Origin of the sequence: Micromonospora ferruginea, assembly GCF_013694245.2 — a bacterium.
In the GTDB taxonomy this organism is placed as follows: Bacteria; Actinomycetota; Actinomycetes; order Mycobacteriales; family Micromonosporaceae; genus Micromonospora; species Micromonospora robiginosa.
In genome coordinates this window covers 2,401,750-2,459,420 of sequence record NZ_CP059322.2, presented here as the reverse complement: position 1 = coordinate 2,459,420, position 57,671 = coordinate 2,401,750, and the positions used below count along the sequence as shown (strand labels likewise).

Genomic DNA, 57,671 nt, shown 5'->3' with positions numbered 1-57,671 from the left:
GGTGCGGGGACGGTGCTGGTGACCGGTGGCACCGGGGCGTTGGGTGCGTTGGTGGCGGAGCACCTGGTGACCGGGTACGGGGTGCGGTCGCTGGTGTTGGTGTCGCGGCGGGGTCCGGCCGCGCCGGGTGCGGACGCGCTGGTGGAGCGGTTGTCCGGGTTGGGTGCGTCGGTGTCGGTGGTGGCGTGTGACGTGACCGATCGGGATCAGGTCGTCGGCCTGGTGACAGGCGTGGAAGGCCGGTTGGCCGGGGTGGTGCACACCGCCGGTGTGCTGGACGACGGGGTGGTGTCGTCGATCAGTGCGGAGCGGTTGGCGAACGTGCTCGCGCCGAAGGTGACCGCCGCGTGGTGGTTGCACGAGGCCACCCGGGACCTCGATCTGGATCTGTTCGTGGTGTTCTCGTCGATCGCCGGGGTGCTCGGTTCACCCGGCCAGGCCGCGTACGCGGCGGGGAACGCGTTCCTGGACGGGCTGGCGGTGCACCGCCGGTCGACGGGCCTGCCGGTGACGTCGTTGGCGTGGGGCATGTGGGACACCGCCGGGATGGCGGCGTCGCTGTCGGCGGAGGAGCGGCAGCGGTCGGCGCGCGCCGGACTGACGCCGATGAGCGCGGAGACCGGCCTGGAGCTGTTCGACGCCGCGCTCGCCACCGGCCGGCCGCAGCTCGTGCCCACCGTGATCGACGTGCCGGCGCTGCGCGCGGCGGCCACCGGCGCACCCGTACCGGCGATGCTGGCCGCGCTCGTCGGCCGCCCCACCGGCCGGCGTCTCGCCGGGACCGGTGGCTGGGCCGGCCGGCTCGCCCGGCTCACCGACGACGAGGCCCGCGCCGAGGTGGACCTGCTGGTCCGCGGCCTGGTCGCGCAGGTGCTCGGCCACGCCGGTGCCGGCGCGGTGCCGGCCGACCGGGCGTTCCAGGAGCTGGGCTTCGACTCGCTGACCGCGGTGGACCTGCGCAACCGGGTCAACGCGGCCACCGGGCTGAAGCTGCCGTCCACGCTGGTGTTCGACTACCCGACGCCGGCCGCGCTCGCCGGGCAGGTGTGGTCCGAGCTGGCCGGGAGCCGGCCGGACCCGGCCGCCGCGCCGGCCGCCGTCACGACCGGCCTGGACGAGCCGGTGGCGATCGTCGGCATGGCCTGCCGCTACCCGGGCGGGGTGGAGAACCCGGAGCAGCTCTGGGAGCTGCTGGCCGCCGGCGGCGACGGCATCGCCGAGTTCCCGGCCGACCGGGGCTGGGACCTCGGGTCGCTGTTCGACCCGGACCCGAACCGCAGCGGCACGTCGTACGCGACGCAGGGCGGCTTCCTCTACGACGCCGCCGACTTCGACCCCGGCTTCTTCGGCATCAGCCCGCGCGAGGCGCTCGCCATGGATCCGCAGCAGCGGCTGCTGCTGGAGACGTCGTGGGAGGCGTTCGAGTCGGCGGGCGTGGACCCGGCCGGGCTGCGCGGCTCCCGGACCGGCGTGTTCGCCGGCGTCATGTACCACGACTACGCCACGCGGCTGGTGGAACTGCCGGCCGAGGTGGAGGGCTACGTGGGCGTGGGCACGTCGGGCAGCGTGCTGTCCGGCCGGGTCGCCTACTCGTTCGGGCTGGAGGGTCCGGCGGTCACGGTGGACACCGCGTGCTCGTCGTCGCTGGTGGCGCTGCACCTGGCGGTGCAGGCGTTGCGGTCCGGGGAGTGCGATCTGGCGTTGGCCGGTGGTGTGACGGTGATGGCGACGCCGGGGACGTTCATCGAGTTCTCCCGGCAGCGGGGTCTGTCCCCGGACGGCCGGTGCAAGTCGTTCGCGGCCGCCGCGGACGGCACCGGCTGGGGTGAGGGCACCGGCGTGCTGCTGGTGCAGCGACTCGCCGACGCGCGGCGTGAGGGCCGGCGGATCCTGGCGGTGGTGCGGGGCACGGCGGTGAACCAGGACGGGGCGTCGAACGGCCTGACCGCGCCGAACGGGCCGTCGCAGCAACGGGTCATCCGGCAGGCCCTGGCCAACGCGCGGCTGACCACCGCCGACGTGGACGCGGTGGAGGCGCACGGCACCGGCACCACGCTGGGTGACCCGATCGAGGCGACCGCGTTGCTGGCCACGTACGGGCAGGACCGGGACACGCCGCTGCTGCTCGGCTCGGTGAAGTCGAACATCGGTCACACCCAGGCCGCCGCCGGGGTCGCCGGGATCATCAAGATGGTCCTCGCCATGCGCCACGGCGTCGTGCCGCCGACGCTGCACGTGGACGAGCCGTCCCCGCACATCGACTGGTCGGCCGGTGCGGTGAGCCTGGCGACCGAGGCGACGCCGTGGCCCGTGGTGGACCGGCCCCGCCGGGCGGCGGTGTCGTCGTTCGGGATCTCCGGCACCAACGCCCACGTCATCCTCGAACAGCCCGCCGCCGCGCCTGCGGTCGCCGGGGACCCGGATGCGACCGGCCGACCGGTGCCGGTGCTGCTGTCGGCGCGTACCGACGCGGCGCTCGCCGCGCAGGCCGACCGGTGGGCGGCCTGGCTGGCCGCCGACGAGACGGTCCGCCCGGCCGACGTGGCCTGGTCCTCCACGGCCACCCGGGCGGCATTGGAGCAGCGGGCCGTGGTGACCGCCGCCGACCGCGACGGCCTGCTCGCCGCGCTGCGGGCGCTCGCCGCCGGTGAACCGTCCGGCTCGCTGGTCACCGGCGGCCGGGAGCGACGGGACCGGCTCGCGATCCTCTTCTCCGGGCAGGGTGCGCAGCGCGTCGGCATGGGTCGGGAGTTGTCCGAGGCGTTTCCGGTGTTCGCGTCCGCACTGGACGAGGTGTGTGCGCAGCTCGATCCGTTGCTGTCGCGGCCGTTGAAGCCGGTGCTGTTCGGTGACGGTGACCTGTTGGATCGGACGGAGTTCACGCAGGCGGGGTTGTTCGCGGTCGAGGTGGCGTTGTTCCGCCTGGTGGAGTCGTTCGGTGTCGCCCCGGACTTCGTGGGTGGGCATTCGGTCGGTGAGATCACCGCTGCCCATGTGGCGGGTGTGCTGTCGCTGGCTGATGCGTGCACCCTGGTGGCGGCGCGGGGCCGGTTGATGCAGGCGCTGCCGGACGGCGGCGGGATGCTGGCGGTCGCGGCGTCGGAGTCCGAGGTGGCCGCGTCGATCACGAACGCGAACCACGCGAACACCGGGGACCATGCGAGCGACGCGGACCACGCGAGCTACCCGGACCTCGGGATCGCGGCGGTCAACGGGCCGTCCTCGGTGGTGGTGTCCGGGCCGGTCGACGCGCTGGACGCGATCGACCGCGCGTGGCGGGACCGTGGCGTCCGGGTTCGGCGGTTGACGGTGTCGCACGCGTTCCACAGTCCGCTGATGGAGCCGATGCTCGCCGAGTTCCGCACGGTCCTCGACGGGTTGACGTTCGCCGCGCCGAGCCTGCCGATCGTGTCCAACGTGACCGGCGCGCTCGCCGGGGACGAGATCGTCACCGCCGACTACTGGGTGCGGCACGTCCGCGAGGCGGTGCGGTTCGCCGACGGGGTGGCCGCGCTGCGGAACGCCGGGGCGGACACGTTCCTGGAGATCGGCCCGCGCAGCGTGCTCACCGCGCTGATCGGCGACCAGGCCGACGGCGTACCGGCGGTCGCCGCCCAACGCCACGACCGGGACGAGACCGGCGCGCTGCTGCACGCGCTCGCCGAGCTGCACGTGCACGGCGTGCCCGTCGACTGGGCACCCTGGTTCGCCGGCGTCGGCGCGACCCGCGTCGACCTGCCCACGTACGCGTTCCAGCACCAACGGTTCTGGCCCGACGCGCCCGCCCGCGTCGACGGGCCGGACGCGGAGTTCTGGGCCGCCGTGGAGCACGGCGATCCGGCCGCGCTCGCCGCGCACCTCGGCGACGACACCGCCGCCGACGCGCTCAGCGCCGCGCTGCCGGTGCTGGCCGACTGGCGCCGGGCGCGGACCCGGGGCGCCGCACCGGCGTACCGGATCGGGTGGGAGCCGGTGCGACCCGCCGCCGCGGCCGGGCTGACCGGCCGGTGGCTCGTCGCCACCGTCGGCGGCGGCGCCGACGCGGGCGTCGCCAGGACGATCGTCGCGGCCGGCGCCGAGGTGGACACGCTCACCGTCCCGGCCGGCGTCGACCGGCGGGACCTGGCCGAGCGGCTGCGGCGACTCGGCGGGCAGGGCTGGACCGGCGTGCTCTGCGTGCTGCCCCGCCAGGACCGGCCGACCCCCGACCAGCCGGCCGTCCCGGCCGGCACGGCCGCGCTGCTCACGCTCGTCCAGGCGCTCACCGACACCGACCTGCCCGGCCGGGTGTGGGCGCTCAGTCGCGCCGCGCTGCCGGTGGCGCCCGGCGACCGTGGCGGCGACGTCCGCGCCGCGGCCGCCTGGGGCCTCGGCCGGGTCGTGGCGCTGGAGCGACCCGACCGGTGGGGCGGCCTGATCGACCTGCCCGGACGCGCCGACCGCAGCACCCGCGCCGCCCTCGTCGCGGTGCTCGCCGACGGCGGCCACGACCAGGTCGCCGTACGCCGCACCGGGATCCTCGCCCGGCGTCTGCTCCCGGCGGCGCCCCCGGCCGGCGGCGGCTGGCAGCCGCGCGGCACGGTGCTGGTCACCGGCGGCACCGGCGCGCTCGGCCGGCACGTGGCCCGGTGGCTGCTGGCCAACGGCGCCGACGAGGTGGTGCTGGCCTCCCGGCGCGGCCCGGACGCCCCCGGCGCCGCCGACCTGCCCGCCACGCTCGGCGCGGTCCGGGTGGTCGCCTGCGACGTCAGCGACCCGGTCGCCGTCACCGACCTGGTGGACGACCTGCCGGAGCTGACCGCCGTGGTGCACACCGCGGGCGTCGCCGGCGACCCCGCCGCCGTGACCGACCTGACCACCACCGACCTGGCCGGCACCCTGTCCGGCAAGGCGCTCGGCGCGCTCCACCTGGACGCCGCCTGCCAGGACCGCGAGCTGGACGCGTTCGTGGTGTTCTCCTCCGTGGCCGGCGTGTGGGGCGGCGGCGGGCAGGCCGGCTACGCTGCCGGCAACGCCCTGCTCGACGCGCTGGTCGCGGCCCGCCGCGCCGCCGGCCTGCCGGCCACCGCGCTCGCCTACGGGCCGTGGGCCGCCGACGGCATGGCCGCCGGGGAGACCGCGGACGGGCTGCGCCGGCGCGGCCTCGACCCGCTGCCGCCGGCCGCCGCCGTCGCCGCGCTGGGCCGCTGGGTCAACGCCGCCGAGCCGGCCCCGGTGATCGCCGGCGTGGACTGGTCGCGGTTCGTCGCCGCGTACACCGCGGCGCGGCCGAGCCACCTCTTCGACCGGGTCGCGCCGGCCGTCGCCGTCGACCGGGAGCGGCCGGAAGCCGGCGACGGCGGCCTCCGCGCCCGGCTGGCCGCGCTGCCGGCCGCCGGGCAGGAGACGCTCCTGCTCGACCTGGTACGCGCCGAGGCCGCGGCGGTGCTCGGGCACGCCTCCACCGACCAGGTGCCCGCCGGTCGGGCGTTCCGCGAACTCGGCTTCGACTCGCTTGCCGCCGTGCAACTGCGCGACCGGTTGGGCCGGGCCACCGGCGCCACGCTGCCCTCGACAGTGGTCTTCGACCACCCGTCGGCGGCCGAGCTGGCGCGCTTCCTGCGTACCGAGATGGTGGGCGGCGCGGACGTCCCCGCCGCGACCACGACGGCCCCCCGGCCGGCCGCCGACGAACCGATCGCCATCGTCTCGATGGCGTGCCGCTTCCCCGGCGGGGTGTCCTCCCCGCGGGAGCTGTGGCGGCTGCTCGCCGACGGCGGGGACGCGGTCACCCCGATGCCCACCGACCGGGGCTGGGACCTCGACGGCCTGTTCGACAGCGACCCGGAACGGGTCGGCACCAGCTACACCCGCAGCGGCGGCTTCCTCGCCGACGTGGCCGGCTTCGACGCCGCGTTCTTCGGCATCAACCCGCGCGAGGCGCTCGCCATGGACCCGCAGCAGCGGCTGCTGCTGCACACCACCTGGGAGGCGTTCGAGCACGCCGGCATGGACCCGCAGCGGGTACGCGGCTCCGCCACCGGCGTGTTCATGGGCACCAACGGGCAGGACTACGCCACGCTGCTGCTCGGCGCCCGCTCCGAGGTCGAGGGCTACCAGGCCACCGGCAACGGCGCGTCGGTGGTCTCCGGCCGGCTGGCGTACGCGTTCGGCCTGCACGGGCCCGCCGTCACCGTCGACACCGCCTGCTCGTCGTCGCTGGTGGCGCTGCACCTGGCCGCGCAGGCGCTGCGCTCCGGCGAGTGCGACCTGGCGCTGGCCGGTGGCGTGACCGTGATGTCCACCCCGGGCGCGTTCCTGGAGTTCTCCCGGCAACGCGGGCTCGCCGAGGACGGCCGGGTCAAGGCGTTCGCCGCCGCCGCGGACGGCACCGGCTGGGGTGAGGGCGTCGGCGTGCTGCTGCTGCAACGCCTCTCCGACGCCGAACGTGACGGCCGGCGGATCCTCGCCGTGGTGCGCGGCAGCGCGGTCAACCAGGACGGCGCGTCCAACGGGCTGACCGCGCCGAACGGGCCGGCGCAGCAACGCGTCATCCGGGCCGCCCTGGCCAACGCCGGCCTCACCCCGGCCGACGTCGACGCGATCGAGGCGCACGGCACCGGCACCACGCTCGGCGACCCGATCGAGGCGCAGGCGCTCGCCGCCGCGTACGGGCCGGACCGGCCGGCCGACCGGCCGCTCTGGCTCGGCTCGGTCAAGTCGAACCTGGGCCACACCCAGGCCGCCGCCGGCGCGGCCAGCCTGATCAAGATGGTGCTGGCGCTGCGCCACGCGACGCTGCCGGCCACCCTGCACGTCGACGCGCCCACCCCGCACGTGGACTGGGCGTCCGGCCCGCTGGCGCTGCTCACCGAGGCCCGCCCCTGGGCGACCGGCGACGCGCCGCGCCGGGCCGGCGTCTCGTCGTTCGGCATCAGCGGCACCAACGCCCACGTGATCCTGGAGGAGGCGCCGGCCGTCGGTCGTCCCGCCGTCGTGCAGGCGGGCGCGGGCGACACCGGGCCGGGGCGGACGACCGAGGACCCCGCCGCCGCGCCGCGCACCGACCCGGGCCGGACCGCCGACGCGCACCCGACCGCCGGGCCGCGCCCCGACGTGGCGCTGCCCTGGCCGGTCAGCGCCGCGACTGCGGCCGGCCTGCGGGACCAGGCCGACCGCCTGGCCCGGCGGCTCACCGACCCGCCGGCCGTCGATCCGGCCGCCGTCGATCCGGCCGCCGTCGACCCCGGCGCGGTCGCCTGGGCGCTGGTGGACGGCCGGGCGCACCTGGCCCACCGGGCCGTGGTGGTCGCCGCCGACCCGGCGACCCGGCTGGCCGCGCTGCGCGCGCTCGCCGCCGGCGACGCCCACCCGGCGCTCGTCCCGGCCGCGCCCGCGCGGACCGGCCGGACCGCGATCCTCTTCTCCGGGCAGGGCGCGCAGCGCGCCGGCACGGGCCGGGAGCTGTCCGACGCGTACCCGGTCTTCGCCGCCGCACTGGACGAGGTGTGCGCGCAGCTCGACCCGCTGCTGCCGCAGCCGCTGAAGCCGGTGCTGTTCGGCGACGGTGACCTGCTGGACGAGACGCAGTTCACCCAGGCCGGCCTGTTCGCCGTCGAGGTGGCGTTGTTCCGCCTCGTCGAGTCGTTCGGGATCGTGCCGGACGTCGTCGGCGGACACTCGATCGGCGAGATCGTCGCCGCCCACGTGGCGGGTGTGCTGTCACTGGCCGACGCGGCCACGCTGGTGGCCGCGCGCGGTCGGCTGATGCAGGCGCTGCCGACCGGCGGCGGGATGCTGGCGGTGGCCGCGCCGGAGACCGAGGTGGCCGCGTCGATCGCCGGGCACCCGGCGGTCGGGATCGCGGCGGTCAACGGCCCGTCGTCGGTGGTGGTGTCCGGCCCGCTCGACGCGCTGGACGAGATCGGGCGCACCTGGCGGGACCGGGGCGTCCGTACCCGCCGGCTGACCGTGTCGCACGCGTTCCACAGCCCGCTGATGGCGCCGATGCTCGCCGAGTTCCGGACCGTGCTCGACGGGTTGAGCTTCGCCGCGCCGCTGCTGCCGGTGGTGTCCAACCTGACCGGCGCGCTCGCCGACGGAGACGACCTGCGCAGCCCCGACTACTGGGTGCGGCACGTCCGCGAGGCGGTCCGGTACGCCGACGGGATCGCCGCGCTGCGCGACACCGGCGTGGACACGTACCTGGAACTCGGGCCGGCCGCGGTGCTGACCCCGATGCACGCCGACCTGCTGCCCGACGACACCGTCGCGGTGGCCGCGCTGCGCGCCGGCGTACCGGAGGTCACCAGCCTGCTCGCCGCCGTCGCCACCGGCTACGCGGCCGGGCGTGACCCGCACTGGCCGGCGCTGCTGACGCCGCTGGCCGGCCCCCGCCCCGCCGCGCGGGACCTCCCCGAACTGCCCACCTACGCGTTCCGGCCCCAGCGGTACTGGCCCACCCTGACCACCCCGGTCGGCAGCGCGGCGGCCGACGACGGCGAGTTCTGGCGAGCCGTCGGCGACGGCGACCTCGACCGGCTCGGCATCGACGGCGGGCAGCCGCTGCGCGACGTGCTGCCCCAGCTCGACGCGTGGCGACGGCGGCGGCGCCAGGACGGCGTGCTGGCCGGATGGCGCTACCGGGTCACCTGGCGCCGGCGCCCGCTGACCGGCGGCGAACCGGGCCGCTGGCTGCTGGTCGCGCCGCCCCGCGAGACCGCCGACACGGTCGCCGACGCGCTGCGGGCCGGCGGCGCCGACGTACGGCTGCTCACCGTCGACCCGGCCACCGCGGACCGGGACGGCCTCGCGGACGCCCTGACCCGGGCCGAGGCCGACCACCGGCCCACCGCGCTGCTGTCGCTGCTGGCGCTGGACGAGGCCCCGCACCCCGCGCAGGACGCCCTGCCGGCCGGCCTCGCGGCCAACCTGCTGCTGCTCCAGGCACACGCCGGCCGCGACGACGGCACGCCGTTGTGGCTCGCCACCGCCGGCGCCGCCGCGACCGACGACGAACCCGCCACCCGGCCGTGGCAGGCCACCACCTGGGGCCTCGGGCTGGCCGCCGCGCTGGAACACCCCCGGCACGTCGGCGGGCTCGTGGACCTGCCCGGCACGGTGACCCCCGAGGCCGCCGCCGGGCTGCTCGCCGCGCTGACCAACCGGGAGGGGGAGGACCAGATCGCGGTACGCGCGTCCGGCCCGCTCGTCCGCCGGCTGGTCCGGGCCGCCGGCCCGGGCGGGGGTACGGGCGGCGGCTGGACCCCGCAGGGCAGCGTGCTGCTCACCGGCGGCGCCGGACCCGTCGCCCGGCACACCACCGCCTGGCTCGACCGGGCGGGCGCGTCCGTGGTGCCGCTCGACGACACGGCCGGCGGCAAGCTGGCCGACCGGATGGCGCAGCTCGCCGCCGACGGGCGGCCGGTGACCGGGCTGGTGCACGTACCGGCCGACACCGGCACCGTGCCGCTGGCCGCGCTCACCCTGGCCGACCTCGCCGCCGACCTGACCGCCACCGTCGGTGAGCTGCCCCGCTACGCCGACGAGGTGGAGCAGCGCGCGCTCGGCGCGTTGGTGGTCTGCTCGTCCACCTCCGGCGTGTGGGGCTCCGGCGGGCGCTACGGGCAGGCGGCCGGCGACGCGCTGCTGCACGTCCTCGCCGCCGGTTGGCAGCGCGCCGGACTGCCGGTGACCTCGGTGGCGTTCGGCCCCTGGGCGGACGGCCTCACCGACACCGACCTGGCGCACCTGGGCCGCGGTGGCCTGCCCGGCATGGACCCGGAACTGGCCGTCGCCGCGCTCCGCCAGGCGGTCCTCGACGGCGACCGGCTCGTCGTCGCGGACGTGCGGTGGGACCGGTTCGTGCCGGCCGTCGCCGCGGTCCGGGACCGGCCGCTCCTCGGCGACCTGCCCGAGGCCGTCGAGGCGCTGCGCGGCCTGCACGCCGAGCAGCCCACCGACGACGCGGCCGCGGCGGCGCTGCGCGACCGGCTCCGCCCGCTCGGCGACGCGGAGCGGGACGCGATCCTGGTCGACCTGGTCGCCGGGGCGGCAGCGGCGGTGCTCGGCCTGCCGGACGCCGCCGACCTCGGCCCCGGCCGGGCGTTCCGCGACGTCGGGTTCGACTCGATGACCGCGGTCGAGCTGCGCAACCGGCTCCGCGTCGCCACCGGGGCCACGCTGCCGGGCAGCGTGGTCTTCGACTACCCGACGCCGCTGGCGCTCGCCCGGCACCTGCGGACGCTGCTGGCGCCCGACGGCGTCGCCGCCACCACCGGCCTGCTCGCCGAGTTGGAGAAGGTGGACGGTCTCTTCGCCGCCGGCACGCCCGACCCGCTGACGAAGCAGAAGCTGCTGGTGCAGATGCAGGCGTTCGTCGCCCGCTGGGGCGACGACCGCGCCGCGGCGCCGCAGGCGCCGGTGACCGACACGCTCGACGGGGCCAGCGACGCCGAACTGTTCGATTTCATCCATCGCGAGCTGGGTGGTCCGGTCGGCGAATTCTGAACGAATTCGCGCGCCATTGTGGGCCGCTCCGGCGCGACCGGTCGCGGGGGCGGTGCGGACACCGCCGCGACCGGTCCGGCCGGACCGGTCGCGGCGGCTCACCGGCCCAGCCTGCGCACCTCGCGACGGCGTCCCTGCTAGGGGCGGCCCTAGGGGCGGCCTAGGGGTTGTGACGCCTCTCCGGCGGCAATTACCTTCCTCACCGTAAGTGAGACCTGGTGGGCGCCGGTCAACGCAATTCGTGATCGCGCCGAACGGTATTGGGTCGCCTGTTGTTCCGGCCCGAAAAGGTGGCGCTGATGGCGACTGAGGACACCCTCCGGGAATATCTGAAATGGATGACCGCCGACCTGCACCAGACCCGGCGGAAGCTCGGCGAGTTGGAAACCGCGCAGCGCGAGCCCATCGCCGTCGTCGGCATCGGCTGCCGGTTCCCCGGCGGGGTGCGCTCGCCGGAGGACCTGTGGCGGCTGGTCGACAGCGGCACCGACGCGGTCTCCGCGTTCCCCACCGACCGTGGCTGGGACCTGGAGCGGCTCATCCACCCGGACCCCGACCACCCCGGCACCTCCTACGTCGGTGAGGGCGGCTTCCTCGACTCGGCCACCGAGTTCGACGCCGGCTTCTTCGGCATCTCGCCCCGCGAGGCGCTGGGCATGGACCCGCAGCAGCGGCTGCTGCTCGAGACGTCGTGGGAGGCGTTCGAGCACGCCGGCATCGACCCGGCGACGCTGCGCGGCCACCAGGTCGGCGTGTTCGCCAGCACCACCGGTCAGGACTACGCGGCGCTGCTCCAGTCGCCCCCGCCCGGCGTCGAGGGGTACGTGCTCACCGGCACCGCCGCCAGCGTGGTCTCCGGCCGCATCTCGTACGTGCTGGGCATCGAGGGACCGGCCGTCTCCGTCGACACCGCCTGCTCGTCCTCGCTGGTCGCGATGCACCTCGCCGGCCAGGCGCTGCGGCAGGGCGAGTGCACGCTCGCGCTCGCCGGCGGCGCCACCGTCATGTCCACGCCGGCCGCGTTCGTCGGGTTCAGCCGCCAGCGCGGGCTGGCCGCCGACGGCCGGGTCAAGGCGTTCGCCGCCGCCGCCGACGGCACCGCCTGGGGCGAGGGCGTCGGCGTGCTGCTGCTGGAACGGCTCTCCGACGCCCACCGCAACGGCCACCGGGTGCTCGCCGTGCTCCGGGGCAGCGCGGTCAACCAGGACGGCGCGTCCAACGGGCTCACCGCCCCCAACGGCCCCTCCCAGCAGCGGGTGGTGCTCCAGGCGCTGGCCAGCGCCCGGCTCGCCCCGGAGCAGGTCGACGCCGTGGAGGCGCACGGCACGGGCACCAACCTCGGCGACCCGATCGAGGCGACCGCGCTGCTCGCCACGTACGGGCAGGGCCGGCCGGCGGACCGGCCGCTGCGGCTCGGGTCGGTGAAGTCGAACATCGGCCACACCCAGGCCGCCGCCGGCGTCGCCGGCGTGATCAAGATGGTGATGGCGCTGCGCCACGGCCGGCTCCCGGCCACGCTGCACGTGGACGCGCCCACCCCGCACGTCGACTGGACCGCCGGCGCGGTGTCGCTGCTGAGCGAGCCGATGCCCTGGCCGGCGGGGGAGCAGCCCCGCCGGGCCGGGGTCTCCTCGTTCGGCATGAGCGGCACCAACGCCCACGTGATCGTCGAGGAGGCGCCGCCGATGCCGGATCCGGCCGCCGCCGAGCCGGCGACCCCGGACGCCGAGGCCGCCGCGTCGACCGCCGCCGTGCCGGTGGCCGGTCCGGTGCCGGTGGTGGCCGCCGGGCTGGTGCCGGTCCTGCTCTCCGCGCGCGACGCCGCCGGGCTGGCCGCCCAGGCCGCCCGCTGGGCCGACTGGCTCGACACCGCCGACCCCGCTGACACCGCCGACACCGCCAGCACCGCCGGCCCGGACGCGTCACTGGCCGACATCGGCTGGTCCTCGGTCACCACCCGGGGCGCGCTCGACCACCGGGCCGTCGTCCTCGCGCCGGATCGCGACACGCTGCGCGACGGCCTCCGTGCCCTGGCCGCCGGCGACGCCGCGTCCGGCCTGGTCACCGGTGCCGGACCGGGCGGCGGGCAGGTGGCGTTCCTGTTCAGCGGGCAGGGCGCGCAGCGCGCCGGGATGGGCCGGGATCTGGCCGTCGCGTTCCCCGCCTACGCGGACGCGCTCGCCGAGGTCTGCCGTGAACTCGACCGGCACCTGCCCCGCCCGCTCGGGCCGATCCTGGCCGCCGAACCCGGCACCGCTGACGCCGCGCTGCTCGACCGGACCGAGTACACCCAGGTCGCGCTCTTCGCCGTCGAGGTGGCGCTGTGCCGGCTGCTGGACTCGTGGGGCGTCCGGCCGGACCTGCTCGCCGGCCACTCCGTCGGCGAGATCGTCGCCGCGCACGTGGCCGGCGTGTTCAGCCTCGCCGACGCCGCCACACTGGTCGCCGCGCGCGGGCGACTCATGCAGGAGTTGCCGGCCGGCGGCGCGATGCTCTCCGTGGCCGCCGCGCCGGCCGACGTCCAGGCGCTCCTCGCCGGCGTCGACGGGCCGATCGGCGTCGCCGCCGTCAACGGGCCGGCCGCCGTCGTGGTCTCCGGCGCCGGCGACGCGATCGCCGAGGTCGAGCGCCGCGCCGCCACCCAGGGGGTACGCACCAAGCGCCTCACCGTCAGCCACGCGTTCCACAGCCCGCTGACGGAGCCGATGCTCGCCGCGTTCGCCGCCGTGGTGGAACGGCTGGAGCGGCACGCGCCGACGCTGCCGATCGTGTCCAACCTGACCGGCGAGCCGGTCGACCCGGACGAGATCCGCACCCCGGAGTACTGGGTGCGGCACGTCCGGGAGACGGTCCGCTTCGCCGACGGCGTGACCCGGCTGCGCGCGCTCGGCGCCGGCACGTTCCTGGAGGTCGGGCCGAGCGGCGTGCTGACCGCGCTGACCCGGGAGCTGACCGGCCCGGACGCCACCGCCGTGGCGCTGCTGCGTCGCGACCGGCCGGAACCGGAGGCGCTGCTCACCGCGCTCGCCGACCTGCACGTCGCCGGCGTCCCGGTCGGCTGGCGGGAGCTGTTCGCCGGCGTCGACCCGCACCGGGTCCGGCTGCCCGGGTACGCGTTCCACCGCCAGCGCTTCTGGCCCGAGCCGCCGGCCGCCGCGCCCGCCGCCGAGGGAAGCGGCGCGGACGCCGAGTTCTGGGCCGCCGTGGAACGCGCCGACGTGGACGCGCTGCGCGACCAACTCGGCGCCACCACCGACGACGACCCGGTGGCGGCGCTGCGTCAGGCGTTGCCGGTGCTCTCCGCCTGGCGTCGCGGCCGGCACGACCGCTCCGTGGTGGACGGCTGGTCGTACCAGGTGCGGTGGCAACCGGTGGCGGTCGCCGAGGGTGACCGGCCGGCGGGCCGCTGGTTGGTGCTGCTGCCCGCGGACACCCCTCCCGGCTGGGCCGACGACCTGCCGGCGCTCGTCGACGACGCGACCGTGCTGCGCCTCGGCGCCGACGACCTGGACCGGGCCGCGCTCGCCGACCGGCTGCGCGCCGCGGTCGGCGACGCGCCGGTGGCCGGTGTGCTGCACCTGGTCGCCGGCCAGGACCGGCTGCTGTCCGAGCACCCCGGCGTCAGCGTCGCCGCCGCCACCACGCTGGTGCTGCTCCAGGCGCTGACCGACCTCGACCTGACCGCGCCCGTCTGGTGCCTGACCAGCGGCGCGGTCAAGGCCGGACCGGCCGACCGGCTCACCGACCCGGTGCAGAACCTGGTCTGGGGCCTCGGCCGGGCCGCCGCCGTGGAGCAGCCGCACCGGTGGGGCGGCCTGATCGACCTGCCGGCCACGCCCGACGACGCGGTCCGCCGCCGCCTCGCCGCGGTGCTCGCCGGCGGCAGCGGCGAGGACCAGGTCGCGGTCCGCGCCGGCGGCGTCTGGGGTCGGCGGCTCGTCCCCGCCCCCGCGCCGGAACGGCCGGCCGGTGACCGGTGGGCCGACGCCACCGTGCTGGTCACCGGCGGCACCGGCGCGCTCGGCGGCCACGTCACCCGCTGGCTGCTGGACCGGGGCGCCCGGCGGGTCGTGCTGGCCGGCCGGCGCGGCCCCGACACCCCCGGCCTGGCCCCACTGCTCGCCGAACACGGCGCCGACGGGCGGGTCACCGCCGCCGCCTGCGACATGACCGACCGTACGGCGGTCGCCGCGCTGCTGGACTCGCTGCCGGACCTGACCGCGGTGGTGCACGCCGCCGGCACCGACCAGCTCACCCCGCTGACCGGCACCACGCTCGACGAGTTCGCGCACGTCGTCGCCGGCAAGGTGCTCGGCGCGCTGCACCTCGACGAGTGCCTCGCCGACCGGCCGCTCGCCGCGTTCCTGCTCTTCTCCTCCGTCTCCGGCACCTGGGGCAGCGCCGGGCAGTGCGCGTACGGCGCGGGCAACTCGCTGCTCGACGCGCTCGCCGTGCACCGCCGCGACCGGGGCCTCACCGCCACCGCCGTGGCCTGGACCGCGTGGGGCGGGGCCGACGGCATGGCCGCGAAGAACACCGCCACCGAGCAACTGCACCGGATGGGCCTGCCCACCATCGACCCGGCGCGGGCCCTGGTGGCGCTGGACCGGGCGCTGGACCGGCCCACCGCCGGTGTCACCGTCGCCGACGTCGACTGGAGCCGCTTCCACCCGGCGTTCACCCTCGCCCGACCCAGCCCGCTGCTGTCCGAACTGCCGCAGGTCCGCGCGCTGGCCGAGGCCGAGGCGGCCCGGGACGCCGCCGCGCCGGCCGGCGTCACCGAGGCGCTGCGCCCCCTGGCCGGCCGGCCCGAGGCCGACCAGGAACGGGAGCTGCTGCGCCTGGTCGACGAGCAGACCGCCCGGGTCCTCGGCCACGCCACCGCCGACGACCTGCGCGGGCGGCCGTTCAAGGACCTCGGCTTCGACTCGCTGACCGCGGTGGACCTGCGGACCCGGCTGAACGAGGCGACCGGCCTGCGACTGCCGTCCACGCTGGTCTTCGACCACCCCACCCCGGCCGAGCTGGCCCGGCACCTGCGGGTCACCGCGTTCGGCGCGGACACCGCCGCGCCGGCCCTACCGACGGTCACCGCCGGCGCGGACGAACCGATCGCGGTGGTCGGCATGGCCTGCCGCTACCCGGGCGGCGTGGACGGCCCGGAGGAGCTGTGGCGCCTCGTCGCCGACGGGGTCGACGCGATCGGCGGGTTCCCCACCGACCGGGGCTGGGCGGTGCCCGCGCCGGACAGCGGCTACACGCCGGCCGGCGGGTTCCTGCCCGAGGCGACCGGCTTCGACCCGGCGTTCTTCGGCATCTCGCCCCGCGAGGCACTGGCCATGGACCCGCAGCAGCGGCTCACCCTGGAGTCGGCCTGGGAGGTGCTGGAGCGCGCCGGGGTGGACCCGACCGGCCTGGCCGGCAGCCGTACCGGGGTGTTCGTCGGCGCGTCCACCTCCGGCTACGGCACCGGGCTGACCGAGGTGCCGGAGGGCACCGAGGGCTATCTGATGACCGGCGGCGCGCACAGCGTCATCTCCGGGCGGGTCGCCTACACGTTGGGGCTGGAGGGGCCGGCGGTCACCGTGGACACCGCCTGCTCGTCGTCGCTCGTTGCGCTGCACCTGGCCGGGGAGTCGCTGCGCCGGGGCGAGTGCGACCTGGCGCTCGCCGGCGGCGTCGCGGTGATGGCCACCCCGGACACGTTCGCCGAGTTCTCCCGCCAGGGCGGGCTGGCCGCCGACGGGCGGTGCAAGTCGTTCGCCGCCGCCGCCGACGGCACCGGCTGGTCCGAGGGCGTCGGCATGCTGCTGGTGGAACGGCTCTCCGACGCCCGCCGCAACGGCCACCGGGTGCTCGCGCTGGTCCGCGGCTCGGCCGTCAACTCCGACGGCGCGTCGAACGGGTTGACCGCGCCGAACGGTCCGTCGCAGCAGCGGGTGATCCGGGCCGCGCTGGCGGACGCCGGGCTGTCCACGTCGGACGTCGACGTGGTGGAGGCGCACGGCACCGGCACCACGCTGGGTGACCCGATCGAGGCGCAGGCGGTGCTGGCCACGTACGGGCAGGGGCGGGCGGAACCGCTGCTGCTCGGGTCGATCAAGTCGAACATGGGTCACGCGCAGGCCGCCGCCGGGGTCGCCGGCGTGATCAAGATGATTCTCGCGATGCGGCACGCGACCGTGCCGGCCACGCTGCACGTGGACGCGCCGTCGCCGCACATCGACTGGGACGCCGGGGCGGTGGAGCTGGTCACCGAGCCGCGTGCGTGGCCGGCGGTGGACCGTCCGCGCCGGGCGGCGGTGTCGTCGTTCGGCATCTCCGGCACCAACGCCCACGTGGTCATCGAGGCGCCCGACGAGCCTGCCCCCGCGACCATGGTCACCGACCGGCCCGACGCGTCGGGACTGGTGCGGACCGACGCGGTGCTCTGGCCGCTGTCCGCCCGCTCGACCGTCGCCCTCGCCGGCCAGGCGGGTCGACTCGCCCGGCACGTCCGCGCGCACCCGGACCAGCCGTCCGCCGCGCTGGCCTGGTCCCTCGCCACCACCCGCGCCGCGCTCGACCAGCGCGCCGCGATCGTGGGCGCCGACCGGGACGAGCTGCTGGCCGGCCTGGACGCGCTGGCGTCCGGTGTGCCCGCGGCGAACCTCGTGACCGGCGCCGGCGTCGAGCACGGCCCGGGGCCGGTGTTCGTGTTCCCGGGTCAGGGTGGTCAGTCGGTGCGGATGGCGGCCGGTCTGGTGGGTCGGTGTGCGCCGTTCGACGGGCGGTTGGCGGAGTGTCAGCGGGCGTTCGCGCCGTTCCTGGACGTGGATCTGGTGTCGGTGTTGACCGGTGAGGACGCCGGCTGGCTGGACCGGGTCGAGATCCTGCAGCCGGTCCTGTTCGCGGTCGGGGTGTCCCTGGCGGAGGTGTGGCGGGCCGCCGGCGTGGAGCCGTCGCTGGTGATCGGCCACTCACAGGGGGAGATGGCCGCCGCCTGTGTGGCCGGGGTGCTGTCGCTCGACGACGCGGCGAGGGCGGTGATCCTGCGGGCGCGGTCCCTGGCCGCCCTCGCCGGAACCGGCGGGATGTTGGCGGTGGACCTGCCCGAGCAGGAGGTGGCGGCGCGGATCGAGGGTGTGGCGGGCACGGTGGTGGCGGTGCTCAACGGTCCCGGTCACGTGGTCGTCTCCGGTCCGCCCGAGACGCTCGCCGAGCTGCGCGAGCGGTGGGAGGGCGAGGGGGTGCGGGCCAGGCCGGTGCCGTTCGACTATGCCTCGCACAACCCGGCGGTGGAGCGGATCCGGGAGCGGATGCTCGCCGACCTCGCCGGGTTGTCGCCGCAGCCGGGTCAGGTCCGGATGGTGTCCACGGTGACCGGGGACTGGGCCGACCCGGAGAGCATGGACGGGGAGTACTGGTACACGAACCTGCGGCAGCCGGTGCGCTTCGAGCAGGCGGTGCGCACCGCCCTCGCCGCCGGGCACACCACGTTCGTGGAGGTGTCCGCGCATCCGGTGTTGACCATGCCGGTGACGGCGATCCTCGACGACGCCGACACCACCGGGCACACGCTGTCCACGCTGCGCCGGGGTGACGACGACCCGACCCGGCTGTTGACCAGCCTCGCGGTCGCGCACACCATCGGCCTGCCCGTCGACCTGACCGCCGTGCTCACCCCCACCGACACGGTCGACCTGCCCACCTACCCGTTCGCGCGGGACCGGTACTGGCTGGCGCGCGGCGGCTCCGGCCCGGCCGGCCTGCCCGCCGCCGGCCTCGACCCGGTCGACCACCCGCTGCTGCACGCCGTCGCCGACCTGCCCGGCGACGAGGGCCTGCTGTTCACCGGCCGGCTCACCCTCGCCACCCACCCCTGGCTGGCCGACCACGCCGTGCTCGGCACCGTCCTGCTCCCCGGCACCGCGCTGGTCGAGCTGGCGTCCTGGAGCGGACGCGCCGTCGACACCGCCCACGTCACCGAGCTGGTCCTGGAAGCGCCGCTCGTCGTCCCGCCCACCGGCGGCGTCGACCTGCGGGTCCGCGTCGGCGCCGTGGACGACGACGGCTGCCGGCCGGTCACCGTCCACTCCCACCTCGACGACGGCGACACGCCGGGCGCCGGCCGCACCTGGCAGCGACACGCCACCGGCGTGCTCGCCCCCACCCGCCCGGTCACCGTGGCCGCCGGCGGGGCCTGGCCGCCCGCCGACGCCGAACCCATCCCGCTGGACGCGCTCTACCCGCACCTCACCGCGCAGGGCTACGGCTACGGCCCGACGTTCCAGGCGCTGCGCGCCGCCTGGCGCAGCGGCGACGACCTCCTCGCCGAGGTGGCGCTCGACACCGACGCGCCCGCCGACCCGTTCACGCTGCACCCGGCGCTGCTCGACGCCGCGCTGCACGCCATCGGCGCCGACGCGCTCCACCGCGCCGCCCCCACCACCGACACCGACGGGGAGACGGCGGCCGGACCGGGCCTGCCGTTCTCCTGGACCGGGCTCGCGATCCAGCCCACCCGGGCCCGGGAACTGCGGGTCCGGCTCACCCCCACCGAGGGCGCGGTCGCCGCCACCGTCACCGACACCGGCGGCGTGCCGGTCGCCTCCCTCGACGCGCTCGTGCTGCGCCCGATCAGCGCCGACCAGTTCGACACCGCCCGCCGCACGGCCGCCCGGTCGCTGCACCGGCTCGACTGGATCACCCCCGAACCGGGCGACCGCCGCCCGGCCCGCCTCGTCGTGCTCGGCGACGCCGACGGGTGGCCCGGCGTCGAGGCGTACCGCGACCTGGACGACCTGGTCGCGGCCGTGACCGGCGGCGCGGCCCGGCCCGACGCGGTCGTCGCCGCCGTCACCGGGCAGCGCGCCGACGAGCCCGACCCGGCCCGCGCCGCGCACCTGCTCACCCACGAGACGCTGGCGCTGGCGCAGGACTGGCTCACCCGCGAACCACTCGCCGGTACGCCGCTGGTCGTGGTCACCCGGGGCGCGGTCCCCGCCGACCCCGCCGACCGGCCGACCGACCTGCCGGCCGCCGCCGCGTGGGGGCTGATCCGGTCCGCCCAGTCCGAGAACCCGGGCCGCTTCGTGCTGCTCGACCTCGACGACGACCCCCGCTCCACGGTGGCGCTGCCGGCCGCGCTCGGCACCGGCGAACCGCAGCTCGCGCTGCGCGCCGGGCAGATCCGGGTGCCCCGGCTGGTCCGCCTCGGCCCGCCGCCGGAGCGGCCCGAACCGGACCTGTCCGCCGGCACCGTGCTGGTCACCGGCGCCACCGGTGCGCTCGGCCGCCTCGTCGCCCGCCACCTGGTCACCCGGCACGGCGTGCCGCGCCTGCTGCTGGCCAGCCGCAGCGGCCCGGACGCGCCCGGCGCGGCCGACCTGGCCGCCGAGCTGACCGCGCTCGGCGCCGCCGCGCAGGTCGTCGCCGTCGACGTCAGCGACCGGGACGCGCTCGCCGTGCTGCTCGACGAGATCCCCGCCGACCGGCCGCTGGTCGGCGTGGTGCACGCCGCCGGTGTCCTCGACGACGGTGTGCTGCCGGCGCTCACCCCGGCCCGGTTCGACACCGTCCTCGCGCCCAAGGCGGACGCCGCCTGGCACCTGCACGAGCTGACCGAGAAGCTGGACCTGGCCGCGTTCGTGCTGTTCTCCTCCTCCGCCGGCCTGTTCGGCGGGCCCGGCCAGGCCAACCACGCCGCCGCGAACGCGTTCCTCGACGGGCTCGCCCACCACCGCCGGGCGCGCGGCCTCGCCGTCACGTCCATGGCCTGGGGGCCGTGGGCCAACCCCGACGAGCCCGGCGGGCCGCGGGGCCACGTCGACGAGCGGCGGATGAGCCGGGCCGGCTTCCGCCCGCTCGGCCCCGACGAGGGCATGGCGCTGTTCAGCGAGGGACTGCGCCACGACGAACCGGCGATCGCCCCGGTCAGCCTCGACCACGCGGTGCTCGGCCGGCTCGGCCCGGCGCTGCCCCGGCTGCTGCACGGCCTGGTCCGCACCGCCGGCACCGGCCCGGCCGCGAGCCCGGCCGGCGACGTCGCGGCGGCGCTGCGCGACACGCTCGCCGCCACCGCCGAGGCGGACCGCGACCGGGTGCTCTCCGACCTGGTCCGCACGCACGCGGCGGCGGTGCTCGGCTACGCCTCGATCCGTGACGTGGACGCCGAGAAGGGCTTCGTCGAGCTGGGCTTCGACTCGCTCACCGCGGTCGAGTTCCGCAACCGGCTCAGCGCCGCCACCGGGCTGCGCCTGCCGTCCACGCTGATCTACGACCGGCCCACCACCGCCGCCATGGTCACGCACCTGCGCGGCGCGCTGCTCGCCGAGCGGAGCACCTCCGCGCTGTCCGTGCTCGGCGAGCTGAACAAGCTGGAGACCGCGATGCGCGCCATCGCCGACGACGACACCGACCGCGCCGCCGTCGCCGTCCGGCTGCGCGAGCTGCTGTCGCTCTGGACGTACGCCGACGGCGGCGCCGACGACCCCGCCGCCGGCGACGGCAACCTCAGCTCCGCCAGCGCCGAGGAACTGTTCCACCTTCTCGACGACGAACTCGGAACCGCCTGAGATGCCCCGGACCTCTGATCCCGATACGGAGCGCCCCGATGCCCACTGAGGCAGAGTTCCTCGACTACCTCCGCCGCGCCACCACCGACCTGCGGGAGGCGCGGCGGCGCGTCCGCGAGGTGGAGGCCAAGGACCGCGAGCCGATGGCGATCGTGGGCATGGCGTGCCGCTACCCGGGCGGCGTGCACGGCCCGGACGAGCTGTGGCAACTCGTCGCCGACGGCCGCGACGGGGTGGGGGACTTCCCGACCGACCGGGGCTGGGACCTGGACCGGCTGTTCTCCGTCGACCCGGACAACCCGGGCACGTCGTACACCGACAAGGGTGGCTTCCTCTACGAGGCCACCGAGTTCGACCCGGCGTTCTTCGGCATCTCGCCGCGCGAGGCGCTCGCCATGGACCCGCAGCAGCGGCTGCTGCTGGAGAGTACCTGGGAGACGTTCGAGTCCGCCGGACTGGACCCGCACCGGCTGCGCGGCAGCCGGACCGGCGTGTTCGCCGGCGTGATGTACCACGACTACGCCTCCCGGGTGCTGGACCTGCCGGAGGGCGTGGAGGGCTACCTCGGCACCGGCAACTCCGGCAGCGTGGTGTCCGGGCGGGTCGCGTACACGTTCGGGTTGGAAGGCCCGGCCGTCACCATCGACACCGCGTGCTCCTCGTCGCTGGTCGCCGTGCACCTCGCCGTGCAGGCGCTGCGCCAGCGCGACTGCGACCTGGCCCTCGCCGGCGGCGTCACCGTGCTCTCCACGCCCGGCGTCTTCGCCGAGTTCTCCCGCCAGCGCGGGCTGGCCGGCGACGGGCGGTGCAAGTCGTTCGCCGCCGCCGCCGACGGCACCGGCTGGGCCGAGGGCGTCGGCATGCTGCTGCTGCAACGCCTCTCCGACGCGCAACGCGACGGCCGCCGCATCCACGGCGTCATCCGGGGCAGCGCGGTCAACCAGGACGGCGCCAGCAGCGGCCTGACCACCCCGAACGGCCCCAGCCAGGAACGCGTCATCCGGCAGGCCCTCGCGAACGCGCGGCTGTCCCCGGCCGACGTGGACGTGGTCGAGGCGCACGGCACCGGCACCACGCTCGGCGACCCGATCGAGGCGCAGGCGCTGCTCGCCACGTACGGGCAGGACCGCGACGGGCGCGACCCGCTCTGGCTCGGCTCGGTGAAGTCGAACCTCGGGCACACCCAGGCGGCGGCCGGCGCGGCCGGCATCATCAAGATGGTCCAGGCGATGCGGCACGGCGTGCTGCCCCGCACGCTGCACGTCGACGAGCCGTCCCCGCACATCGACTGGTCGGCCGGCGCGGTCACCCTGCTCACCGAGGCGCGGCCCTGGCCGGAGTCGGACCGGCCCCGCCGGGCGGCGGTGTCGTCGTTCGGCATCAGCGGCACCAACGCGCACGTCATCGTCGAGCAACCGCCGGCCGTCGAGGAGCCCGAGGACGCACCCGGCACGCCGCCGCCGCTGGCGCCGGTGCTGCTGTCCGCCCGCGACCCCGAGGCGCTCGCCGCGCAGGCCCGCCGCTGGGCCGACCACGTGGCCGCCGACGCCCGGCCGGTCGACTGGGCCGCCGCCGCCCGCCGTCGCGCCAACCTGGACGCGCGGGCCGTGGTGCTCGCCGCCGACCGCGACGAGCTGCTCGCCGGGCTGCGCGCGCTCGCCGACGGTGAACCCACCCCGACCGTGGTCACCGGTGCCGCCGCGCCGCGCGGCCGGGTCGCGTTCCTCTTCTCCGGGCAGGGCGCGCAACGCGCCGGCATGGGCCGCGACCTGTACGACGCGTACCCGGTCTTCGCCGCCGCGCTGGACGAGGTGTGCGCGCACCTCGACCCGCTGCTGCCGCAGCCGCTGAAGCCGGTGCTGTTCGGTGACGGCGACCTGCTGGACCAGACCCAGTTCACCCAGGCCGGGCTGTTCGCCGTCGAGGTGGCCCTGCACCGCCTGGCCCGCTCGTTCGGGCTGACCCCGGACTACCTCGTCGGCCACTCCATCGGCGAGCTGGCCGCCGCGCACGTCGCCGGCGTGCTGTCGCTGGCGCACGCCGCCCGGCTGGTCGCCGCGCGCGGCCGGCTCATGCAGGCGCTGCCCGCCGGTGGCGCCATGCTCGCCGTGGCCGCCGCCGAGACGGACGTGACCGCGTCGCTGGCCGGCGTCCCCGGCCGGGCCGGCATCGCCGCCGTCAACGGGCCCGCCGCGGTGGTGGTCTCCGGCGACGCCGAGGCGATCGACGCGCTCGCCGCGCACTGGACCGACCGGGGTACGCCCACCCACCGGCTGCGGGTCAGCCACGCATTCCACAGCGCGCTGATGGAACCGATGCTCGCCGAGTTCGCCTCGGTCGCCGCCGGCCTCGACTACGCCCCGCCCACCGTGCCGATCGTGTCGAACCTGACCGGCCGGATCGCCGAGCCGGCCGAGATCACCACCGCCGACTACTGGGTCCGGCACGTCCGCGAGGCGGTGCGCTTCGCCGACGCGGTAGACCGGCTCGCCGAGGCCGGCGTCGGCACGTACGTCGAACTCGGGCCCAGCGGCGTGCTCACCGCGATGGCCGAGGGCGCCCTCGCCGACCCGGCGGCCGTGCTGGTGCCGCTGGTGCGCAAGGACCGCGTCGAACCCCGCGCCGTGCTGGAGGCGCTGGCCCGGCTGCACACCGCCGGCCTGACCGTCGACTGGGACGCCCTGCTCGCCGACGCCGGCGCCCACCCGGTCGCGCTGCCCACGTACGCGTTCCAGCACGAGCGGTACTGGCTGGAGCCGGTCGGCCGGCTCGCCGACGTCTCCGGCGCCGGCCTCGGCGCGGCCGGGCACCCGCTGCTGGGCGCCGCCGTCTCCGTGGCCGGCGAGGACATGGTGCTGCTCACCGGCCGGCTGTCCACCGGCACCCACCCCTGGCTGGCCGACCACACCGTCGGCGACGTGGTGGTGCTGCCCGGCGCCGCGCTCGTCGAGCTGGTGGTCCGGGCCGGCGACGAGGTCGGCGTGTCCCGGCTGCGCGAACTGGCCATCGCCGCGCCGCTGGTGCTGCCCGCGTCCGGCGGCGTGCGGGTGCAGGTGCGGGTCGGCCCGGCCGACGAGGCGGGCGCCCGCGCGGTGACCGTGCACGCCCAGGCCGAGGACGACCCGGAGGCCGGCTGGGTGCGGCACGCCGAGGGCGTGCTCGAACCGGCCGTCGCCGACGAGCCCGGCCTGCCGGCCTGGCCGCCGACCACCGCCGTCGAGGTCGACCTGGACGACTGGTACCCGACGCTGGCCGGGCACGGCCTGGCGTACGGGCCGGCGTTCCGGGGCCTGCGCCGCGCCTGGACCGGCGACGGCGAGGTGTACGCCGAGGTCGCGCTCCCCGAGGAGGTCGCCGGCGGCGGGACCGGCTTCGCGGTGCACCCGGCGCTGCTGGACGCCGCGCTGCACCCGATCGGGCTGCTGCTCGCCGCCGAGGGCGGCGGCCCCCGGGTGCCGTTCGCCTTCGAGGGCGTGCAGGTGCACGCCGTCGGCGCCACCGCGCTGCGGGTCCGGCTCTCCCGTGACGGCGGGGCGGTGCGCCTGGTCGCCGCCGACGACGCCGGTGCGCCGGTCGTGTCGGTGGACACCCTGGTGCTGCGCGAGATGACTGGCCTGACCGCGCCGGGCGCGGCGGCCCGGTCCCTGTTCGAGGTGTCCTGGCAGCCGGAGCCGGTGCCGCCGGTGGACGACCTGGCCGGCTGGGCGGTGCTCGGCGCGCCCGTGGGTGGGCTCCCGTCGTACCCGGACGTGCCGGCCGCCGCCGACGCGGGGGAGGACGTGCCGCACACGCTGGTGCTGCCGGTCGCCGCGCCGTCCGGGGTGGACGTGCCGGACGCGGTGCGGGTGACCGCGTCGGACGTGTTGGCGGTGGTGCAGGCGTGGTTGGCGGCGGAGTCGCTTGCCGAGTCGCGGTTGGTGGTGGTGACGCGGGGTGCGGTGGCGGCGGTGGACGGGGACCGGGTCGTCGATCTGGCGGGTGCGGCGGTGTGGGGTCTGCTGCGGTCGGCGCAGTCGGAGCATCCGGAGCGGATCGTGGTGGCCGATCTGGACCGGGATGTCGATGCCGGTGCGTTGTCGGTGCTGGCGGGTGTGCTGGGTGACCTGCCGGGCACCGGTGGGCAGGTGGCGGTGCGCGGCGACGTCGTGCTGACGCCGCGCCTGGTGCGCGCCGCGCCCGCCACGGCGGGTGCCGATGCTGGTGGCGTGGTCGGTGCCGGGACGGTGCTGGTCACCGGCGGCACCGGGGCGCTCGGCGCGCTGGTCGCGGAGCGTCTGGTCACCGGTCATGGGGTGCGGTCGCTGGTGTTGGTGTCGCGGCAGGGTCCCGCCGCGCCGGGTGCGGACGCGCTGGTGGAGCGGTTGTCCGGGTTGGGCGCGTCGGTGTCGGTGGCGGCCTGCGACGTGACCGATCGGGATCAGGTCGTTCGACTGGTGGCGGGTGTCGAGGGTCGGTTGGCCGGGGTGGTGCACACGGCCGGTGTGTTGGACGACGGGGTGGTGTCGTCGATCAGTGCGGAGCGGTTGGCGAACGTACTCGCGCCGAAGGTGACCGCGGCGTGGTGGTTGCACGAGGTGACCCGGGACCTCGATCTGGATCTGTTCGTGGTGTTCTCGTCCGTCGCCGGGGTGCTCGGCTCGCCGGGTCAGGCCGCGTACGCCGCCGCGAACGGCGTGCTCGACGCGCTCGCCACGCAGCGCCGGCAGGACGGACTGCCGGCGGTCAGCCTGGCCTGGGGCATGTGGGACACCGAGGGCATGGCCGCGTCCCAGTCCGACGTCGACCGGGCCCGCTCCACCCGCGCCGGCCTCGGCGCCCTGAGCCCCGCGGTCGGCCTGGAGCTGTTCGACACCGCGCTGACCGCCGGGCGGGCCGTGCTCGTGCCGGCCGTCATCGACGTACCGGCGATGCGGGCCCAGATCGTCGGCGGCCGGGTGCCGTCCCTGCTGCGCGCGCTGCTCGGCCCGGTCACCACCCGCCGCCAGGCCGGGCGCGGCAACTGGGCCGACCGTCTCGCCGGCCTCGACCCGCAGGAGGCCCGCGACCAGGTCGACGCGCTGGTCCGCGGCCTGGTGGCGCAGGTGCTCGGCCACGGCGGCGCGGATTCGGTGCCGACCGACCGGGCGTTCCGGGAACTCGGCTTCGACTCGCTGACCGCTGTCGACCTGCGCAATCGGGTCAACGCGGCCACCGGGCTGCGGCTGCCGTCCACGCTGGTCTTCGACTACCCGACCCCGCAGATCCTGGCCGGCCAGGTGTACGCCGAACTCGCCGGCGCCCGCGCCGACACCACCGGCGCCCCCGAGGCGGCGGCCACCACCGGCCTGGACGAGCCGGTCGCGATCGTCGGCATGGCCTGCCGCTACCCGGGCGGGGTGGAGAACCCGGAGCAGCTCTGGGAGCTGCTGGCCGCCGGCGGCGACGGCATCGCCGAGTTCCCCGCCGACCGGGGCTGGGACCTGGAGTCGCTGTTCGACCCGGACCCCGACCGCAGCGGCACCTCCTACACCCGGCACGGCGGCTTCCTCTACGGGGCGCCCGAGTTCGACCCCGGCTTCTTCGGCATCAGCCCGCGCGAGGCCCTGGCCATGGACCCGCAGCAGCGGCTGCTGCTGGAGACGTCGTGGGAGGCGTTCGAGTCCGCCGGCCTCGACCCGGCCGGGCTGCGCGGCTCCCGGACCGGCGTGTTCGCCGGCGTCATGTACCACGACTACGCGTCGCGCCTGATGGAGCTGCCCGCCGAGGTGGAGGGCTACATCGGCACCGGCACCTCCGCCAGCGTGCTCTCCGGCCGGGTCGCCTATTCGTTCGGGCTGGAAGGTCCCGCCGTCACCGTCGACACCGCCTGCTCGTCGTCGCTGGTGGCGCTGCACCTGGCGGTGCAGGCGTTGCGGTCCGGGGAGTGCGACCTGGCGCTCGCCGGTGGCGTGACGGTGATGGCGACGCCCGGCACGTTCATCGAGTTCTCCCGGCAGCGGGGCCTGTCCCCGGACGGCCGATGCAAGTCGTTCGCCGCGTCCGCCGACGGCACCGGCTGGGGTGAGGGCACCGGCGTGCTGCTGGTGCAGCGACTCGCCGACGCCCAACGCGAGGGCCGCCGCGTCCTGGCCGTCGTGCGGGGCAGCGCCGTCAACCAGGACGGCGCGTCGAACGGCCTGACCGCGCCGAACGGGCCGTCACAGCAGCGCGTCATCCGGCAGGCCCTGGCGAACGCGCGGTTGACCACGTCGGACGTGGACGCCGTCGAGGCGCACGGCACCGGCACCACGCTCGGCGACCCGATCGAGGCGCAGGCGCTGCTCGCCACGTACGGGCAGGACCGGGACACGCCGCTGCTGCTCGGCTCGGTCAAGTCGAACATCGGTCACACCCAGGCCGCCGCCGGGGTCGCCGGGATCATCAAGATGGTCCTCGCCATGCGCCACGGCATCGTCCCGCCGACGCTGCACGTGGACGAGCCGTCCCCGCACGTCGACTGGACCGCCGGCGCGATCACCCTGGCCACCGCCCCGACCCCCTGGCCCGACCGGGACCGCCCCCGGCGCGCGGGCGTGTCGTCGTTCGGCATCTCCGGCACCAACGCCCACGTCATCCTGGAACACGCGCCCGCGCCGGCCGCCCCGGCCGAGTTCCGACCCGGCGCCGCCGTCGACGCCGGCGTCATCCCGTTCGCGCTCTCCGCCGCCGACCGGGCCGCGCTGCCCGACCAGGCCGTCCGGCTGCGCGCCCACCTCGAGGCGTACCCCGAGTTCGCGCCCGTCGAGGTGGCCCACGCGCTCACCAGCAGCCGGGCGTCCTTCCCGCACCGCGCCGTCGTGCTCGGCCGGGACGCCGACGAGCTGACCCGCGGCCTCACCGCGCTGGCCGACGGCGAGACCGTGCCGACCGTGGTCACCGGGACCGCGCTGCGCAACCCGGCGCCCGTCTTCGTCTTCTCCGGCCACGGCGGCCACTGGCCCGGCATGGCCGTCGACCTGCTGGACACCTCGCCGGTCTTCGCCGCCTCCGTCGCCGAGTGCGAGGCCGTCCTCGCGCCCTGGGTCGACTGGTCGCTGACCGACGTGCTGCGCGGCGCCGACGGCGCGCCGCCGCTGGTCGCCTCCGGCGTCGTGCAGCCCACGCTCTGGGCCGTGATGGTCTCCCTGGCCCGGCTGTGGCGGTCCCTCGGCGTCCGCCCGGGCGCCGTGGTCGGGCACTCCCAGGGCGAGATCGCCGCCGCCTGCGTGGCCGGCGCGCTCTCCCTCGAGGACGCCGCCCGGATCGTCGCGCTGCGCAGCCAGGTGCTCGCCGACATCGCCGGCCGGGGCGCCATGGCCTCGATCGGGCTGCCCGCCGAACGGGTCGAGCGGATGCTCGACCGCTGGTCCGGCCGGCTCTGCCTGGCGGTGGTCAACGGACCCGGCTCGGTCGTCGTCGCCGGCGACCCGGACGCGCTCGCCGAACTGGTCGCCGCCTGCGCCGCCGACGACGTGCGGGTCCGCCCGCTCGACGTCGACTACGCCTCCCACTCGCCGCACGTCGAACCGGTCGCCGACCGGCTCCTGGCCAGCCTCGCCGGGATCACCGCCCGCCCGGCCGAGGTGCCGTTCTACTCCGCGCTCACCGGCCGGCCCACCGACACCACCACGCTCGACGCCGACTACTGGTACCGCAACCTCCGCCAGACGGTGAACTTCGAGCAGGCGGTACGGACCCTGCTCGCCGACGGCCACCAGGTGTTCCTGGAGATCGGCCCGCACCCGGTGCTCAGCTTCGGCATGCAGGAGACCATCGACGACGCCGAGCACGACGCCGCCGTGGTCAACACGCTGCGCCGCGACGCCGGCGGCTGGCCGCGCATGCTCACCGCGCTCGCCGAACTGCACACCCACGGCGTCGGCGTGGACTGGGCCGCGGTCTGCGGCGTCCGCGTCGCCGCGTCCGTGCCGCTGCCCACGTACGCGTTCCACCGGCAGCGCTACTGGCCCGAGTCGCCGGTGCGCACCGGCCCGGTCGCGGCCGTCGAGGACCAGGCCGACAGGCAGTTCTGGGACGCCGTCGAACGCGCCGATGCGGACGCGCTCGCCGCCACCCTCGCCGTCGACGGCAGCGACGCGCGGGCGCTCGGCGAGGCGCTGCCGCTGCTCACCGAGTGGCGGCAACGCCGCCGCGACGAGTCCACCGTGGACGCCTGGCGCTACCGAGTGCGCTGGACGCCGCTCACCGCCGCGACCGCCGCCCGGCTGACCGGCACCTGGCTGCTCGTCGCCCCCGCCGCGTACGCCGGTGACCCGCTCGTCGGTCAGGTCGTCGCCGCGCTCGGCGAGGCCGGCGCCGGCGTCGTACCGGTCACCGTCGACGACCCGGACCGGGCGATGCTCGCCGACCGGCTCGCCGGCCTGGACACCGGCGCGTTCACCGGCGTGCTGTCCCTGCTCGCGCTGGACGAGACCGGCCACCCGGACCGTCCGGTCGTGCCCGCCGGGCTCGCCGGCACGCTCGCGCTGACGCAGGCCCTCGGCGACGCCGGCTGTGCCGCGCCGCTGTGGTGCGCCACCCGGGGCGCGGTCACCACCGGCCGCGCCGACCCCCTCGACCACCCCGGGCAGGCCCTGGTCTGGGGCCTCGGCCGGGTCGCCGCGCTGGAACACCCGGACCGCTGGGGCGGTCTGGTCGACCTGCCCGCCGTGCTGGACCGGCGCGCCCGGGGCCGGCTCGCGGTCGTGCTGGCCGGCGTCGGGGACGAGGACCAGCTCGCGGTCCGCCCCTCCGGGCTGTTCGGCCGTCGGCTCGCCCGCGCCGGCGGCGACACCCCGACCGATGCCACCGGCTGGCGGCCCGCCGGCACGGTCCTGGTCACCGGCGGTCTCGGCTCGCTCGGCGCGCACATCGCGCGCTGGCTGGCCACCGAGGGCGCGGACCACCTGGTGCTCACCGGCCGGCAGGGCCCGGCCACGCCCGGCGCGGCCGAGTTGGAGGCGGAGCTGACCGCGCTCGGCGCCCGGGTCACGGTGGCCGCCTGCGACGTCGCCGACCTCGACTCGCTGCGCGGCCTCGTCGAGCGGCTCGCCGGGCAGGACGTCCGGATCGACGCGGTCTTCCACGCCGCCGGCGTCGCGCACGCCGGCCCGCTCGACGGCACCGACCTCGCCGCGCTCGCCGACGGCCTGCACGCCAAGGTGGCCGGCGCGGTCAACCTCGACCGGACGTTCGGCGCCGACGTCGACGCGTTCGTGCTGTTCTCCTCCGGCGCGGGCGTCTGGGGCGGCGGCCTGCAGGGCGGTTACGCCGCCGGCAACGCGTTCCTCGACGCGCTCGCCGAGGACCGCCGCCGGCGCGGTCTTCGCGCCACCGCCGTGGCCTGGGGCGCCTGGGACGGCGGCGGCATGATGGACACCGAGGGCGCCGCCGACCAGATGTTCCGCTCCGGCGTCCGGCCGATGCGCCCCGACCTGGCCGTCGCCGTGCTCGCCCGGGCGCTCGCCGAGGACGACACCACGCTCGCCGTCGCGGACATCGCCTGGGACCGGTTCCACCAGACGTACGCGCTGGCCCGCCCGCGCCCGCTGATCGAGGATCTGCCCGAGGTGGCCCGGCTGCTCGCCGCCACCCGCGCCGACGACGAGCCGGCCGAGGCGTCGCCGCTGCGCGGCCGGCTCGCCGGGCTGGCCGAGCCGGACCGCCGCCGCGCCCTGCTGGAACTGGTCCGCAGCAACGCCGCCGCGGTGCTCGGACACGCCTCCGCCGAGGCGGTCGGCGCGGACCGGCCGTTCCGGGACATCGGCTTCGACTCGCTCAGCGCGGTGGAGATGCGCAACCGGATCGCCGAGGCGGTCGGGCTGCGGCTGCCCGCCACGCTGGTCTTCGACCGGCCCACCCCGGCACTGCTCGCCGGCTGGCTGGCCGACCGGATCCTCGGCGTCACCGACGCGGCGCCCGCGCCCACCCGGGCCGTGGCCGCGCTCGACGAGCCGATCGCGGTGGTGGCGATGAGCTGCCGCTACCCGGGTGGCGTGGACAGCCCGGAGGAGTTCTGGCGGCTGGTCGCCGAGGGCCGCGACGCGATCGGCCCGTTCCCCGCCGACCGGGGCTGGGACCTCGACGCCATCTACGACCCCGACCCGGACACGCCCGGCACCTCGTACGCCCGGGAGGGCGGCTTCGTCACCGACGTCGGTGGCTTCGACGCCGGCCTGTTCGGCATCTCACCCCGCGAGGCGCTGGTGATGGACCCGCAGCAGCGCCTGCTGCTGGAGACCGGCTGGGAGCTGTTCGAGCGGGCCGGACTGGCCCCGGCCGACATGCGGGAGAGCAGCACCGGCGTCTTCGTCGGCACCAACGGGCAGGACTACGCCACGCTGCTGATGGCCGCCCGCGCCGACACCGAGGGCTACCAGGCCACCGGCAACGCGGCGGCGGTGGTCTCCGGCCGGCTGTCCTACACGTTCGGCCTGCAGGGCCCCGCCGTCACGGTGGACACCGCCTGCTCGTCGTCGCTGGTCGCGCTGCACCTCGCGGTGCAGGCGCTGCGGGCCGGCGAGTGCGACCTCGCGATGGCCGGCGGCGTCACCGTGATGGCCACCCCCGGCCCGTTCCTGGAGTTCGCCAGGCAACGCGGCCTGGCCGCCGACGGCCGCTGCAAGTCGTTCGCCGGCGCGGCCGACGGCACCGGCTGGGGTGAGGGCGCCGGGCTGGTGCTGCTGCAACGGCTCTCCGACGCCCGCCGCGACGGCCGGCCGGTGCTGGCCGTGGTCCGCGGCTCGGCGGTCAACCAGGACGGCGCGAGCAACGGACTGACCGCCCCCAACGGGCCCGCCCAGCAGCGGGTCATCCGGCAGGCCCTCGCCAACGCCGGGCTCGCCCCGGCCGACGTGGACGCGGTCGACGGGCACGGCACCGGCACCCGCCTCGGCGACCCGATCGAGGCCCAGGCGCTGCTCGCCACGTACGGGCAGGACCGCCCCGCCGACCGCCCGCTGCTGCTCGGCTCGGTCAAGTCCAACATCGGCCACACCCAGGCCGCGGCCGGCGTCTCCGGCGTGATCAAGATGGTCCTGGCGCTCCAGCACGGCCAGCTCCCGCCCACCCTGCACGTCGACGAGCCCACCCCGCACGTCGACTGGTCCGACGGCGGCGTCGCCCTGCTCACCGAGGCCCGCCCGTGGCCGGAAACCGACCGGCCGCGCCGCGCGGCGGTGTCCGCGTTCGGCGTCAGCGGCACCAACGCCCACGTCGTCCTGGAGGCGGCCCCGCCCGCCGACGACGCCCCGACCGAGCCGGAGCACACCGCGCCCGCACCGGCGCTGCCGCTGCTGCCCTGGCCGCTCTCCGCCGCCGACGACCAGGGACTGCGCGCGCAGGCCGCCCGCCTGGCCGCGACGGACCTCGACGACGAGGCCGCCGCGGTGGCGCGCACCCTCGCCACCGCCCGGTCCCACCTGCGGCACCGCGCGGTGCTGCTGGCCGCCGACCCGGACACCCGGTCGGCCGCGCTGCGCGCGCTGGCGGCGGGGGAGAGCCACCCCGCCCTGCACCGCGACGTCGCCGCGCCAGGCGGCACCCTGGCGATGATCTTCTCCGGCCAGGGCGCCCAGCACGCCGGCATGGGCCGCGAGCTGTACCAGGCGCTGCCCGCGTTCGCCGAGACGCTCGACGAGGTCTGCCAGCACCTCGACGCGCACCTGCCCCGCCCGCTGAAGAGCGTGCTCTTCGCGCCCGAGGGCAGCGACGAGGCCGCGCTGCTCGACCAGACCGCGTTCACCCAGGCCGGGCTGTTCGCCGTCGAGGTCGCGCTGCACCGGCAACTCGCCGACTGGGGCGTCCGCCCCGACCTGGTCGCCGGGCACTCCGTCGGCGAGATCACCGCCGCGCACGTCGCCGGCGTGCTCACCCTGCCGGACGCCTGCACGCTCGTCGGCCAGCGGGGCCGGCTCATGCAGGCGCTGCCGGCCGGCGGCGGGATGCTCGCCGTCGCCGCCGGGGAGACCGAGGTGACCGACGCGCTCGCCGGGCACGCCGACCGGGCCGCCGTCGCCGCGGTGAACGGCCCGACCGCCGTCGTGGTCGCCGGCGCCGACGACGCGCTGTCCGCGCTCGCCGAGCACTTCACCACCCTCGGCGTACGCACCAAGCGGCTCACCGTCAGCCACGCGTTCCACAGCCCGCTGATGGAGCCGATGCTGGCCGAGTTCGCCACCGTCGCCGCCGGCCTCGACTACGCCGCGCCGGTCGTGCCGCTGGTGTCCAACCTGACCGGCCGGGTCGCCGACGCCGACCTGATCCGCACCCCCGACTACTGGGTGCGGCACGTCCGGGAGGCGGTGCGCTTCGGCGACACCGTCACCCACCTGCGCGACCTGGGCGTCGGCACGCTGCTGGAGGTGGGCCCGGACACGGTGCTCACCGCGCTGGCCGCCGACGCGCTGCCGGACGGCGGCCCGCTGGTCACCGGCGTGCAACGCCCCGGCCGCGACGAGACCGCCACGCTGCTCGGCGCGCTGGCCCGGCTGCACTGCCACGGCGTGGCGGTGGACTGGGCGGCGGTGCTGCCCGACGCCGACCCGGTCGCGCTGCCCACGTACCCGTTCCGTCACCAGCGTTTCTGGCCGGTCGCCGACGGCGAGCTGGTCGGCGTCGCCGCGCCGGCCGACGCCGACCCGGTCGACGACGCGTTCTGGCAGGTCGTCACCGCCGGCGACGGCGACGCCCTCGCGGCCCGCTTCGGCGTCGACCCGGACCGGCCGCTGCGCGACCAGCTCCCCACGCTCGCCGACTGGCACCAGCGGCGGCGCGCCGACGCGGTCGCCGACGGTTGGCGCTACCGGATCACCTGGCCCCGGCGGCAGCTCACCGCCGGTCCCGCCGACGGGGACTGGCTGCTCGTCGTGCCCGGCGACGCCGCGGCCGGACCGGCGGAGCGGATCGCCGAGCTGATCGGCGCGCACGGCGGAACGGTCCGCACGCTCACCGTCGACCCGGCCGCCCTGACCCGCGCCGACCTGGCCGGGCACCTGCCGGACGGTCCCGGCCGGATCGTCTCGTTGCTGGCGTTGGACGAGCGCCCGCATCCGGCCCACCCGGGCGTGCCGGCCGGGCTCACCGGCAACCTCGCGCTGGTCCAGGCCGTCACCGACGTCGCGCCGACCGGGCCGTTGTGGCTGCTCACCCGGCAGGCCGTCGGCACCGGCCCCGGTGACCCGCTCACCCGACCGGACCAGGCCACCACCTGGGGGCTCGGCCTGGTCACCGCGCTGGAACACCCGGCGCACGCCGGCGGCCTGCTCGACCTGCCCGCCGACCTCGACACCGCCGCCGGGGACCACCTGCTGCGGGCGCTGACCAACACCGACGGCGAGGACCAGCTCGCGGTCCGCCCGGACGGGATCCACCTGCGCCGGCTGACCCGCGCGCCGCGCCCGGCCCGCCCGGACGGCCCGGCCTGGACCGCCCCGGACACCGTGCTCATCACCGGCGGGACCGGCGCCATCGGCCGGTACGCTGCCGCCTGGTTCGCCCGGCACGGCGCCCGAACGCTGATCCTGGTCAGCCGGCGCGGCCCGGACGCCCCCGGCGTCGCCGAGACGGTGGCCGAGCTGGCCGACCTCGGCGCGCGGGCCCGGGTGGTCGCCGCCGACCTCGCCGACCGCACCGCCGTCGCCGCGCTCGTCGACGGGCTGCGCGCCGACGGCGAGACGGTCCGGGCGGTGGTGCACGCCGCCGGCGTGGGCCGCCTCAACCCGCTGCGCGCGGTCACCACCGACGAACTGGCCGACGTGGTCTCCGGCAAGACCGCCGGCGCCCGTCACCTCGACGAGCTGCTCGACCCGGCGGCGCTGGACCTGGTCGTCTACTTCTCCTCCATCGCCGCCGCGTGGGGCGTCGGCGACCACGGCGCGTACGCCGCCGCCAACGCGTTCCTGGACGCCTGGGCGCAGGCCCGCCCGGCCGGCCCGGCCCGGGTGGTGTCGGTCAACTGGGGACCGTGGGCCGGCGGCGGCATGGTCGACGCCGACCACGCCGCCGCGATGAGCCGGCGGGGCGTCACGCTGCTCGACCGGGAACCGGCGATGGCCGCGCTGCGCGCCGCGATCTCCGGCGACGACACCGCGCTCACCGTCGCCGACGTGGACTGGGCGCGCTTCGCCCCGGTCTTCGCCGCCGCCCGGCCCCGGCCGCTGATCGGCGACCTGCCCGAGGTGGCGGCCCCGCCCGCCGGCGCCGACCCGGCCGACACCGGCGGCACGGAGACGCTCGCGGAGCTGCGCAAGCGCCTCGCCGACCTGACCGCAGCCGAGCAGAACCGGCTGCTGGTCGACCTGATCCGCACCGCCGCCGCCGAGGTGATCGGCCACGACAGCCCGTACGCCCTGGAGGCCGACCGGCCGTTCCGGGACCTCGGGTTCGACTCGCTGACCGCGGTGGAGCTGCGCGGCCGGCTGGCCCGGCTCACCGGCCTCGCGCCGGCCAGCTCGGTGGTGTTCGACTACCCCACCCCGCAGGCCCTCGCCGAGCACCTGCGTGCCCAGCTCGTCGACGAGTCCTCGGAGCGGGAACTGCCCACCGTGGAGGAACTGGACCGGCTGGAGGAGGCGCTCACCCTGCGGGAGCGCGACGACCTCGGCCGGGTGCGGATCACCATGCGGCTGCACCGGCTGCTGGAACGGCTCGGCGCGGACGAGCCGGCGGAACCCGGCGCCGAGGTGGCCGACCGGCTGCGCACGGCCAGCAACCAGGAGCTCTTCGACCTTCTCGACCGCGATCTCGGGTTGTCCTGAGGCACGCGTGGCACACCAGGGAGCGGAATCGACCATGGCGGACACGGCAGTGGGCACCACCGGAGCGGCCGGGGACGAGGCACGGCTGCGGGACTACCTGACCCGGGTCGTCACCGAGCTGCACCAGACCCGCCAGCGGCTGCGCGAGGTCACCGCCGAGGAGTCCGAGCCGGTGGCGGTGGTGGCGATGAGCTGCCGCTACCCCGGCGGGATCAGCTCACCCGAGGAGCTGTGGCGGTTCGTCGCGGACGGCGGCGACGCCATCGGCGACTTCCCCGCCGACCGGGGCTGGGACCTCGACCTGCTGCACCACCCCGACCCGGAGAACGCCGGCACGTCGTACACCGCGGCCGGCGGGTTCCTGGCCGACGCCGGGCAGTTCGACGCCGCGCTGTTCGGCGTCTCGCCCCGCGAGGCGGTCGCCATGGACCCGCAGCAGCGGCTGCTGCTGGAGGTCACCTGGGAGCTGTTCGAGCGCGCCGGCCTGGCCCCGCTGTCGCTGCGCGGCAGCCGCACCGGCGTGTTCGTCGGCACGTCCGGCCAGGACTACGCCGCGGTGCTGCACCGCGCCCCGAACGCCGAGGGGTACGTGCTCACCGGCACCGCCGCCAGTGTGGTCTCCGGCCGGCTCGCCTACACGTTCGGGCTGGAGGGCCCGGCGATCACCGTGGACACCGCCTGCTCGTCCTCCTCGGTCGCGGTGCACCTCGCCTGCCAGTCGCTGCGGGAACGCGAGTGCGGGCTGGCGGTGGCCGGCGGCGCCACCGTGATGGCCACGCCCGGCCCGTTCGTCGAGTTCTCCCGGCAGCGCGGGCTGGCCGCCGACGGGCGGTGCAAGTCGTTCGCCGAGGCCGCCGACGGCACCGGCTGGTCCGAGGGCGTCGGCGTGCTGCTGCTGGAACGGCTCAGCGACGCCCGCCGCAACGGCCACCCGGTGCTGGCCGTGATCCGCAGCTCGGCGGTCAACCAGGACGGCGCGTCGAACGGGCTGACCGCCCCGAACGGCCCGTCCCAGCAGCGGGTCATCCGCGCCGCGCTGGCCGGCGCGAAGCTCACCCCCGACCTGGTCGACGTGGTGGAGGCGCACGGCACCGGCACCACGCTCGGCGACCCGATCGAGGCGCAGGCGCTGCTGGCCACGTACGGGCAGGACCGGCCCGCGGACCGGCCGCTGCTGCTCGGCTCGGTGAAGTCGAACCTCGGGCACGCGCAGGCCGCCGCCGGCATCGCCGGGATCATCAAGATGATCTACGCCATGCGGCACGGGACCGTACCGGCCACGCTGCACGTCGACCGGCCCACCCCGCACGTCGACTGGACCGCCGGCGCGGTCCGGCTGGTCACCGAGACGACGCCGTGGCCGGCGGTGGACCGGCCCCGCCGGGCCGCCGTCTCCTCGTTCGGCATGAGCGGCACCAACACCCACATCGTGCTGGAACAGCCGGTCGAGGAGACGCCGCCGGCCACGCCGGCGGACCGGACCGGGCCGGTGCTGCTCGCCGGCCGCACCCGTACCGCGCTGCGCCGGCAGGCCGAACGCTGGGCCCGGCGGCTGGCCGCCGACCCGGACCTCGCGCCCGCCGACGTGGCCTGGACGTCGGTGGTGTCCCGCTCGCCGCTGGAGCACCGCGCCGTGGTGCTCGCCGCCGACCGGGACGAGCTGACCGCCGCGCTGGACGCGCTCGCCGACGACCGGTCCGCCCCGCCGCTGGTCACCGGCGCCGCCGGCCAGCCCGGCGAGGTCGCGTTCGTCTTCCCCGGCCAGGGCTCGCAGTGGGTCGGCATGGCCGCCGGGCTGCTCGACACCGCGCCGGTGTTCGCGGCGAAGCTGACCGCCTGCGCGGAGGCGCTGCGCCCGTACGTCGACTGGTCGCTGCTCGACGTGCTGCGCGGCGCGCCGGACGCGCCGTCGCTGGACCGGGTGGACGTGGTGCAGCCGGCGCTGTTCGCGGTCGGGGTGTCCCTCGCCGCGCTGTGGCAGTCCTACGGCGTGCAGCCGTCCGCGGTGGTCGGCCACTCGCAGGGCGAGATCGCCGCCGCGTACGTCGCCGGTGGCCTGACCCTGGACGACGCCGCCGCCGTGGTGGCGCTGCGCAGCCGGGTCATCGCGGAGCTGGCCGGCGACGGCGGCATGGTGTCCGTGGCGACCACCGCCGACGAGGCGACCGAGACGATCACCCGCTGGGCCGGGCGGACCTCCCTCGCGGCGGTCAACGGCCCGACCGCGGTGGTGGTCTCCGGCGACGTCGCCGCGCTGGACGAGCTGGTCGCCCACTACGAGTCCCGGGACGTCCGGGTCCGCCGGGTGCCGGTGGACTACGCCTCGCACTCCGCGCACGTGGAACCGCTGCGGGCGCAGCTCCTGGCCCGGCTCGCCGACGTGACGCCGCGCAGCGGCACGGTCCGGTTCCGCTCCACCGTCACCGGCGACTGGCTCGACACCGCCGACCTCGACGCCTACTACTGGTACCGCAACCTGCGGCAGACGGTCGGCTTCGACGACGCGGTCCGCAGCCTCGTCGACGCCGGCTACCGCACGTTCGTCGAGGTGAGCGCGCACCCGGTGCTCACCATGGCGGTGCAGGACAGCGCCGAGGCCGCCGCCGGCCCGGGTGCCGCCACCGTCACCGGCACGCTGCGCCGGGACGAGGGCGGCCTGGACCGGTTCCACCGGTCCGTCGCGGCGCTGCACGTCGCCGGCACGGCGGTGGACTGGCGGCCCGCGTTCGCCGACCGGCCCGGTCGCCTGGTCGACCTGCCCACCTACCCGTTCCAGCGGCAGCACCACTGGGTGCCGGCCGGTGAGCCGGCCGCCCCGGCCCCCGCCGCCGCCCTGCTCGACCACCGGTTCTGGGACGCCGTCGACCGCGCCGACCTGGACGCGCTGCGCGACACCCTGGCCGTCGACGACGCCGAGGCGGCCGAGTCGCTGCGCACGCTGCTGCCCGTGCTCGCCGGCTGGCGACGCCGGCAGCAGCAGCACGACCAGCTCGACGGCTGGCGCTACCGGATCGAGTGGCAGGCCGCGCCCGAACCGGCCACCGCCGCGCTGTCCGGCACCTGGCTGCTGGCGGTGCCGACCGGCCTCGACGACGACCCGGCGGTGGCCGCCGTCCGCGCCGCGCTCACCGCCGCCGGCGCCGACGTGCGCCCGCTGGCCGTGGCGTCCGACGCCGACCGGACCGCGCTCGCCGCCGCGCTCACCGACGCCACGGATGCCGACCCCTCGGATGCCGACGCCACCGACGCCGACGGCCGCGTCGACGTCGGCGGGGTGGTGTCGCTGCTGTCCTGGGCGACCCCGGCCGACGCGGACCCGCTCCTGCCCGGCCTGGCCGCCACGCTCGCGCTCACCCAGGCGCTCGGCGACGCCGAACTGGACGCTCCGTTGTGGCTGGTGACCCGCAACGCGGTGGCCGCCGCCGCGTACGACCGGGGGACCGACCCGGCCCAGGGCGCGGTCTGGGGACTCGGCCGGGTGGTCGGCGTGGAGGCCCCGCACCGCTGGGGCGGCCTCGTGGACCTGCCTGCCGAGCCCGACGCGCGGGCCGCCGGCCGGCTCGCCGCGCTGCTCGCCGCGCCGGCCGGCGAGGACCAGCTCGCCGTGCGCGGCCCCGGCGTCCTGCTCCGCCGCCTGGTCCGCGCGCCGATCGGCGACCGCCCCCCGGTACGCCGCTTCACGCCCACCGGAACGGTGCTGGTCACCGGCGGCACCGGCGGGCTCGGCGCGCGCGCCGCCCGCTGGCTCGCCGGCGCCGGCGCCGCGCACGTGGCGCTGGTCAGCCGGCGCGGCCCGGAGGCGCCCGGCGCCACCGAGCTGGCCGCCGAGCTGCGCGAGCGGGGCGCCCGCGTCACGGTCGCCGCCTGCGACCTCGCCGACCGGGCCGCCGTCGCCGCGCTGCTCGACCGGCTCCGCGCGGACGGCCCGCCGATCCGCGTCGTCCTGCACACCGCCGGCCTGCCGCAGACCACCCCGCTGGCCGACGTCACCGCCGCCGAACTGGCCGAGGTGACCGCCGGCAAGGTGGCCGGCGCGGCCCACCTGCACGACCTGCTCGCCGGCGACGAGCTGGACGCGTTCGTCGTCTACTCGTCCATCGCCGCCACCTGGGGCAGCGCCGGGCAGGCCGGGTACGCGGCCGGCAACGCCTACCTGGACACGCTGGCGCAGCGCCGACGCGCCGACGGGCTGGCCGGCACCGCCATCGCCTGGGGCTCGTGGGGCGAGGGCGGCATGCACGTCGCCGACTCGGACCGGGCGCTGCGCCGCCGGGGCGTGCCGCCGATGGACGCCGACGTCGCGATGAGCGCGCTGCGGCAGGCCCTCGACCACGACGACGTGACGCTCACGGTCGCCGACGTGGACTGGTCCCGGTTCGCCCCCGCGTACGCCTCCGCCCGGCGCCGGCCGCTGCTGGAGGGCGTACCGGAGGCGAGGGCCGCGCTCGACGGCGGCGCACCGGCCGACGACGACGCCGACGGCGGGCCGGCGGCGACGCTGCGCGCCCGGCTCGCCGGCCTGGACCCGGCCCGCCGCGAGGAGACGCTCGCCGACCTGGTTCGGGAACTCGCCGCCGACGTGCTCGGCCACGCCGACGCCGCCGCGATCCCGGCCACCACCGCGTTCCGGGACCTCGGCTTCGACTCGCTGACCGCGGTGGAGCTGCGCAACCGGCTGGTCACCGCCACCGGCCGGCCGCTGCCCACCACGCTGGTCTTCGACCATCCCACGCCGGTGGCGCTGGCCCGGCTGCTGCGCGACACGTTGCTCGGCGCCGAACAGACGCCGGCCGGCACCACGGTCGCCACCGTCGCGTCCGATGAGGAACCGGTGGCCGTGGTGTCGATGGCCTGCCGTTTCCCCGGCGGCGTCGGCGACCCGGAGGCGTTGTGGCGGATCGTCGCCGACGGCGTGGACACCGTCGGTGACTTCCCCGCCGACCGGGGCTGGGACGCGGACACGCTCGTCGACCCGGACGCGGCGTCGGCCGGCACCACCTACACCGACCAGGGCGCGTTCGTGCACGACGCCGGTCACTTCGACCCGGTGTTCTTCGGTATCTCGCCCCGCGAGGCGGCGGCCATGGACCCGCAGCAGCGGCTGCTGCTGGAGGCGTCCTGGGAGGCGATCGAGCGGGCCGGCGTGCTGCCGGAGTCGCTGCGCGGCTCCCGGACCGGCGTGTTCGCCGGCACCAACGGGCAGGACTACCGCGCGTTGGTGCTGCTCGCCCCGGACGAGAGCTTCGGCGGCACCGACAACGCGGCGAGCGTGGTGTCCGGCCGGGTGTCGTACGCGCTGGGCCTGGAAGGACCGGCGGTGTCCGTGGACACCGGCTGCTCGTCCTCGCTCGTCGCGTTCCACCTGGCCGTGCAGGCGTTGCGGCGCGGCGAGTGCGATGTGGCGTTGACCGGCGGCGTGACCGTGATGGCGACGCCCGGGCTGTTCGTGGAGTTCTCCCGCCAGCGCGGGCTGGCCGCCGACGGTCGGGTCAAGGCGTTCGCGGCCGGCGCCGACGGAACCGGCTGGGGCGAGGGCGTCGGCGTGCTGATGCTGGAGCGGCTCTCCGACGCCCGCCGCAACTCTCACCCGGTGCTCGCCGTGGTGCGCGGCAGCGCGATCAACCAGGACGGCGCGTCGAACGGGCTGACCGCGCCGAACGGTCCGTCGCAGCAGCGGGTCATCCGGGCCGCGCTGGCGGATGCTGGGCTGTCCACGTCGGACGTGGACGTGGTGGAGGCGCACGGGACCGGCACCACGCTGGGCGATCCGATCGAGGCGCAGGCGGTGCTGGCCACGTACGGGCAGGAGCGGGCGGAACCGCTGCTGCTCGGGTCGATCAAGTCGAATCTCGGACACACGCAGGCCGCCGCCGGCGTCGCCGGCGTCATCAAGATGATCCTCGCGATGCGCCACGGCGTCGTGCCGCCGACGCTGCACGTGGACGCGCCCAGCGACCAGGTCGACTGGTCGGCCGGCGCGGTGGAGCTGGTCACCGAGGCGCGGCCCTGGCCGGCGGTGGACCGTCCGCGTCGGGCGGCGGTGTCGTCGTTCGGCATCTCCGGCACCAACGCCCACGTCGTCATCGAGCAGGCCGACGAGCCCGACGCGGGGCCGGTGTCCGCCGCGCCGGGCCTGGTGGACGCCGACGTCCGGCTCTGGCCGGTGTCGGCCCGTACCCGGGCCGGCGTCGCCGCGCAGGCCGCCCGGCTCGCCGCCCACCTGCGCGCCGACGGGCCGGCCGATCCGGCGGCGGTGGCCTGGTCCCTGGCGACCACCCGCTCGACGTTCGCGCACCGCGCCGCCGTGGTCGGCGTGACCGGCGACGAGCTGCTGGCCGGCCTGGACGCGCTGGTGTCGGGGACTCCGGCGGGCAACGTGGTGTCGGCGTCGGCCGTCGAGCACGGCCCGGGGCCGGTGTTCGTGTTCCCGGGTCAGGGTGGTCAGTCGGTGCGGATGGCGGCCGGTCTGGTGGGTCGGTGTGCGCCGTTCGACGGGCGGTTGGCGGAGTGTCAGCGGGCGTTCGCGCCGTTCCTGGACGTGGATCTGGTGTCGGTGTTGACCGGTGCCGACGACGCGTGGTTGGACCGGGTCGAGATCCTGCAGCCGGTCCTGTTCGCGGTCGGGGTGTCCCTGGCCGAGGTGTGGCGGGCCGCCGGGGTGGAGCCGTCGCTGGTGATCGGGCATTCGCAGGGGGAGATGGCCGCGGCGTGTGTGGCCGGGGTGCTGTCGCTCGACGACGCGGCGAGGGCGGTGATCCGGCGGGCGCAGGCGCTGGCCACTCTGGCGGGTTCCGGCGGGATGTTGGCGGTGGACCTGCCGGTCGATGAGGTGCAGGCGCGCATCGAGGGTGTGCCGGGCACGGTGGTGGCGGTGCTCAACGGTCCGGGCCACGTGGTGGTGTCCGGGCCGCCGGACACCCTCGCCGAACTGCGCGTGCGGTGGGAGGCCGAGGGGGTGCGGGCCAAGCCGGTGCCGTTCAACTACGCCTCGCACAACCCGGCGGTGGAGCAGATCCGGGACCGGATGCTCACCGACCTGGCCGGTCTGGCCCCGCAGCCGGGTCAGGTCCGGATGGTGTCCACGGTGACCGGGGACTGGGCCGAGCCCGAGAGCATGGACGGCGGCTACTGGTACACGAACCTGCGGCAGCCGGTGCGCTTCGAGCAGGCGGTGCGGACCGCGCTCGCCGCCGGGCATCGCACGTTCGTGGAGGTGTCCGCGCATCCGGTGTTGACCATGCCGGTGACGGCGATCCTCGACGACGCCGACACGACCGGGCACACGCTGTCGACGCTGCGGCGCGGCGACGACGACGCGACCCGGCTGTTGACCAGCCTCGCCACCGCCCACACCGTCGGCCTACCTGTCGACCTCACCCGCGTCCTCGCCCCCGCGAGCGCCGTCGACCTGCCGACGTACGCGTTCGACCGGAAGCGGTACTGGCTCACCACCACCGTCCGACCCGCGCACGACGTCGCCTCCGCCGGCCTCCACGACGCCGGGCACCCGCTGCTCAGCGCCGCGCTGCCGGTCGCCGACGACCGGACCGTGGTGCTCACCGGGCGGCTGTCCACGCGTACCCACCCGTGGCTCGCCGACCACGTCGTCGGCCGGACCGTGGTCGTCCCCGGCACCGCGCTCGCCGACATGGTGATCCGGGCCGGCGACGAGGTCGACGCCGGTCAGGTCGGCGACCTCACCCTGATCAGCCCGCTCGTGCTGCCCGCCACCGGCGCGGTCCAGGTGCAGGTCCGGGTCGGCGCGCCCGGCGACACCGGCGACCGGGCCGTCACGCTGCACTCCCGGCCCGCCGACGACGGCGACGCCGAGTGGACCCGGCACGCCGAGGGCCTGCTGCTGCCGCAGCTCCCCGAACCCGCGCCCGGACCGGGGGAGTGGCCGCCGGCCGGCGCCGTCGAGGTCGACGCCGACCTGGACGCCTGGTACGCCGGCACCGCTGAGGCCGGCCTCACCTACGGCCCCGCGTTCCGCTGCCTGCGCCGCGTCTGGCGGCACGGCGACGAGGTGTACGCCGACGTGGCGCTGCCCGAGGCGCAGGCCGCCGACGCGTCCCGGTTCGGCCTGCACCCGGCGCTGTTCGACGCGGCGCTGCACGCCACCGGCCCCACCGCGTTGCTCGGCACGCCGGCCGAGGCCGGCAGTGGCTGGCTGCCGTTCACGTTCCGCGCGGTCACCCTGCACGCCCACGGCGCCACCCGGCTGCGGGTGACGATCCGCTCGCTCGGCCCGGACACGGTCGCCGTCACGCTCGCCGACCCGGCCGGTCGCCCGGTCGCCACGGTCGAGTCGCTGACCTTCCGCCCGGTCGCCGCCGGCCAGGACGACGCGGCCGCCGCGCTGCGCCGCACCGCCGTGTTCCACCTCGACTGGACGCCGCTGCCGGCCACCGACGACGCCGCCACCCCGGCCCGCTGGGCGCTGCTCACCGGCCACCCGGCCCACGCCGATCCGGCCCACGCCGATCCGGCCCACGCCGGCCTCGCCGGCCCGGCCGGCAACCAGGCCGGGCCGACCGGCGAGGACCGGGACGGTGTGTCCGGCCGCGACCCGGCCGGGCTGGCCGGGGCGCTGAGCGCCGCCGGGCACCGGGTGAGCGTCCACCCCGACCTGGCCGCGCTGCTCGCCGCCGTGGACGGCGACGACGTACCGGAGATCGTGGTCGACCTGCGCGGCGGCCCCGACCCGGACCCGGAGCGGGTGGACGCGGACGCCCACGCCGCCGCCCGCGACACGCTCGCGCTGGTGCGGCAGTGGCTGGCCGAACCGCGCCTGGCCGACGCCCGGCTGGTGCTGACCACCCGCGGCGCGGTCGCCGCCGCGCCCGGCGAGGCCCCCCGCGACCCGGCCCGCGCCGCGGTGTGGGGCCTGGTCCGCTCCGCCCAGTCCGAACACCCCGGCCGGTTCACGCTGCTCGACCTGGACGACGCCGCCGCGACGCCCGGCGCGGTGCCCGCCGCGCTCGCGTCCGGCGAACCGCAACTCGCGCTCCGCGACGGCGCCGCCCTGACCCCCCGACTGGTCCGGGCCCGGGACGCCGGCGTGCTGACGCCGCCCGGCGACCGGCAGCCGTGGCGGCTCGACGTCACCGAGAAGGGCACGCTGGAGAACCTGGCGTTGCTGCCGGTGCCGGTCGAGGCCGGCGCGGTGCCGGCCGGCCACGTCGCGGTCGAGATGCGCGCCTCCGGCCTCAACTTCCGGGACGTGGTGCTGGCGCTCGGCATGGTCCCCGGCCAGGAGGTGCTCGGCAGCGAGGGCGCCGGCGTGGTCCGCGAGGTCGGCCCCGGCGTCACCGACCTGAAGCCCGGCGACCGGGTGATGGGCATCTTCGCCGGCTCGTTCGCCACCGTCGCGGTCACCGACCACCGCATGGTCACCCGCATCCCCGACGGCTGGTCGTACGCGGAGGCCGCCGGCGTGCCGGTGGTCTTCCTGACCGCCTGGTACGGGCTGGTCGAGCTGGGCCGGCTCACCGCCGGGGAGTCGGTGCTGGTGCACGCCGCCACCGGCGGCGTCGGCATGGCCGCGGTGCAGATCGCCCGGCACCTCGGCGCCGAGGTCTACGGCACCGCCAGCCCCGGCAAGTGGCCGGTGCTGCGCGGCACCGGCCTCGACGACGCGCACATCGCCTCCTCCCGCTCCCTGGACTTCGTCGACGAGTTCCGGGCCCGCCGCGACGGGCGCGGCGTCGACGTGGTGCTCAACTCGCTCGCCGGCGCGTACGTGGACGCGTCGCTGCGGATGCTCGACCGCGGCGGCCGGTTCGTCGAGATGGGCAAGACCGACCCGCGCGACCCGGCCCGGGTCGCCGCCGACCACCCCGGCGTCAGCTACCAGGGTTTCGACCTGATGGCCGCCGGCCCGGCCACGGTCGGGCGGATGCTGGCGGAGCTGATGGCGCTGTTCGCCGCCGGCGCGCTGCGTCCGCTGCCGCGCCGCACCTGGGACGTCCGGCGCGCGCCCGAGGCGTTCCGCTTCCTCAGCCAGGCCCGGCACGTCGGCAAGCTGACGTTGAGCATCCCGCCGGCGCCCCGGCTCGACGGCACCGTCCTGGTCTCCGGCGCCACCGGCACGCTCGGCGCGCTGCTCTGCCGGCACCTGGTCACCGCGCACGGCGCCCGGCACCTGCTGCTGGTCAGCCGGCGCGGCCCGGACGCCGAGGGCGCCGACGAACTGCTCGCCGACCTCAAGGCCGGCGGCGCGGAGGTGCAGCTCGTCGCCGCCGACCTGGCCGACCCGGACGCGGTCGCCGACGTGCTGTCCCTGGTGGACAAGCGGCACCCGCTGCGCGTCGTGGTGCACACCGCGGGCGTCGTCGACGACGCCACCGTCGAGACGCTCACCCCGGACCGGCTCGCCGCGGTGCTGCGCCCCAAGGTCGACGCGGCCTGGAACCTGCACCGCGCCACCCGCGACCACGAGCTGACCGCGTTCGTGCTCTACTCCGCCGCCGCCGGCCTGATGGGCGGGCCGGGCCAGGGCAACTACGCGGCCGGCAACGCGTTCCTCGACGCCCTCGCCGAGCACCGGCGCGCGTCCGGCCTGCCGGCGGTCTCCCTGGTCTGGGGCCTGTGGGCCACCGCCAGCGGCATCACCGGCCACCTCGGCGCGGTCGACCGGCGGCGGCTGGAACGCAGCGGTCTGGTGGCGCTCACCGACCACGAGGCGCTGGCGTTGTTCGACGCCACCTGGCGTTCCGAACGGCCCACGCTGATGCCCGCGAAGATCAGCACGCCGGGCGCCGGCGGTCCGGTCCATCCGCTGCTCACCGCGCTGGTCCGCGCCGGCGCGCGGCGCGGCGCGGTCACCGGGGCGGACGGTGGCCCGGCCTACGCGGAGACACTGCGCGGCCTGTCCGGCGACAAGCGCGAGCGGGCGTTGCGGGACCTGGTGCTGGCGCACGTCGCCGTGGTGCTCGGCGTCGGCGACCCGACCGCGGTCGAGCCGGACCGCGCGTTCCGGGAACTCGGCTTCGACTCGCTCACCGCGGTCGAGCTGCGCAACCGGCTCGGCGCGGCCACCGGGCTGCGGCTGCCGGCCACGCTGGTCTTCGACAACCCGACGCCCGCCGCGCTCGCCACCCACCTCGCCACGCGGATCGCCGTGCCCGACGGCGCGGCCGGCCCCGCCGGCGGCGTCGGGCGGGACCTCGACCGGCTGGAGGCCGCGCTGGCCGGGCTCGACCCGGACGACGAGGCGTTCCGCGGCATCACCGAACGGCTGCACGGCCTGCTGGACCGGCTGACCGCGCGCGAGGCGGCCGCCGACGACGGCGACCTGGAGTCGGCCACCACCGAGAACATCTTCGACCTGATCGACCGCGAGCTGGAGACGTCTTGACCGCCGGCCGCGACGACATCGGTACGCCGAGTGAGGTAGGACCACGGTGAACAGCGAGGACGAGAAGTACGTCGAGTACCTGAAGCGTACGACCTCGGAGCTGCGGCGCACCCGGCGGCGGCTGCGGGCGCTGGAGGCCCGTGACACCGAGGGAATCGCGGTGGTGGCGATGACCTGCCGGTACCCGGGCGGCGTCGGGTCGCCCGAGGAGCTGTGGGAGCTGGTGCGCGACGGCCGCGACGGGATCGGCCCGTTCCCCGCCGACCGGGGCTGGGACCTGGACCGGCTCTTCCACCCCGATCCGGACCACCCGGGCACCAGCTACGTGCGGGAGGGCGGCTTCGTCTACGACGCCGGGAACTTCGACGCCGACCTGTTCGGCATCAGCCCCCGCGAGGCGGTCGCCATGGACCCGCAGCAGCGGCTGCTGCTGGAGGCGAGCTGGGAGGCGTTCGAACGCGCCAGGCTGCCGCTGCCGGCGGTGCGGGGCAGCCGCACCGGCGTGTTCGTCGGCGCCGCCGCGCACGGCTACGACGCGATCCTCGCCCAGTCCGGGCAGGACGGCGAGGGCCACTCGCTGACCGGCAACTCGACAAGCATCGTCTCCGGCCGGATCGCGTACACGCTCGGCCTGGAGGGGCCGGCGGTCACCATCGACACCGCCTGCTCCTCGTCCTCGGTGGCGGTCCACCTGGCCGTGCAGGCGCTGCGCAACGGCGACTGCGAACTGGCGCTGGCCGGCGGCGTCACCGTGATGCCCACCCCGGCGGTGTTCGTCGGCTTCAGCCGCCAGCGCGGGCTGGCCGCCGACGGCCGGTGCAAGCCGTTCGCCGCCGCCGCCGACGGCACCGGCTGGTCCGAGGGCGTCGGCATGCTGCTGCTGGCCCGCCTCTCCGACGCGCAGAAGCACGGTTACCCGGTGCTCGCGGTGATCCGGGGCAGCGCGGTCAACCAGGACGGCGCGTCCAACGGGTTGAGCGCCCCGCACGGCCCGTCCCAGGTGCGGGTGATCCGGCAGGCGCTGGCCAACGCGCGGCTCACCCCCGAGCAGGTCGACGTGGTGGAGGCGCACGGCACCGGCACCACGTTGGGTGACCCGATCGAGGCGCAGGCGCTGCTCGCCACGTACGGGCAGGAGCGGTCCACGCCGCTGCTGCTCGGCTCGGTCAAGTCGAACCTGGGCCACACCCAGGCCGCCGCCGGCGTCGCCGGGATCATCAAGATGGTGCTGGCCGTCCGGCACGGCATTGTCCCGCCGACGCTGCACGTGGACGCGCCGTCGCCGCACATCGACTGGACCGCCGGCGCGGTCACGCTCGCCACCGAGGCCACGCCCTGGCCGTCCACCGACCGGCCGCGCCGCGCCGCGGTGTCCTCGTTCGGCGTGTCCGGCACCAACGCGCACACCGTCATCGAGCAGGCCCCCGAACCGGAGCCGGCGTCGGCCGAGGACGAGCCGGCCCCGACCCCGGTGGCCCGGCTGGTGGTGCCGGTGCTGCTCTCCGCCCGCTCCGCCGACGCGCTCGCCGCCCAGGCCGGCCGCTGGGCCGCCCGGCTCGCCGCCGCGCCCGAGGTGCGCCCGCTCGACGTGGCGTACTCCTCGGTGGTGTCCCGGTCGGTGCTCGACCACCGGGCCGTGGTCGCCGCCGCCGGCCCGGACGACCTGGTCGCCGCGCTGCGCGCGATCGCCGCCGGCGAGCCGGCCGGCACCGTGGTCACCGGCGCCGGCACGCCCCGTGGCCAGCTCGCGGTGCTCTTCTCCGGGCAGGGCGCGCAGCGCGCCGGCATGGGCCGGGAGCTGTACGCGCAGTTCCCGGTGTTCGCCGCCGCGCTGGACGAGGTGTGCGCGCACCTGGACCGGGCGCTGCCCCGGCCGCTGAAGGAGGTGCTGTTCGACGACGGTGACCTGCTGGATCAGACCCAGTTCACCCAGGCCGGCCTGTTCGCGGTCGAGGTGGCGCTGTTCCGCCTGGTCGAGTCGTTCGGCCTGACGCCCGACCTGGTCGGCGGCCACTCGATCGGCGAGGTCACCGCCGCGCACGTGGCCGGCGTGCTGACGCTGGAGCACGCCGCCGCGCTGGTCGCCGCGCGGGGTCGGCTCATGCAGGCGCTGCCGGCGGGCGGCGCGATGCTGGCCGTGGCCGCGCCCGAAGCCGACGTGCGCGCCACGCTGACCGACCCGGACGAGCCGGTCGACGTCGCCGCCGTCAACGGGCCGGCCGCGGTGGTGCTGTCCGGCGCGGCGGACGCCGTCGACCGGCTGGAGCGGCTCTGGCGGGACCGGGGCGTCCGTACCCGCCGGCTGACCGTCAGCCACGCGTTCCACAGCCCGCTGATGGAGCCGGTGCTGGCGCGCTTCCGGGCGGTGCTGGAGCGGCTGACGTTCGCCGCCCCCAGGCTGCCGGTGGTGTCCAACGTGACCGGCGAGCTGGCCGACCCGGACGAGATCCGCACCGCCGACCACTGGGTACGGCACGTCCGGGAGGCGGTACGCCACGCCGACGGCGTGCACGCGCTGCGCGCCGCCGGCGTCGACACGTTCCTGGAGATCGGCCCCCGCGCGGTGCTGACCGCGCTGACCGCCGACATCCTGCCCGGCGAGCCGGTCCGCGCGGTCGCCGCGCAACGCGGCGACCGCCCCGAGGTCGAGGCGCTGCTGGCCGCGCTGGCCGAGCTGTACGTGCACGGCCACCCGGTGACCTGGACCGACTGGTTCGCCGGCACCGGCGCGAACCGGGTCGACCTGCCCACGTACGCGTTCCAGCGCGAGCGCTACTGGGCCGGTGACGGCACGAGCCGGCCGGAGCCCCACCCGGACGCCGCCGACGGCGACTTCTGGGCCGCCGTGGAACGCGGCGACCTGCCGGCCGTGGCGTCCGAACTGGCCGTGCAGGACGACCCGGACGCGGTGGCCGCGCTCGGCCCGGCCGTGCCGGTGCTGTCCTCGTGGCGGCGGGCCCGGCAGCGCGACGCGGTGCTGGACGGCTGGTCGTACCGGGTCGAGTGGGAGGCGGTGCGTCCCGCGCCCGCCCCGGCCCTGACCGGCCGCTGGCTGGTCGTCGCCGCCGACGACCCGGCACCCTGGGCCGCGCCGCTCACGGCGGCCGGCGCCGACGTCGACGTGCTCACCGTGCCCGCCGACGCCGACCGTGGTGACCTGGCCGACCTGCTGCGCGGCCACGACGAGGCGGGCTGGCGCGGCGTGCTCTGCGTGCTGCCCGGCCCGGACGCGCCGCGCCCCGACGCGCCGGCCGTACCGGCCGGGACCGCGCTGCTGCTCACCCTGGTGCAGGCGCTCGCCGACACCGGCCGGGCCGGTCGGCTGTGGTGCGTGACCCGGGGCGCGGTCTCGGTGGGCGGCGGTGAACCGCTCGCCGACCCGTACGCGGCCGCCGCCTGGGGACTCGGCCGGACGGTCGCGCTGGAACAACCCGACCGCTGGGGTGGCCTGGTCGACCTGCCCGCCGACGCCACGCCGGACCGGATCGACGCCGACGCGCTGCGCGCCGTGCTCGCCGACGGCGGCCACGACGAGGTCGCCGTCCGGCCGCACGGCACCTTCGGCAGGCGTCTCGTCCCCGCCGCCGCGCCCACCGGCCCCGGCTGGCGGCCGACCGGCACGGTGCTCGTCACCGGCGGTACGGGCGCGCTCGGCCGGCAGGTCGCGCGCTGGCTGCTCGCCGCCGGCGCGACCGAGGTGGTGCTCGCCTCCCGGCGCGGCCCCGACGCGCCCGGCGCCGCCGACCTGGCCGCCGAGCTGCCCGGCGCCCGGGTGGCGCGCTGCGACGTCACCGACCCCGCCGCCGTCACCGCGCTGGTCGCCGACCTGCCCGCGCTGACCGCCGTGGTGCACGCCGCCGGGACCGTGGACGACGGCATCCTCGACGGCCTCGACCTGGCCCGCCTGGCGGCCGTGCTGGACGGCAAGGTCCGCGCCGCCCGGGTGCTGCACGACGCCACCGCCGACCGCCGGCTCGACGCGTTCGTGCTCTTCTCCTCGCTCGCCGGCGTGCTCGGCAGCGCCGGGCAGGGCAACTACGCGGCGGCCAACGCCTTCCTGGACGCGTTCGCCGCCTGGCGGCGTGACCTCGGGCTGCCGGCCACCGCCGTCGCCTGGGGCGCCTGGGCCGCCGACGGGATGGCCGCCGCCAGCGCCGAGCTGACCGCGCGGCTGACCCGGGGCGGCGTCAACCCGCTCCCGGCCGAGCAGGCCGCCGCCGCGCTCGGCCGGATCACCGCCGCCGCCGGGCCGTCCGTCGTCGTCGCCGACGTCGACTGGGGCCGCCTCGCCGCCGTACGCGGGCGACCCGCGCCGCTGCTCGCCGGCCTGCCCGGCGTGCCCACCGCCACCGCCCGGGTGGCCCCGGCGGTGGTGGTCGGCCGGTCCCTGGCGCAGCTCACCGAGCTGGTCCGCACCCAGGCCGCGCTGGTGCTCGGCCACCCGGCCGGTCGGCCGCTGCCCGACCGCACGTTCCGCGACCTGGGCTTCGACTCGCTCACCGCGGTCGAGCTGCGCAACCGGCTCGCCGCCGAGACCGGCACGACGCTGCCCGCCACGCTCGTCTTCGACCACCCCACGGTCGCCGAACTCGCCGCCCACCTGCACGACCACGCCGACGACCCGACCGGCGGCGCGGTCGTCGCCGCCGACGTCGACAGGCACCGCGAGCCGGTCGCCATCGTGGCGATGAGCTGCCGGTTCCCCGGCGGCGTGGCCAGCCCCGAGCAGCTCTGGGACCTGGTCGCCGGCGGCGTCGACGCGCTCTCGCCGATGCCCGACGAGCGCGGCTGGAACGTCGCCGAGCTGTACCACCCCGACCCCGAGCACCTCGGCACCAGCTACGTGCGGGAGGGCGGCTTCGTCGACTCCGCCGGCGCGTTCGACCCGGCGTTCTTCGGCATCAGCCCCCGCGAGGCGCTGGCCATGGACCCGCAGCAGCGGCTGCTGCTGGAGGCGAGCTGGGAGGCGTTCGAACGGGCCCGGCTCGACCCGGCCGCGCTGCGCGGCAGCCGCACCGGCGTCTACGTCGGCACCAACGGCCAGGACTACGGCTCGCTGCTGCTGGCCGCCGGGGACGGCGACGAGAACTACCTCGCCACCGGGGTGTCCGCAAGCGTCATCTCCGGCCGGCTCGCGTACACCTTCGGGTTGCACGGCCCGGCGGTCACGGTCGACACCGCCTGCTCGGCGTCGCTGGTCGCGTTGCACCTCGCCGCGCAGGCGTTGCAGTCGGGGGAGTGCGACCTCGCGCTCGCCGGCGGCGCCACGGTGATGGCCACCCCCGGCATCTTCGTCGGTTTCTCCCGCCAGCGTGGCCTGGCCGCCGACGGTCGGTGCAAGCCGTTCGCCGGCGCCGCCGACGGCACCGGCTGGGGCGAGGGCGTCGGCCTGCTGGTGCTCCAGCGGCTCTCCGACGCCCGCCGCGACGGCAACCCGGTCCTCGCCGTGGTACGCGGCAGCGCGGTCAACTCCGACGGCGCGTCCAACGGGCTCACCGCCCCCAACGGGCCGGCCCAGCAGCGGGTCATCCGGCAGGCCCTCGCGAACGCCGGGCTCGCCCCCGACCAGGTCGACGCCGTCGAGGCGCACGGCACCGGCACCACGCTCGGCGACCCGATCGAGGCGCAGGCGCTGATCGCCACCTACGGCCGGGACCGGGACGCCGACCGACCGCTGTGGCTCGGCTCGGTCAAGTCGAACCTGGGCCACACCCAGGCCGCGGCCGGCGTCGCCGGCGTGATCAAGATGGTGCTGGCGCTGCGGCACGGCGTGCTGCCGCCCACCCTGCACGTGGACGAGCCCACCCCGCACGTCGACTGGTCCGCCGGCACGGTCGCGCTGCTCACCGAGGCCCGCCCCTGGCCGGCCGGCGACCGGCCCCGCCGGGCCGGCGTCTCCTCGTTCGGCATCAGCGGCACCAACGTGCACACCATCCTGGAGCAGGCGCCGCCGGAGGAACCGGCCCCGCACGACGACGACGCGCCGGCCGGAGAACTGCCCTGGACGCTGTCCGGGCGCAGCGCCGCCGCGCTCGCCGCCCGCGCCCGCGACCTGCGGGCGCACCTCGACGCCGTACCGGACGCCGCGCTGCCCGACCTGGCCTGGTCGCTGGCCACCACCCGCAGCGCCCACGAGCACCGGGCGGTGGTGCTCGCCGCCGGCCGCGACGACCTGACCGCCGCGCTGGGCGCGCTCGCCGACGGCCGTGGCGCGCCGGACACCGTCACCCGCGTCCCCGGTACGCCCGGCGACGTGGTCTTCGTCTTCCCCGGCCAGGGTTCGCAGTGGACCGGAATGGCCGCCGAGCTGCTCGACACCGCTCCGGTGTTCGCCGAGACGTTCGCCGCCTGCGCGGCGGCGCTGCGCCCGCACGTCGACTGGTCGTTGACCGACGTGGTGCGCGGCCTGCCCGGCGCGCCGTCGCTGGAGCGGGTGGACGTGGTGCAGCCGGCGCTGTTCGCGGTCGGCGTGTCGCTGGCCGCGCTGTGGCGCGCCTACGGCGTCCACCCGTCGGCCGTCGTCGGCCACTCCCAGGGCGAGATCGCCGCCGCGTACGTCGCCGGTGGGCTCAGCCTCGACGACGCCGCCGCCGTGGTGGCGTTGCGCAGCCGGATCATCGCCGGCATCGCCGGGGACGGCGGCATGGTCTCCGTCGCCACCACCGCCGACGAGGTGACCGCGACGATCGGCCGCTGGGACGGCCGGGTCTCGCTCGCCGCGGTCAACGGCCCGACCGCGGTGGTGGTCTCCGGCGACTCCGCCGCGCTGGACGAACTGGTCGCCCACTACCAGGGGCGGGACGTGCGGGTGCGCAGGGTGCCGGTGGACTACGCGTCGCACTCCGCGCACGTGGAGCCGCTGCGGGAGCGGCTGCGCGAACTGCTCGCCGGCCTGCGCCCGCGTACCGGCGAGGTCCGCTTCCGGTCCACGGTGACCGGCGACTGGCTCGACACCGCCGGCCTGGACGCCGACTACTGGTACCGCAACCTGCGGCAGACGGTCGGCTTCGACGCCGCCGTGCGCGACCTCGCCGCCACCGGCCACCAGACGTTCGTCGAGGTCAGCGCGCATCCGGTGCTGACCATGGCGATGCAGGAGAGCGTCGAGTCGGCCGCCGCCGACCCGGCCGCGGTCACCGTGACCGGCACGCTGCGCCGCGACGAGGGCGGCCTGGCCCGCTTCCATCGCGCGGTCGCCGAGGTGTACGCCGGCGGCGGCGCCGTCGACTGGCGACCCGCGTTCGCCGGCCGGCCGGCCCGCCGGCTCGACCTGCCCACGTACCCGTTCCAGCGGCAGCTCTACTGGCCGCGCCCGGCCGCCGCCGTGACCGCCGGGACCACGGCCGGCACGGTCGAGGCGGACGAGGTGGACGCCCGGTTCTGGGCGGCCGTCGAGGCCGAGGACCCGGCCGCCGTCGGCGCCGAGCTGGCCGACGCCGCCGAGGTGCCCGAGGACGCCCTCACCGCGCTGCTGCCCGCGCTCGCCGCCTGGCGTCGCCGCCACCGCGACCAGGCCACCGTCGACTCGTGGCGCTACCGCGACGGGTGGCTTCCGGTCGCCTCGGACGGCCCCGCAGCGCCTGCGCTGACCGGCGCCTGGTGGCTGGTCACCGCCGACGCGGACGCCCCCGCCGACGCCACGGTCGGCTTCGTGGCGGACGCGTTGCGTCGACACGGCGCCACCGTCGTCGAGATCGCGCTGACCGGCGCGCCCGACCGGGACGCGCTCACCGGCCGGCTGCGCGACACGCACCGGGACACGCCGCCCACCGGCGTGGTGTCGCTCCTGCCGCTCGACGAGACGCCGCTGCCCGGCCACCCGCACGTGCCGGCCGGGTTCGCCGGCACCGTCACGCTCACCCAGGCGCTCGGCGACGCCGGCGTCCGCGCGCCGCTGTGGGCGCTCACCCGGGGCGCGGTCTCCACCGGCCCCGGCGACCCGCTGACCCACCCGACGCAGCAGCTCGCCTGGGGCTTCGGCCGGATCGCCGCGCTGGAGCACCCGGACCGCTGGGGTGGCCTGGTCGACCTGCCGAACACCGTGGACGACCGCACCGCCGTCCGCCTCGCCCGCGTCCTCGCCGGCGCCGACGGGGAGGACCAGGTGGCGCTGCGCCCCACCGGCGCGTACGGGCGGCGGCTGCTGCGCGCCCCGCTCGGCGACACGCCCGCACCGCGCGACTGGCGGCCCACCGGCACCGCGCTGGTCACCGGCGGCACCGGCGCGCTCGGCGGGCACGTGGCCCGCTGGCTCGCCGCCCACGGCGCCGACCACCTGGTGCTGCTGAGCCGGCGCGGCCGGGCCGGCGACGGCGTCGCCGAGCTGGAGGCCGACCTCACCGCGCTGGGCGCCCGGGTCACGGTGGCGGCCTGCGACGCCGCCGACCGGGACGCCCTCGCCGCCGTGCTGGCCGAGGTGCCCGCCGAGCATCCTCTCACCACCGTGGTGCACACCGCCGCCGTGCTGGACGACGCGGTGATCGGCGCGCTCACCCTCGACCAGCTCGACCACGCGCTCGCCGCCAAGGTCACCGCCGCGGTCAACCTGCACGAGCTGACCCGCGACCGCGACCTCGACGCGTTCGTGCTGTTCTCCGCGATGGCCGGCACGGTGGGCAGCTCCGGCGTCGGCAACTACGCCCCCGGCAACGCCTACCTCAACGCGCTCGCCGAACACCGGCGCGACCTCGGCCTGCCGGCCACCTCGATCGCCTGGGGCGCCTGGGGCGGCGGCGGCATGGCCGACGGCGAGTTCGGCCGGATGCTGCACCGCCACGGCGCGCCCGAGATGCCGCCCCGGCTCGCGATCGCCGCGCTGCACCAGGCGCTCGCCCACGACGAGACGTTCCTGACCGTCTCCAACATCGCCTGGGACCGGTTCCGGATCGCGCTCACCGCCACCCGCCCGGCCCCGCTGATCGCCGAGATCCCCGAGGTGCGGCGACTCGCCGCCGACCGGGAACCGGCCGAGACCACCGAGGCCGAGCTCGCCGGCCCGGCCGGCGCGTTCGCCCGGATGGCGTCCGCGCAACGCCGGCAGGCGCTGCTCGACCTGGTCCGCGACCAGGCGGCCACGGTCCTGAAGTACGACGGCGGCCAGGCCGTCGACCCGCACCACGCGTTCCGGGACCTCGGCTTCGACTCGGTCACCGCGGTCGAGCTGCGCAACCGGCTCGGCACCGCCACCGGGCTGCGGCTGCCGGTCACGCTGGTCTTCGACTACCCGACCGCCACCGTGCTGGCCCGGCACCTGGACGAGGAACTGGGCGGTAGTGCCGGGCCCGAGACGGTCGCCGGCCCCGCGCCGCTGGCCGACGACGAGCCGATCGCGGTCGTCGCGATGTCCTGCCGGTTCCCGGGCGGCGTCACCGACCCCGAGCGGTTCTGGCAGTTGCTGCACGCCGGCCGGGACGCGGTCTCGGACCTGCCCGGCGACCGCGGTTGGGACGTCGACCGGCTCTACGACCCCGACCCCTACTCCGCCGGCACCTCCTACGTCCGCACCGGCGCGTTCCTCTACGACGTGGCCGACTTCGACGCCGGCTTCTTCGGCATCTCACCGCGCGAGGCGGTGGCCATGGACCCGCAGCAGCGCCTGCTGTTGGAGACGTCGTGGGAGGCGATCGAGCGGGCAGGGGTTGACCCGGGTGGCTTGCGGGGTTCACGAACAGGGGTGTTCGTCGGCACGAACGGACAGGACTATGGGGCCCTGTTGATGGTGTCCGCGGACGAGGTCGAAGGGTTCGCGAGCACCGGGAACGCGGCGAGCGTGGTCTCGGGGCGGGTGGCGTACGTGTTGGGGTTGGAAGGACCTGCGGTCTCGGTGGACACGGCGTGTTCGTCGTCGCTGGTCGCGCTGCACCTGGCGGCGGCCGCGCTGCAACGCGGCGAGTGCGACCTGGCGCTCGCCGGCGGCGTGACCGTCATGTCCACCCCGGGACTGTTCGTCGAGTTCTCCCGCCAGCGCGGCCTCGCTCCCGACGGGCGGTGCAAGGCGTTCGCCGCCGCCGCGGACGGAACCGGATGGGGGGAGGGCGTCGGGATGCTCCTGGTCGAACGGCTCTCCGACGCCCGGCGCAACGGGCACCCGGTGCTCGCCGTGCTGCGCGGCAGCGCGGTCAACCAGGACGGCGCGTCGAACGGACTCACCGCCCCCAACGGCCCGTCGCAGCAGCGGGTGATCCGGGCGGCGCTGGCCGCCGCGCGGCTGTCCCCGTCCGACGTGGACGTGGTGGAGGCGCACGGCACCGGCACCACGCTCGGTGACCCGATCGAGGCGCAGGCGCTCATCGCCACGTACGGGCAGGGCCGGGACGACGTCGAACCGCTGCTGCTCGGCTCGGTGAAGTCGAACATCGGCCACACCCAGGCCGCCGCCGGCGTAGCCGGCGTGATCAAGATGATCCTGGCCATGCGGGCCGGGGTCGTCCCGACGACACTGCACGTGGACGCGCCGTCGCCGCACATCGACTGGTCGGCCGGTGCGGTGGAGCTGGTCACCGAGAACCGGCCCTG

5 protein-coding genes (2 of these 5 only partly in view) are annotated in these 57,671 nt (G+C 77.1%); all 5 read left to right on the top strand.

Features of this window, described 5'->3' with window-relative positions; translation table 11 throughout:
* A protein-coding gene (locus H1D33_RS10560; protein ID WP_307755388.1) for a type I polyketide synthase crosses the window boundary here: on the top strand, positions 1–10,488 show its final stretch. 19,386 nt of this gene lie to the left of the window's left edge; only the last 10,488 of its 29,874 coding nucleotides appear in the window; its start codon lies beyond the left edge, outside the window; it ends in the stop codon at positions 10,486–10,488.
* Between the two features lie 299 nt (positions 10,489–10,787).
* Positions 10,788–21,044 (top strand): type I polyketide synthase, encoded by a 10,257-nt coding sequence (locus H1D33_RS10555; RefSeq protein WP_181568235.1) that lies wholly within the window; start codon positions 10,788–10,790, stop codon positions 21,042–21,044.
* On the top strand, positions 21,041–35,797 hold the full coding sequence (locus H1D33_RS10550) for a type I polyketide synthase (RefSeq protein WP_414685535.1): 14,757 nt from the start codon (positions 21,041–21,043) through the stop codon (positions 35,795–35,797). The genes H1D33_RS10555 and H1D33_RS10550 overlap by 4 nt, the downstream gene beginning before the upstream one ends.
* Positions 35,798–35,846: 49 nt before the next feature.
* A complete protein-coding gene (locus H1D33_RS10545; protein WP_479686835.1) occupies positions 35,847–47,156 on the top strand; it encodes a type I polyketide synthase in 11,310 nt (3,769 codons plus the stop codon).
* Between the two features lie 46 nt (positions 47,157–47,202).
* A protein-coding gene (locus H1D33_RS10540) for a type I polyketide synthase (RefSeq protein WP_181568238.1) crosses the window boundary here: on the top strand, positions 47,203–57,671 show its 5' portion. It continues 3,694 nt past the right edge of the window; 10,469 of the gene's 14,163 nt are visible here — the first part of the coding sequence; it begins with the start codon at positions 47,203–47,205; its stop codon lies off the right edge, out of view.

What these genes read in the sequence shown, in the direction of transcription:
- H1D33_RS10555 (WP_181568235.1), top strand. Translation starts at nt 10,788, where the DNA reads ATGGCGACTGAGGACACCCTCCGGGAATATCTGAAATGGATGACCGCC.